The organism is Microbacterium sp. CIAB417, from assembly GCF_022788845.1.
The window spans coordinates 563,191-620,861 of record NZ_JAHZUT010000002.1 but is presented as its reverse complement, the minus strand read 5'-3'; the positions used below and the strand labels follow the sequence as shown (position 1 = coordinate 620,861).

At 69.4% G+C, this 57,671-nt stretch carries 51 protein-coding genes and 2 pseudogenes (1 of these 53 running past the window's edge); 27 read left to right on the top strand and 26 right to left on the bottom strand.

The window, feature by feature from the left end; translation table 11 throughout:
- Positions 1–41: 41 nt before the first annotated feature.
- The gene (locus KYX17_RS09645; RefSeq protein WP_243226777.1) at positions 42–1,466 is read left to right on the top strand and encodes an O-antigen ligase family protein; all 1,425 of its coding nucleotides are present in this window, start codon (positions 42–44) and stop codon (positions 1,464–1,466) included.
- A gap of 97 nt (positions 1,467–1,563) precedes the next feature.
- On the top strand, positions 1,564–3,666 hold the full coding sequence (locus KYX17_RS09640; protein ID WP_243226776.1) for an acyltransferase family protein: 2,103 nt from the start codon (positions 1,564–1,566) through the stop codon (positions 3,664–3,666).
- Positions 3,667–3,695: 29 nt separating this feature from the next.
- On the opposite strand, the gene KYX17_RS09635 is transcribed toward KYX17_RS09640, so the two are convergent.
- Positions 3,696–4,262 (bottom strand): hypothetical protein, encoded by a 567-nt coding sequence (locus KYX17_RS09635; protein WP_243226775.1) that lies wholly within the window; start codon positions 4,260–4,262, stop codon positions 3,696–3,698.
- Between the two features lie 107 nt (positions 4,263–4,369).
- Here KYX17_RS09635 and KYX17_RS32430 point away from each other — a divergent pair.
- The 3 genes and pseudogenes from KYX17_RS32430 to KYX17_RS09625 form a co-directional block, all read left to right on the top strand.
- Positions 4,370–4,735: pseudogene (locus KYX17_RS32430) on the top strand (hypothetical protein); the annotation flags it as partial.
- 7 nt (positions 4,736–4,742) lie between these two features.
- Complete coding sequence (locus KYX17_RS09630; protein ID WP_243226774.1) at positions 4,743–5,471, top strand: glycoside hydrolase family 5 protein; 729 nt, start codon at positions 4,743–4,745, stop codon at positions 5,469–5,471.
- A gap of 85 nt (positions 5,472–5,556) precedes the next feature.
- Entirely contained in the window at positions 5,557–7,683 is a 2,127-nt protein-coding gene (locus tag KYX17_RS09625) for an acyltransferase family protein (RefSeq protein ID WP_243226773.1), read from the top strand.
- Positions 7,684–7,770: 87 nt separating this feature from the next.
- Here KYX17_RS09625 and KYX17_RS09620 read toward each other — a convergent pair whose 3' ends face one another.
- From KYX17_RS09620 to KYX17_RS09605, 4 genes are read right to left on the bottom strand one after another with little or no spacing between them, the layout of a single operon-like run.
- A complete protein-coding gene (locus KYX17_RS09620; RefSeq protein ID WP_243226772.1) occupies positions 7,771–8,469 on the bottom strand; it encodes a hypothetical protein in 699 nt (232 codons plus the stop codon).
- 7 nt (positions 8,470–8,476) lie between these two features.
- Positions 8,477–9,259, bottom strand: a complete 783-nt coding sequence (locus KYX17_RS32260) for a siderophore-interacting protein (RefSeq protein WP_308220874.1) — start codon at positions 9,257–9,259, stop codon at positions 8,477–8,479.
- Positions 9,260–9,266: 7 nt separating this feature from the next.
- Complete coding sequence (locus tag KYX17_RS09610; RefSeq protein WP_243226770.1) at positions 9,267–10,313, bottom strand: iron chelate uptake ABC transporter family permease subunit; 1,047 nt, start codon at positions 10,311–10,313, stop codon at positions 9,267–9,269.
- The gene (locus KYX17_RS09605) at positions 10,310–11,359 is read right to left on the bottom strand and encodes an iron ABC transporter permease (protein ID WP_243226769.1); all 1,050 of its coding nucleotides are present in this window, start codon (positions 11,357–11,359) and stop codon (positions 10,310–10,312) included. Before KYX17_RS09605 ends, KYX17_RS09610 begins: the two co-directional genes overlap by 4 nt.
- A gap of 40 nt (positions 11,360–11,399) precedes the next feature.
- On the opposite strand from KYX17_RS09605, the gene KYX17_RS09600 reads away from it, so the two are divergent.
- The 5 genes from KYX17_RS09600 to KYX17_RS09580 all read left to right on the top strand — a co-directional run bounded on the left by KYX17_RS09600 (position 11,400) and on the right by KYX17_RS09580 (position 19,321).
- Entirely contained in the window at positions 11,400–12,353 is a 954-nt protein-coding gene (locus tag KYX17_RS09600) for an ABC transporter substrate-binding protein (RefSeq protein WP_243226768.1), read from the top strand.
- Positions 12,354–12,369: 16 nt separating this feature from the next.
- Positions 12,370–13,152 (top strand): ABC transporter ATP-binding protein, encoded by a 783-nt coding sequence (locus KYX17_RS09595; RefSeq protein ID WP_243226767.1) that lies wholly within the window; start codon positions 12,370–12,372, stop codon positions 13,150–13,152.
- Between the two features lie 440 nt (positions 13,153–13,592).
- Positions 13,593–15,689, top strand: a complete 2,097-nt coding sequence (locus tag KYX17_RS09590) for an Ig-like domain-containing protein (protein ID WP_243226766.1) — start codon at positions 13,593–13,595, stop codon at positions 15,687–15,689.
- 50 nt (positions 15,690–15,739) lie between these two features.
- Positions 15,740–18,496, top strand: coding sequence for a LamG-like jellyroll fold domain-containing protein (locus KYX17_RS09585; RefSeq protein ID WP_243226765.1), 2,757 nt, complete (start codon positions 15,740–15,742; stop codon positions 18,494–18,496).
- Between the two features lie 207 nt (positions 18,497–18,703).
- The gene (locus KYX17_RS09580) at positions 18,704–19,321 is read left to right on the top strand and encodes a flavin reductase family protein (RefSeq protein ID WP_243226764.1); all 618 of its coding nucleotides are present in this window, start codon (positions 18,704–18,706) and stop codon (positions 19,319–19,321) included.
- A gap of 10 nt (positions 19,322–19,331) precedes the next feature.
- Here KYX17_RS09580 and KYX17_RS09575 read toward each other — a convergent pair.
- Positions 19,332–20,045, bottom strand: a pseudogene (locus tag KYX17_RS09575) (IS1595 family transposase).
- A gap of 74 nt (positions 20,046–20,119) precedes the next feature.
- Here KYX17_RS09575 and KYX17_RS09570 point away from each other — a divergent pair.
- The 3 genes from KYX17_RS09570 (at position 20,120) to KYX17_RS09560 (ending at position 23,948) form a co-directional block, all read left to right on the top strand.
- Positions 20,120–21,526, top strand: coding sequence for an HNH endonuclease signature motif containing protein (locus tag KYX17_RS09570; protein WP_243226762.1), 1,407 nt, complete (start codon positions 20,120–20,122; stop codon positions 21,524–21,526).
- A 208-nt stretch (positions 21,527–21,734) separates the two neighbouring features.
- The gene (locus tag KYX17_RS09565; RefSeq protein ID WP_243226761.1) at positions 21,735–22,211 is read left to right on the top strand and encodes a hypothetical protein; all 477 of its coding nucleotides are present in this window, start codon (positions 21,735–21,737) and stop codon (positions 22,209–22,211) included.
- A gap of 87 nt (positions 22,212–22,298) precedes the next feature.
- On the top strand, positions 22,299–23,948 hold the full coding sequence (locus KYX17_RS09560) for a cell wall metabolism sensor histidine kinase WalK (RefSeq protein ID WP_243226760.1): 1,650 nt from the start codon (positions 22,299–22,301) through the stop codon (positions 23,946–23,948).
- Positions 23,949–24,238: 290 nt separating this feature from the next.
- Here the strand turns inward: KYX17_RS09560 and KYX17_RS09555 are convergent, their stop codons facing one another.
- The 4 genes from KYX17_RS09555 to KYX17_RS09540 form a co-directional block, all read right to left on the bottom strand.
- Positions 24,239–24,616: a PLD nuclease N-terminal domain-containing protein gene (locus KYX17_RS09555; protein ID WP_243226759.1), complete on the bottom strand. Its 378-nt coding sequence runs from the start codon at positions 24,614–24,616 to the stop codon at positions 24,239–24,241.
- A gap of 225 nt (positions 24,617–24,841) precedes the next feature.
- Complete coding sequence (locus tag KYX17_RS09550; RefSeq protein WP_243226758.1) at positions 24,842–25,054, bottom strand: hypothetical protein; 213 nt, start codon at positions 25,052–25,054, stop codon at positions 24,842–24,844.
- Positions 25,055–25,106: 52 nt separating this feature from the next.
- Entirely contained in the window at positions 25,107–25,568 is a 462-nt protein-coding gene (locus KYX17_RS09545; protein ID WP_243226757.1) for a hypothetical protein, read from the bottom strand.
- Between the two features lie 99 nt (positions 25,569–25,667).
- Positions 25,668–26,297: a hypothetical protein gene (locus KYX17_RS09540; RefSeq protein WP_243226756.1), complete on the bottom strand. Its 630-nt coding sequence runs from the start codon at positions 26,295–26,297 to the stop codon at positions 25,668–25,670.
- 86 nt (positions 26,298–26,383) lie between these two features.
- Between KYX17_RS09540 and KYX17_RS09535 the strand changes: the two genes are divergently transcribed.
- Positions 26,384–27,040 carry a helix-turn-helix domain-containing protein gene (locus tag KYX17_RS09535; protein WP_243226755.1) on the top strand — a complete coding sequence of 219 codons (657 nt, stop codon included), beginning with the start codon at positions 26,384–26,386 and terminating at the stop codon, positions 27,038–27,040.
- Between the two features lie 72 nt (positions 27,041–27,112).
- A complete protein-coding gene (locus KYX17_RS09530; protein ID WP_243226754.1) occupies positions 27,113–28,483 on the top strand; it encodes an NtaA/DmoA family FMN-dependent monooxygenase in 1,371 nt (456 codons plus the stop codon).
- A 163-nt stretch (positions 28,484–28,646) separates the two neighbouring features.
- On the opposite strand, the gene KYX17_RS09525 is transcribed toward KYX17_RS09530, so the two are convergent.
- Positions 28,647–29,057, bottom strand: a complete 411-nt coding sequence (locus KYX17_RS09525; protein WP_243226753.1) for a DUF2255 family protein — start codon at positions 29,055–29,057, stop codon at positions 28,647–28,649.
- Positions 29,058–29,343: 286 nt separating this feature from the next.
- Between KYX17_RS09525 and KYX17_RS09520 the strand changes: the two genes are divergently transcribed.
- Positions 29,344–30,024: a hypothetical protein gene (locus tag KYX17_RS09520; RefSeq protein WP_243226752.1), complete on the top strand. Its 681-nt coding sequence runs from the start codon at positions 29,344–29,346 to the stop codon at positions 30,022–30,024.
- A gap of 171 nt (positions 30,025–30,195) precedes the next feature.
- On the opposite strand, the gene KYX17_RS09515 is transcribed toward KYX17_RS09520, so the two are convergent.
- Together KYX17_RS09515 and KYX17_RS09510 are read right to left on the bottom strand one after the other, a co-directional pair.
- Positions 30,196–31,485 carry a glycosyltransferase gene (locus KYX17_RS09515; RefSeq protein WP_243226751.1) on the bottom strand — a complete coding sequence of 430 codons (1,290 nt, stop codon included), beginning with the start codon at positions 31,483–31,485 and terminating at the stop codon, positions 30,196–30,198.
- Complete coding sequence (locus tag KYX17_RS09510) at positions 31,482–33,629, bottom strand: glycosyltransferase (protein ID WP_243226750.1); 2,148 nt, start codon at positions 33,627–33,629, stop codon at positions 31,482–31,484. The genes KYX17_RS09515 and KYX17_RS09510 overlap by 4 nt, the downstream gene beginning before the upstream one ends.
- A gap of 119 nt (positions 33,630–33,748) precedes the next feature.
- Here KYX17_RS09510 and KYX17_RS09505 point away from each other — a divergent pair, with 119 nt between their 5' ends.
- Positions 33,749–34,918, top strand: coding sequence for a polysaccharide pyruvyl transferase family protein (locus KYX17_RS09505; protein ID WP_243226749.1), 1,170 nt, complete (start codon positions 33,749–33,751; stop codon positions 34,916–34,918).
- A gap of 41 nt (positions 34,919–34,959) precedes the next feature.
- Positions 34,960–35,691 (top strand): peptidase M23, encoded by a 732-nt coding sequence (locus KYX17_RS09500; RefSeq protein ID WP_243226748.1) that lies wholly within the window; start codon positions 34,960–34,962, stop codon positions 35,689–35,691.
- Positions 35,692–35,705: 14 nt separating this feature from the next.
- Here the strand turns inward: KYX17_RS09500 and KYX17_RS09495 are convergent, their stop codons facing one another.
- The 3 genes from KYX17_RS09495 to KYX17_RS09485 all read right to left on the bottom strand — a co-directional run bounded on the left by KYX17_RS09495 (position 35,706) and on the right by KYX17_RS09485 (position 36,974).
- Positions 35,706–35,864, bottom strand: a complete 159-nt coding sequence (locus KYX17_RS09495; protein ID WP_192900658.1) for a hypothetical protein — start codon at positions 35,862–35,864, stop codon at positions 35,706–35,708.
- 129 nt (positions 35,865–35,993) lie between these two features.
- Positions 35,994–36,176: a hypothetical protein gene (locus KYX17_RS09490; RefSeq protein ID WP_243226747.1), complete on the bottom strand. Its 183-nt coding sequence runs from the start codon at positions 36,174–36,176 to the stop codon at positions 35,994–35,996.
- 87 nt (positions 36,177–36,263) lie between these two features.
- Positions 36,264–36,974, bottom strand: coding sequence for a hypothetical protein (locus KYX17_RS09485; RefSeq protein ID WP_243226746.1), 711 nt, complete (start codon positions 36,972–36,974; stop codon positions 36,264–36,266).
- 376 nt (positions 36,975–37,350) lie between these two features.
- On the opposite strand from KYX17_RS09485, the gene galU reads away from it, so the two are divergent.
- Together galU and KYX17_RS09475 are read left to right on the top strand one after the other, a co-directional pair.
- A complete protein-coding gene (gene galU, locus KYX17_RS09480) occupies positions 37,351–38,241 on the top strand; it encodes a UTP--glucose-1-phosphate uridylyltransferase GalU (RefSeq protein ID WP_243226745.1) in 891 nt (296 codons plus the stop codon).
- 163 nt (positions 38,242–38,404) lie between these two features.
- Positions 38,405–39,703 carry a cell division initiation protein gene (locus KYX17_RS09475; RefSeq protein ID WP_243226744.1) on the top strand — a complete coding sequence of 433 codons (1,299 nt, stop codon included), beginning with the start codon at positions 38,405–38,407 and terminating at the stop codon, positions 39,701–39,703.
- 165 nt (positions 39,704–39,868) lie between these two features.
- On the opposite strand, the gene KYX17_RS09470 is transcribed toward KYX17_RS09475, so the two are convergent.
- From KYX17_RS09470 to KYX17_RS09450, 5 genes are all read right to left on the bottom strand, one after another.
- On the bottom strand, positions 39,869–40,081 hold the full coding sequence (locus KYX17_RS09470; protein WP_243226743.1) for a hypothetical protein: 213 nt from the start codon (positions 40,079–40,081) through the stop codon (positions 39,869–39,871).
- 74 nt (positions 40,082–40,155) lie between these two features.
- Positions 40,156–40,443, bottom strand: coding sequence for a hypothetical protein (locus KYX17_RS09465; RefSeq protein WP_243226742.1), 288 nt, complete (start codon positions 40,441–40,443; stop codon positions 40,156–40,158).
- Positions 40,444–40,609: 166 nt separating this feature from the next.
- Positions 40,610–41,650, bottom strand: coding sequence for a hypothetical protein (locus tag KYX17_RS09460; protein ID WP_243226741.1), 1,041 nt, complete (start codon positions 41,648–41,650; stop codon positions 40,610–40,612).
- Between the two features lie 87 nt (positions 41,651–41,737).
- Positions 41,738–41,902: a hypothetical protein gene (locus KYX17_RS09455; RefSeq protein WP_243226740.1), complete on the bottom strand. Its 165-nt coding sequence runs from the start codon at positions 41,900–41,902 to the stop codon at positions 41,738–41,740.
- Between the two features lie 76 nt (positions 41,903–41,978).
- On the bottom strand, positions 41,979–43,130 hold the full coding sequence (locus KYX17_RS09450) for a MalY/PatB family protein (RefSeq protein WP_243226739.1): 1,152 nt from the start codon (positions 43,128–43,130) through the stop codon (positions 41,979–41,981).
- 198 nt (positions 43,131–43,328) lie between these two features.
- Here KYX17_RS09450 and KYX17_RS09445 point away from each other — a divergent pair, with 198 nt between their 5' ends.
- Complete coding sequence (locus KYX17_RS09445; RefSeq protein ID WP_243227284.1) at positions 43,329–44,357, top strand: TerC family protein; 1,029 nt, start codon at positions 43,329–43,331, stop codon at positions 44,355–44,357.
- A 33-nt stretch (positions 44,358–44,390) separates the two neighbouring features.
- Here KYX17_RS09445 and KYX17_RS09440 read toward each other — a convergent pair whose 3' ends face one another.
- Positions 44,391–45,242, bottom strand: a complete 852-nt coding sequence (locus tag KYX17_RS09440; RefSeq protein WP_243226738.1) for an endo alpha-1,4 polygalactosaminidase — start codon at positions 45,240–45,242, stop codon at positions 44,391–44,393.
- Entirely contained in the window at positions 45,239–45,604 is a 366-nt protein-coding gene (locus KYX17_RS09435; RefSeq protein ID WP_243226737.1) for a response regulator transcription factor, read from the bottom strand. Before KYX17_RS09435 ends, KYX17_RS09440 begins: the two co-directional genes overlap by 4 nt.
- Before the next feature lie 69 nt (positions 45,605–45,673).
- On the opposite strand from KYX17_RS09435, the gene KYX17_RS09430 reads away from it, so the two are divergent.
- Positions 45,674–47,662 (top strand): ATP-binding protein, encoded by a 1,989-nt coding sequence (locus KYX17_RS09430; RefSeq protein ID WP_243226736.1) that lies wholly within the window; start codon positions 45,674–45,676, stop codon positions 47,660–47,662.
- A gap of 584 nt (positions 47,663–48,246) precedes the next feature.
- Here KYX17_RS09430 and KYX17_RS09425 read toward each other — a convergent pair.
- The 3 genes from KYX17_RS09425 to KYX17_RS09415 all read right to left on the bottom strand — a co-directional run bounded on the left by KYX17_RS09425 (position 48,247) and on the right by KYX17_RS09415 (position 52,363).
- Positions 48,247–50,010 (bottom strand): hypothetical protein, encoded by a 1,764-nt coding sequence (locus KYX17_RS09425; RefSeq protein WP_243226735.1) that lies wholly within the window; start codon positions 50,008–50,010, stop codon positions 48,247–48,249.
- Between the two features lie 188 nt (positions 50,011–50,198).
- On the bottom strand, positions 50,199–51,356 hold the full coding sequence (locus tag KYX17_RS09420; RefSeq protein WP_243226734.1) for a cystathionine gamma-synthase: 1,158 nt from the start codon (positions 51,354–51,356) through the stop codon (positions 50,199–50,201).
- On the bottom strand, positions 51,353–52,363 hold the full coding sequence (locus KYX17_RS09415) for a pyridoxal-phosphate dependent enzyme (protein ID WP_243226733.1): 1,011 nt from the start codon (positions 52,361–52,363) through the stop codon (positions 51,353–51,355). The genes KYX17_RS09420 and KYX17_RS09415 overlap by 4 nt, the downstream gene beginning before the upstream one ends.
- A gap of 361 nt (positions 52,364–52,724) precedes the next feature.
- Between KYX17_RS09415 and KYX17_RS09410 the strand changes: the two genes are divergently transcribed.
- The 5 genes from KYX17_RS09410 to KYX17_RS09390 all read left to right on the top strand — a co-directional run.
- Positions 52,725–53,702 (top strand): MetQ/NlpA family ABC transporter substrate-binding protein, encoded by a 978-nt coding sequence (locus tag KYX17_RS09410; RefSeq protein WP_243226732.1) that lies wholly within the window; start codon positions 52,725–52,727, stop codon positions 53,700–53,702.
- Positions 53,703–53,791: 89 nt separating this feature from the next.
- Positions 53,792–54,826, top strand: coding sequence for a methionine ABC transporter ATP-binding protein (locus tag KYX17_RS09405; protein WP_243226731.1), 1,035 nt, complete (start codon positions 53,792–53,794; stop codon positions 54,824–54,826).
- Entirely contained in the window at positions 54,826–55,488 is a 663-nt protein-coding gene (locus tag KYX17_RS09400) for a methionine ABC transporter permease (RefSeq protein ID WP_243226730.1), read from the top strand. The genes KYX17_RS09405 and KYX17_RS09400 overlap by 1 nt, the downstream gene beginning before the upstream one ends.
- Positions 55,488–56,675 carry an acyl-CoA dehydrogenase family protein gene (locus KYX17_RS09395; protein ID WP_243226729.1) on the top strand — a complete coding sequence of 396 codons (1,188 nt, stop codon included), beginning with the start codon at positions 55,488–55,490 and terminating at the stop codon, positions 56,673–56,675. The genes KYX17_RS09400 and KYX17_RS09395 overlap by 1 nt, the downstream gene beginning before the upstream one ends.
- A gap of 26 nt (positions 56,676–56,701) precedes the next feature.
- A protein-coding gene (locus KYX17_RS09390) for an NtaA/DmoA family FMN-dependent monooxygenase (RefSeq protein ID WP_243226728.1) crosses the window boundary here: on the top strand, positions 56,702–57,671 show its 5' portion. It continues 374 nt past the right edge of the window; the window shows 970 of its 1,344 coding nt (coding positions 1–970); it begins with the start codon at positions 56,702–56,704; its stop codon lies off the right edge, out of view.

The following is a 57,671-nucleotide window of genomic DNA, read 5'->3' as shown; positions in this document are numbered from 1 at the left end:
CCGCTGGGGCCATGACCAGCGATCTACGCGAAGGCGACCTCATGACTCACAGCCTCGTCAGCGCCACAAGCCGTCGCACAGTGCGCGACGCGACGCCCACGCGCCTTCTTTACACAATCGGCATCTTGCTCGGGCTTGCGGCCGCGGTCGTCGGTGTGCGCTCACCAGTGCCCGCGATCCCCCTTCGGCCTTGGCATCTTCTGGTCCTTCTCGCGCTCTTACTCGCTGTCCATGTGCGGCTCCGACGAAGGGCAGCGGGAGCCTCGGGCAGCCCTCGCGTCCTCATCGTTGACATTGCTCTCATCCTGTACATCTTGGGAACGGCAGCGGTCGAGGTCTACGACGGCTATCTGCTGAAGTACAGCGCGATTCTCAACGGGCTCATCGAACCCACCTTCTGGTTTCTCGCGTATATGGCAGCCCGCACGACGATCGGCAACCAGCGCGATGCCCAGCTCGTCCTTCGCGGCCTCATCATTCCTATCTTCCTTGCCGCCCCGTTGAGCTTCGCGCAAGCACTGAATTTCGGCCCCGCTATCCAGTTCACCACCAGCGTCGTCAGCGGAGATGGCTTCGCCAGCGCGGTTGAAGACGGCAATCTCCTTCGCGCAGCGGGACTCGTGGGCGGCTGGACGTCGTTCGGAGCCTACGTCACGGGCGTGTTTACGGCGGCTATAGCGCTTCTGATCATCGCGCGCGAACGAAACCAGCGTTCGGGCATCTTTCCCTTCGCTGTCATCGGCCTCTGCATTCTTGCTCTGCTCACAACCCTCACCTTCAGTACAACCATCGCATTCGTGGTCATTCTCCTAGGTACATTCCGTCGGCTCGGCGTGAGACCTGGCTTCCTCTTTGCCATTGTCGGCGCAGCGATCGGGGCCGCACTGCTGTTCGGACCGCTGATTGCAGCGCGCATCGGGGAGCAGTATGACGGGCGCGAGCGATTCGTCAGCTGGCTCCCCGAATGGGTGCCCAACACCATCGGATATCGCGTCCACGTGTGGATCGATCAGACCATCCCCACGATCATGCAGCGCCCGATCACCGGTTGGGGATACAAGGTCTACGATGCGACGTTCGGCCGGACGGATGTCACCGACCCGGACCGCGTCGTCCCAAAGACGCTGCAATGGACATCCCCCGAGTCCCAGTGGTTCGCTGCGCTCACCACTGGCGGCGTATTGGGCCTCGGATTCCTTCTGCTCCTGATAGTCGCCCTCGGGGTCGTGCTGTGGAGAGGGCTTCACCGAGCGGAATCCTCATCCGTCGCAGCTCCTGTCTGGTGGCTGTTTGTCGCCAATGTTGGAATCGGGTTCACAGCGATCAGCATCACGAACAAGGGGCTACCTGGCATGTTCTGGCCTTTGGTAGGGATCGTCGCGGCGCTGACCCTCAGTGAGAAGAATCTGAGGAAGCCCGATCTTCTCCGCGCCGCTCCACGTCACCTTGGGAGTGGGCGGGAGTGATCCCGGAGCAGGACCCTTTCGTCAAAGCCTGTAACACACCTGTCCTAGGCTCGCCAGGACATCCAGCACGGACGACGCAAGACGGAGGACAGAGATGATGTCGGCCACCACGGTAAAGCGTCGCGTCCGCACGGACATCCAAGCTCTCAGAGCAATCGCCGTCGTTCTCGTGATCCTCGATCATCTGGTACTCATCCAACGCCTACCGGGATCACCCCAAGGCGGCTTTATCGGTGTCGATGTCTTCTTCGTGATATCGGGCTTCTTGATTACGCAGCATCTCGTTTCAGAGGTCAGCGCCACGGGCCGAGTCTCATTCAAGGAGTTCTACATACGTCGCGCCCGTCGGATTCTCCCGATGGCACTTCTCGTGATAGCCGTGACAGCCCTCGCATCATTCGCCGTCTTCTGGCCCTGGCAAGCCAGTAACTTCGCGCTGGATGGGCTGTGGTCGGCTCTCTTCGTCTCGAACATCGCATTCGCGTTGCGCGGGGTGGATTACTTCTCGGCAGATCAGACGTCGATCTTCCAGCATTACTGGTCACTGTCGGTCGAGGAACAGTTTTACCTCGTATGGCCTGTCCTCATCGCCATTGTCGCGGGCGCGACCTTCGCCAAGGGGCGCGTGCGTATCGCACTCATCAGCGCAGCCAGTCTGGTTGCGCTGGCCTCGTTCCTCTGGTCATGCTTCGACACCTCGCAGTCTCCGGCCGCTGCTTACTTCTCCACGTTCGCGAGGGGGTTCGAGTTTGCTCTCGGTGGCCTGCTGGCTATGGTCGCCCCCCGCCTTGCTGCGCTCCCATCTGCTCTCCGGCCGATACTGAGCGCGGCAGGCCTGATCATCATCGGAGTATCGGTCTACGTGATCGACCCGGCGGTCGGGTTCCCCGGGCCGATGGCGCTCCTACCCACTGCCGGAGCTCTCCTGTTCATCGCGGCGGGGACCGCAACCGATCGAGCCGTTGAGATCTGGCCGCTCCGAACGCGCCCAGTGACGTACATCGGGAACATCTCGTACTCGCTCTATCTCTGGCATTGGCCCATCATCATGGTCCTCTCGGCGCTAGTTCCGAGAGACGTGATTGTCATTCCCGCTGCGCTCTTCCTGACTTTTGCGCTGGCCGCAATCTCATACCGCTTCGTTGAGCAGCCCATTCTCAGATCGTCCTGGCTCCGTGGCACAAGCCCCAAACTCGGAAGGCCGACGATCGTCCGGAATGTGGCTGTCATGTCGATCGGGGTCGTGACGGCCGCCGCACTCGTTGCGGGCGGTGACACCGCAGTGCGCGCGCTCACGTCCGGACACGCCTCCACGTCGGAGACTGCGGTGCACCTCACCCTCCAGGAGCCCCAGCCGGCTGAAGCGCAGGCACTCGTCGGCCAGCTCCAAGCCGACATTCAAGAGGGAGAGACTCGGCAGAGCTGGGCAGGTCTGACTCCTGCCGTGTCAGACATCGGCACCTACGCGGGTGCGCTCGCCTCTGAGTGCTGGACCAATGCGGAGGACGAGCCTCGGTCATGTCTTCGTGGAGACCCGAATGCCGCGCACACCATCGTGGTGTTCGGCGATTCAATTGCGATGAATGCCGCCTTCGCCGTCGATGCCTTTGTCGAACAGCATCCCGATTGGAACCTGCGAGTCTTCGCGAAGCTCGGATGCGCCGCGCAGGATGTGCCCGCTGTGGCACCGAACGGAGCACCCTACGACAGTTGCGTCGAGTTTCGATCTTGGGCGCTCGATCAGATCAACTCGATCAAGCCCGATGCAGTTTGGTTGACATCGGCGTTGCCGCGTGAGCTGCCGGGGATCGAACCCTCGCGAGTCGTGTCGGCGTGGCAAGCCGGGCTGGAATCCACTCTCGACCAGATCGCTGATCCAGGCAAGGTCTTCGTGGTGATGCCTCCGCCCGCCGGGGAGGATCTCGCGTTCTGTTCCCGTCCGTACAACACACCGCAGGATTGCGGCTCCACCATCACCGGCCGCTGGATCAGCGTGCGTGACACGTCGAGTGACGTCTCGTCTCAGCTCGGCGCAGTTTTCGTCGATACTGCTCTGTGGTACTGCGACGAAGATGGACGCTGCCCCGCAGTGATAGGTGATTACATCGTCCGCCGCGATGAGCGCCATCTCACGTACGACTTCGGCTCTTCGCTGGCGCCATTGGTCAGCGCGTGGGTGACGAGCCGCAAGGCGGGCTGATCCCAGCGCCGGCGCTCCCGGTGCAGGGATCAGCAGGACTGCGCAGCGTTCTTCACGAAGGAAGCGGACTGGTAGGCGTACTGGTAGAGCCAATCGCCAGGCCCCAGCGGGTCCTGCGCTGCCACCAGCGAAACGTCGGGCCCGTAGCACTCCTGGAAGATGTACCTCGCCCTGACCACGTGAGGCGCAAAGGTCACGACGACTGGTCGCTCAAAACCGAACTCCGAAGCGAGCTCCTTCAAGAGGCTCGCCTCGCCTTTCGTCGTGGCTGGTGACGGCTCGAAGCACTCAAGATCAGGCTGCGAGCACCAGTACCTGTTCAGACCGGGTGATGACACGAAGATGGGGGCGGAGCCGTTCTCGAGAGAGATCTCTCTTGCGCGCTCGATGCGTGCGCGCGTCGGCAACCCGAGAACGAAGACCGCATCGGCACCGTCGGTGGGGTCTTCCGGAGGAAAGACAAACACCGGAATGCCAGCCAGAACAACGAGCGCGACGGCGCCCACGACCGCGTAAGCGGCAATCACCAGGGGCCGCAATCTGCGTAATCTGCGGGTCGTCACCGTCGGCGGCCGCTCGTGGAGCCGTCGGCGCATGCTCACATCATACGGACCACCGGAGCGCACGCGACTACCTTTCGGATCCCCGCCCGCTCAAAGAAGCCCCTGGCGATATACACAACTCCGACGCGTTGCCTTCCCGTGTGTGGATTCGCAGGATCGCCATCGGCCTCGTCGTCGGAGCGCTTGCTGCGGCATTGCTGCTGCCGCCGCTCGGCGCGTTGCCCACGGCTTCGGGCATTGAACCAACGACGGGTAGCGGGAGCTACCTGAATGGCAATGTCGCGCTGCGAGGCGTCAACGTGTACACCCTGGAGCAACAGAGGAGCCTGCCGAACAGTCAGACGAAGCTCGATTCGCAACAGTCGTTCGACTTCCTCGCGAGCCGAGGCTTCACTCTCGTCCGGCTCGCGGTGCCTTGGCAGCGAATCATCCCGATCCAAGGAGGAGAGTCCCCAGCGAGTTCCATCATGGGCACGCCCAGCAACGCGTACCTGCGGCTCCTCAAGGACGAGGTTGCCGAAGCCGCACACTCGGGTATGCGGACAGTTATCGACCTCCACGACGGATGCGTATACCCGTGGGCGGGTCGAAGCATCCAACCCGGGCGCGATCTCCTGCGGCGCAGGCATAGACCCATCAGCGATCACTCATGTCTGGGATGTGATCTCCAGTCAGTTCAGGGACGATGAGGGCGTCGCGGCCTACGACATCTTCAACGAGCCGCATCTCGATCTCGGGATCGACGCCTACAAGAGCGCAACCCAGGCCGCGGTTGACGCGATTCGCAGCAACGGTGACACCCATCGCATCTGGGTCGAAGGCATGACCGGCGGACCACGAGGCACACTGCCATCGCTCGCGAAATCAGGGCCCTGGCTGAACGACCCGCTTGACAACCTGGAGTACTCACAGCACTTCTACCTTCAGGGCGGCTCTCTGCATAGTCTTACTGCCCGCCTTGGTCGGTTCGGAGCCTGGTGCGAGCAGTGGCATGTCCCTTGCAGCGTCGGGGAAGTGGGCTGGAAGACGACCGCCACACCGGATGCGCAGCAGGCGTTCGACAACTTCTACTCAGAGGCCGACCGTCTTCGCATGGATGTGACGTACTTCGGCGCTTCCTCCATCTCTCATGTGAGTGGCTACTACGCGTACGCCGCCTCGGGCGCCACTCCGATGACGATCGACTCCACGGGTCCACAAGCGGACGTCGTGGAACGTCACCTCGGGCGCGTCGAATCGTGAGGACCCTGTTACATCGCCGTGACTCAGAGTGGTGATCACCCGACACGTTACCCCCCTACGATGACCCTGAACCTAGGGGGGCGCTATGCCGAGCGACACTGCGATCGCAGACAGAGCCGCGGGTAGAAGGCAAGCGGGCGCCGGTCGTGTCCGCGCCGACATTCAGGGGCTACGGGCATTTGCCGTCTTGGCTGTCATCGCCGACCATCTCCTGCATTGGCCCAGCGGAGGGTTCGTCGGTGTTGACGTGTTCTTCGTCATCTCCGGCTTCCTGATCACCGGGCTCCTCCTGCGCGAGTACGACCGCACAGAACGGATCTCATTCCGAGACTTCTACGCCCGGCGCGTCCGACGGATCATCCCCGCCGCCACGCTGGTCTTGCTCGTGACCGTCGTGGCATCGTGGATTCTGCTGCCCCAGTCCCGATTCTGGGAAACCGTGGGAGACGCAACGTGGGCGTTCTTCTTCCTCGGCAACTGGCACATGGCCGTTGCGGGCACGGACTACTTCCAGATCGGCCTGCCCCCTTCGCCGGTCCAGCATTACTGGTCGCTCTCCGTGGAGGAACAGTTCTACTTCGTCTGGCCCTGGATGATGCTGGGGCTGCTCCTTATCGCCGCGAGAATCGGCTGGAGCCGCGCTTCACGACGACGCCTCATCGAAGTCGTGTTCATCCTGGCGACCCTGGCCTCCTTCGTTTGGTCGCTGCACGAGTCGACGACCAACCCGACATTCGCCTACTTCTCGACCTTCTCACGCGCGTGGGAGTTAGGAGTGGGCGCACTCATCGCAGTCGCGGCACCGATACTTGCGAAGCTTCCGGGCGTCGCTCGGCTCCCGCTGGGATGGGTCGGACTAGTCGGGATCGCAGCAAGCGTCTTCTTCATCGACTCGACCATGCCCTTCCCCGGCCCTTGGGCGGCGCTGCCTGTCCTTTCCACTGCAGCCGTCATCGCCGCCGGAACAGGCGAACCAAGGGCCTCGTACGGATGGGGAATGCTGCCGCTGACGAACTCGGTCAGCCGATATGTGGGGAACATCTCGTACTCCCTCTACCTTTGGCACTTCCCGATCATCGTGCTAATGCTCGCGGTCCTGCCTGCGAGCTCTCCGTGGTACCTGATCATCTGCATAGTGGGCATGGCATGCTTGTCGATCTTGTCGTATCACTTCGTGGAGAACGCGTTCAGAGCGCACTCCGAGCCGCGACCTAAGCGGGCGCGGGCCCCGCGTCGAGGGGCCTACGGTCAGCGCCCGTCGACGCTCCAGATCTTCGCCTCGTGCTCGATCGGCGTCGCTTCCATGGTCCTTGCCGTCCTCGCGTTGATACCGCCCTCCCATGACCTCTCAGCCCGGGCAGAGACTGCGTCTCCCAACCAACAAGTGTCATCAACAGTGGACTGCCTTGGCGCCGACTTCATGGATGCGGAACGCGGGTCGAGTTGCGATCCGAGCGCCATGGGAGACATCCTTCGTCCTTCGCTTGATGGCCTGGAGGACGACACCGGCGGCGCATACGAGTGCTACACAGGAGCGGGGAAAGAACTGAAGAGCTGCAGTTACGGGTCATCGTCACCGGATGCCGTACGTGTGGCCCTGGTCGGAGACAGCCACAGCGCGATGCTGATCCCGGCAATGGAGCCCCGACTCCTCGAGCTGAACTGGAAGCTCGACACGTTCATGGGCAATGGCTGTCAGCTCAAGACACCGCTCGGCGGCAACTGCCAAGCGTCGATGGACGAGATCAAGGCGAAGCTCGCTGCCGAACCCTACGACCTCGTCATCTCAACGGGAGCCCGGTGGCTCGGCTCCGATACTTCCTCCGCCGCAGCGGCATACGCAGCGGCATGGCGCGATGTGGTGGCGCAGGGCACAGAACTCATCGTTGTCGCCGACGCGCCAGCCGCCACCGAGGAGGCACTGGCGTGTATCGCCCGTATCGGCTTCAACCCCGCAGACAACGACTGCGGCACGCCGAGAGACGTCGCTCTCGCGCAACCAGATCCCCTCCTTGCGGCGGCAGAGCAGGTGGGCGCTCCTGTGGTCGACATGACGGACTACTACTGCGACGCGAACTTCTGCCCCTCCGTCATCGGGCATACGCAGGTCTACCGCGACACGGCGTCGCACATCTCTGCCACCTTCATGTCCACCCTCTCGCCATACCTCATGAAGAGACTCCAAGACGCTTACGCAGCGGGGAGCACGTAGGGGGCGCGCTCGAGGCGGTTGCGCCCCATCGACTCGGTTCACAATCAGCTCGATAGCCATGCGCGAGCGACGACGAGTGACGGCCCTCTACGGCACGACGAGGTCGACTCGCGACTCGGGGTCACCATCCACCACGACCCACGCGTGGGTCGTTCCCTCGGGCAGTGCTGCGGTGACGGAGCGGGCGACCGCATCCAGGTAACGCTGCGACGTCACCGCGATCTGTAGCCGAGAGCCCGACTCCCACACGTAGGCGATGCACTCCAACTCGGGGTCATCGAGCCGCTCGACGAGGTCACGGGTAAGGGCGCCGTCTGTTTCGCCGAGCCGGATGAGGTCGCTCGCGAACGCGAGCCGAGGCTCGCCGTCGCTGGTGAGAGTGGCGGCGCGGTCTGCGGCGCGCGCGTAGTCCTCCTCCTTCGCCAGCGTCATCACGAGCGCATCGTCGCGCAGCCTCATCCCCGCCAACGGCATGTCTGCGAGCAGCGACACCAGCCCTCGCATCCGCTCGCCGTTCTCCCGCGTGTACGAACTCAGCCGGTCGGCGAGCGCCGACACCTCATGATCGGCGACCCCCTCGCGCGCCACGACCTGCCCACTCACGCCACCGGTGAACGGCTGATTGTCGTGACTCGTGAGCTCCACCGAGGCCACCGCCGGATCGCCGGCGAACTCCGCCGCAAACGCTCCCGCCTCGCCGTCGCCCGTGCAACCCGACACCAGCATCGCCGTGAGCGCGAGGGTCGAGGCGACGGCGAACGCCCGCTCGCTCACTGCCCCGCGCATGGTGCAGTCAGCCTCTCGCCTCGCCCAGGCGCCAGTAACCCGAGAAGGTGATGCGCTCCTTCGATACGCCGCGATCGATGAGGTGACGGCGCAGCTCCTGCACGGCCAACCGCTCCCCGCAGACCCACGCGTCGTCGATCGTCGCGGGCAGCTCGGCACCGCGCACGGCATGCTGCAGCCGATCCCCCGGCCGCTCGCCCGCACGCTCGATCCAGGTGACCGGCCCCGCGAGCTCCTGCTTCTCTGCGGCGTCGGCCACCTCGACGAACACCTGCGTCTCGGGCGCATCGGTCTGCTCGAGGATGCGGGCGATCGCCGGAATGGCCGTCTCGTCGCCGATGAGCACCCGCGCGCGCACCCGCGGCAGCGGCCCGTAAAGAGCAGAGCCCTCGCGGATTCCGAGCACCGACCCCGGCCGCGCGCGTCTCGCGAAGCGCGTGCCGGGCCCCTCGTCTCCATGCACGACGACATCCACATCGATCTCGCGCGCCTCTGCACGGTGTGCGCGCAGCGTGTACCAGCGCAGATCGGGCCGTTCGGTCGAGGGAATGGCGGCGACCGCTGCACGGATGTTCTGCGCCTCGTCGCTCGCCGGCAGCACGAGCGGAGCGCCATCGCCGCAAGGCAGGAGGAGCCCGAGATACTCATCAGGGCCGGTGGGCTCGTAGTCGGCGAACTCCGGCGCGGCGATCGTCAACCGTCGCATCCGCGGAGTCAGCTTCTGCGCCCCGACCACCTCGGCCGCGAATACGCGGGCTCTCTCACGCCGCGGACGCGTCCCCCCGCGCACCGCCCGTTCAGCCACGCCGTGCCCCCTCTCGCCACAGCAGCCAGAGGAAGAACGCGCCGCCCACGGTGATCGTGACGATGCCCACCGGAATGGGCGCCGAGAAGAGGTTCTGCGCCAGCAGATCACTCGCGAGAAGCAACAGCGCACCCACGAGACCCGCGGCGACGAAGCTGGTCGCGCCCGCCAGCCGCCGCGCAATGTGCGGAGCGAGGAGAGCGATGAACGAGATCGGCCCGGCCGTCGCGACGGCGACGGCCACCAGCAGCGTCGCAGCGGCGAGCAGAATCCATCGCACCCGCGCCGTCCGCACCCCGAGCGACGTCGAGACGCTGTCGCCGAGAGCCATCATCCGCGCTCCGGGCGCCGCCCACACGAGCAGCGGAACGATCAGGGTGAGGGCGACGAGAGCCGGCACGAGATCGGCCCATCCGCGCCCCTGGAGCGAACCGACCAACCACGTCTGGGCGGTCGTCGCACTGGCGACGAACACCTGCGTGAGAACGTAGTCGACCACGGCCATCGCGGTCGCAGAGAGCGCGACTCCCGTGAGGATCAACTGCACGCCGTGCAGACCCGACCGCGCAGTGAACAGCGCGATCACCCCCGCGACGAGCAGGGCCCCCACAACCGCGCCCAGCGCCGCCTGCGCGAGCGAGCCATGCGCCACGACCATCACCACCACCGCGCCCACCGATGCGCCACTACTGATACCGATCACGTCGGGGCTCGCAAGCGGGTTGCGGGTGAGGCTCTGGAACACGGCCCCCGCGACCGCCAGACTCGCGCCCACGACGATCGCCACGAGACTGCGAGGCAGCCGCCGTCCGAGCACGAAGAACTCATCGAGACGCGCGGGCGGATGCCCACGCAGCGTGTCGATCAATGCCGCCGGCGTGACCGGGTACTCACCGATCATCAGCGCCGCCACCAGCAGCACCAGCAGCACGGCCGCCAGGATGCTGCTCACCACCAGCGCACGGCGGCTGAACCGCAGCGACCATCGCGCGCCGCGCACGACGCGGTCGTCGGCCGTGAGGGCAGTGGCACCACTCACGAGAGCTTCCCCCCACGGCGCCCGACGACGAATGCGACCAGCAGCGGCCCACCGATCAGCGCGGTGACGATACCCACCTGCACCTCGCCCCCTCCTCCGATGACCCGCCCCAGCGTGTCGGCCAACAGCAGCATCACGGGTGCGGCGCACAGAGACAGCGGCAGCACGAGTCGCAGATCCGGTCCGACCATGCGACGCACCAGGTGCGGGATCACGAGCCCCACGAACGAGATCGGACCAGCGATCGCGGTCGCGGTGCCGCACAGCAGCGTGACCGCGACGAGCACGAGCGCCCGCACGATGCCCGGACGCACCCCCAGCGCGGTCGCGCTGTCGTCACCGAGCGCCAACAGGTTCAACGCGGGTCCGAGCGCGAGGGCGAGAAGCACCCCGACCACGATGAACGCCACCAGCGGCAACACCTCGTCGACCGGCCGGGCCGTCAGCGACCCGACCCTCCAGAAGCGGAACGCATCGAGCACGGTCTCGTCCGTCAGCACGACGGCCTGCGAGCCGCCCGCAAGGATCGCCGAGAAGGCGACACCGGCGAGCACGAGCCGCACGGGCGAGCCGGCTGCGAAACGGGTACCCGAGAACCAGAAGATCACGGATGCGGCCAGCGCCGCTCCGACCAGCGCGAGCCACACCGTTGCGCCGACGCCGAGCGCCCCGAACACCGCCATTCCGCCGACGACGCCGAAGGATGCGCCCGCGCTGACCCCGAGCAAGCCCGGATCGGCGATCGGGTTCCGCGTGAGAGCCTGCATCAGCACGCCGGCAGCTCCCAGCGCGACACCGCAGATCACCGCGTTCACGGTGCGGGTGACCCGCAGCTCCCCGACGATGTTGAGCACGTTCTGGTCGCCCTGCCCGAAGAGCGAGAGCACGACCTCGTCGAGAGGCACGAAGCGTGCCCCGACGGCGAGGCTCAGAGCCAGCGCGACCAGCAGGATGACGGGAGCCAGCACCATGCCGAGCGTGCCCGTCAGACGTGACGCGGCGCCTCGCTCGCGTCGACGCACGGCGCGCACAGCCTCAGACCTCATGTTTGGATAGCCTAACCAACTGTGGCTAGGGTGTTGAGCCGTGAACGTCATTCCCCGCACCCGCCTTCGTCCTCTCGCGGCCCTCGCAGCCCTCGCAGCGATCGCTGTCGTCGCCTCCGGCTGCGCCAGCACCCCCTCCACCGATGAGTCCGCTTCCACCGCTACGGATACGAGCTACACCGTCGAGCATGCGATGGGCGAGACCGAGTTCGAATCGGTTCCCGAACGCATCGTGGTGCTCGATTCCCCCCAGCTCGACGCGCTGGTGGCGCTGGGCATCACGCCCGTCGGCGCACCGGAGATCGGTGCCGGGCGCGGGTTCCCCGCCTATCTCGCCGACGAGCTCGACGGCACCGAGCCGATCGGTTTCATCGCCGAGCCCGACATCGACGCGATCGCCAACCTCGCCCCCGACCTCATCATCGGGTCGAAGGTGCGTCACGAGGCCCTCTACGAGGAGCTGTCCGCGATCGCGCCCACCGTCTTCTCCGAAGACACCGGCACCAATTGGACCGAGCAGGCCGAGCTGACTGCCGCCGCCGTGAACCAGAGCGCGGAGATGGATGAACTCATCCAGGGCGTCGAAGACCGCGCCGCCGAGGTGGGCGAGAAGGTCGGCGCGTCCGGCACGACCGCTTCGATCGCGCGTTTCCGCACCGACAACTTCCGCCTCTACGGACCCGGCACGTTCTCGGGCTCACTGCTGACCGACATGGGCTTCGACCTCGGCGCGGATCGCGACTGGAACGAGTACTCCATGATGGAGCTCAGCCCCGAGCTCTACGAGCAGATCGACGGCGACGTGGTGTTCTACACGAGCCCGGGCGGTGACCCGTCCGCCACCACCGAGGCGCGGATCACCGGCCTCTGGGGCGCGCTGCCGGCACCCGCCGCCGACAAGGCGTTCTCGGTTGACGACGACACCTGGATGGTGGGCATCGGCGTGATCGGCGCGAACCTGGTGATCGACCAGGTCGAGAAGCTGCTCGGCTGAGACGGAGAGGTACGCCATGTCCACGCCGCCCCCGGCGCTTGAAGCGCGCGATCTCGTCGTCGCCTATGACGGCAAGGTCGCGGTGGACGGCGTGGACCTGGCCCTCGTTCAGGGATCCTTCACCGTCGTTCTCGGCCCCAACGCCTCCGGCAAGTCCACGGTGCTGCGCACGCTCGCACGCGTTCTCACACCGGAATCCGGACAGGTGCTGTTCGACGGCCGGGCACTCCGCGAGTACGGCTCGAAGGAGCTGGCTCGAAAGATGGGCCTGCTCCCCCAGGACGCGATCGCTCCGGAGGGCATGCGCGTCGCCGATCTGGTGTCGCGAGGCCGTTACCCCCACCACTCGGCGCTGCAGCGCTGGACGTCCGCCGACGACGAAGCCACGCGTCACGCTCTCACCGCGACGAACACGGCCGATCTGGCCGAGCGCTATGTCGATCAGCTCTCCGGGGGGCAGCGCCAGCGGGTGTGGGTCGCGTTGCTGCTCGCGCAGCAGACGCCCGTGCTCCTGCTCGACGAGCCGACGACGTTCCTCGACATCGCCCACCAGTACGAGCTTCTCGACCTCCTCAAAGAACTCAACCGGCAGGGGAAGACGGTGGTGGCCGTCCTGCACGACCTCAACCAGGCCGCGCGCTACGCAGACACACTCGTCCTCATGAGAGACGGCCGCGTGATCGCCACCGGCTCTCCCTCCGAGATCATCACCGCGGACCGCGTGAGCGAGGTCTTCGGCATCGACGCCGTCGTGATACCGGACCCGGTCACGCAGACACCGATGGTCGTGCGCCGATAGCCCCACCCGCGCACGGGCGATGTCGGAGGCGCATGCGAGGCTCATCTCACGTCGGAAGCCGCAGCGTCCGGCCAGAGAAGACGCCACCCGGCTCGATGTCTGAGGTCGGTGGCAGACTCTCTACAGGTCGAAGATCACCTGGTCTTTGGCTGTTGTTCCCGCCGAGTGCCCCGGCATCACAGGTCGCTTCACCCGACCCCGCTCGCGACGCTGACCGCTCCGCACCCGACAACGACGATGCGCCTCCCTGGGAGAGCTCCGCCTGACGGGCGGACGCGTACACGCGCACCGGGCACCGTCCCTGCGCGGCACGCGCGCGTTCTCGACCCGGCGCACCCGCGTTCATAGCTGGTTCACCGAGTGCACACCGTCGACGACCCTCGCCCGGATAGACCTTTTCTCGGCCCGTCCCGAGGCCGCCGAAAGGATCTTCACAGCTCATGAAGCACCCGACCCGACGCGCGTGGAGCGTGGCCGCCGTGGCCGCCGCACTCGCGCTGATCTCCGCCGCCGCGGCCGCGCCGTCCGTCGCCGAGACACCCTCCCACGCGGTGGTCATCGACCCCGCCGCCGCCTCCGTCGCGGCGCCCGCGTGGCCCTCGATCGATCCCGCAGCGATCGCCCCGACGGCGACCGACTCCAGCCGGGCCAGCGAGCTGGCCGCATCCGTCATCGCCACCGCCCGCACCGGCGCTCAGGCCCTCGCGGGCGACACGCTCCCCGCCACAGCGAAGACCGTCCGTGCACACTTCGCCGACTTCATCGCAACGGGAACCCCGCTACTCGCGTCCTCCGACGACACGACGCTCATCGCCCTCGCCGGAGACACCGCGACCGTCATCTTCGCCAACACCTCCACCGCCGACACCGCCCTCGAGATCGACGTGCGCTCCTTCGCCGATCACGCCGCCGCGGCCACCACCGTGCACACCACCGGTACGGCGGGCGACCTCGTCGCCGCACCGGCGACACCCGTGCCCTCCTCCGGCACGATCACCGTCACCGCCCCCGCGCACTCGATCGTCACCGCCGTCACCACCGGCCTCGTCGTCGCCCAGGCCCCAGTGACGACCACCGCCCGCGTCGCGCCCGCATCCGCCCTCGTCGGCGAAGGCCAGCTGCGGCTCATCGAGTCGTCGTACGCGCCCGGCAAGGTCATCGAACTCGGCAACCCCGGCGCCCAGCCCACCGGACCGACGGATGCGACCTACCCCGCCCCCGCGGCCGTGTTCACGATCTCCGGCGTCGCCGCCCTCACGCAGAAGCAGGCCGTCGTGTTCTCCCCCGTCACCGCCCGGGCCGACACCTACGTCATCTCCACACAGGACGGCCGCGTGCTCTCGCGCCGCGACAACACCGCGAGCGACTTCCGCTACCTGCAGCTCACCGAGCGCACCATCGACGACGCCGCCACCGACCCCTACGCACAGTGGACCGCCGTCGACGCCGGAAACGGCGAAGTCTCGCTGCAGAACGTGCAACGGGATGCGGGCGGCGCCATCGCGGCCCTCGACCTCTACAACTGGAAGACCGCCGACGCCTCCGAGGTGCAGACCTACACCGCCAGCGGCGCCGCCGTGCAGAAGTGGAAGATCCACCCCCTCACCGCCACCGTCTCGACCGACACCGTCATCGTCCAGCCCGGCGCCGCACCCCAGCTGCCGACGCTGCTGCGCGCCGGCTACGGCTGGGGCACGCGGTTCGAGATGACGACCCTCACCTGGAACCTGCCCGATGACGCCGTGTGGAACGCCGACGGCACCGTCACGGTGACCGGCACCGGCATCGGCTACTTCGGCGAGCAGGTGCCCGTCGAAGCGCGCTACCTCGTCGGCTCGCTCTCCGACGGCGCCGACGCGGCGTACACGACCTTCGCCGGCGTGCTCGTCAAGGAACTCCAGATGCGCGCACCCCGCACCGTCGTCCGCGGCGTATCCGGCTCCGAGGCCACCGTCGACGCACCCGTCACCTGGGACTGGTCGCGCGTCACCGACGCCGACTTCGCGGTGGCCGGCACCGTCACCGTGCCCGCCAGCGCGAAGAGCGGGTTCGCGGCGAACCTCGTCATCACCGTCGCCCCCGCCGCAGCCACCAACATCCTGCGCGGCGCCGGCGTGCACCACACCGTCACCCACATGGACGGCTCGAACTTCCAGCTCACCAACGGGGTGCGTAACGTCTCGGGCTTCTCCGACTGGCGATCGGGGGGCGCATCCAACCGCGTCAACCCGAACACCATCACGTTCTACCTCGACGAGCCCCGGCAGGTCACCGGCGCCGCGGTGTTCGACATCGCCGGAAAGCAGAACATCGGCACCGTCACGGTGCAGTACCGCACCCTCACCGGCGGGTGGGCGAACCTGCCCGGCACCGACTGGCCGGTCACCAACCCCACCCCCGATCTCAGCCTCGAGGTCACGAACGAACCGGTCATCGCCACCGGCGTGCGCGTGATCATCACCAACAAGTCCGCGAACACGTGGATGACCCTCTCCGAGATCGAGGTCTCGGGACTCACGGCGGGAGACGCACGATGATCCGCTCCGCTGCGCCTCTCACTGCCACATCCACCGAGGAGACCTCGTTCATGTCACGAACGACCCGCCGCGCCGTGACGGTCGCGACCATCACCGCCATCGCCGGCTCCGTGCTGCTGGGCGGCACGGCCGCATCCGCCGCGACACCGAACACGGCCACCCCGCCGAGCCCTGTCGGATCCGAGGCCGGCGGCGACCGCTCCAGCTTCGTTCTGCCGGTGCTGCCCGACACGCAGTTCTACTCCCGCTACAGCGCGTCGCAGTTCGTGCCCCAGTACGGCACGAACCCGTTCGAAGTGCAGACCCAGTGGATCGTCGACAACCAGCGCGAGCTCAACATGCCCTTCGCCGTGCACGTGGGCGACGTCGTCGACCAGCAGGGGCAGAGCGGCGAGTGGGATGCGGCCGCCAAGGCCATGAAGATCCTCAGCGACGGCGGCGTGGACTACTCGGTCCTCCCCGGCAACCACGACGTGAGCGACATGAACGCCCGCTCCTCGGTGGGCATCTCGGGCAACTACCTCGCCCGCTTCGGCGAGTCCCAGCTGCGCGCTCAAGCGGGCGACGGCCTGATCGGCACCTTCCAGAACGGACTCTCGTCCGCCTACCTGTTCGAGGCCGAAGGCCACACCTGGATGTCGCTCGCGATCGCCTGGAACGCCTCCGACGACACCTTCGCGTGGGCGCAGGGCGTGCTCGACGCGCACCCCGGCATCCCCGTCATCCTCTCCTCCCACGCGATCATCGGCATCGCCGAAGACCAGGTGTCACCCGCATCCTGGTGGTGGGGCGAAGAGCTCTGGAACCGGCTCATCAAGAGCAACGACGAGATCATCCTCACCGTCAACGGCCACTTCCACGGCTCCACGTCGCAGACCCGCACGAACGACGCCGGTCACCCGGTGTACCAGGTGCTCACCGACTACCAGATGGCCGCCGACGGCGGAAACGGCATCATGAGCCTGTTCGAGTTCAACCTCTCGGGCGGCGACATCACGCTGTCGACCATCTCGCCGTGGGTACCCAAGAAGCACGCCAACTCCGTCACCTCCACCGACACACCGGTGCTGACCGGCTCCGGGCAGAGCCTGACCATGCCGCTCGACTTCCGCTCCCGCTTCGGGTGGACGATCGACGCGTCCGAAGAAGACAACGTCGACCTCTCGGCGCGCGCGAAGGCGATCGTGTCGCAGGGATGGAGCGGCTCGAACGGCGGCGCCGAGCGCGCCGTCGCCGGTGCCTCCAACGACTACATCCAGGTCGACGGCACCATCGCGCACTGGCGGTTCGGCGGCGTGCCCGAAGGCGTCGTCGACGAGAACTCGGTGATCCCCGACGTCGCGGGCGACAGCCCGATGTACCGCAACGCGATCGACCAGACCGACGCCAACGAGGCACTCGACGACGTGAAGGTCTCGCATGAGAACCACGCCTACTACTCGTCCGACTTCGGCGCGGTCTGCTTCAGCAACGTCTACCGCAACGCGTCCGGCCCCGACAACCTGTCGTTCCTGTCGACCGAGTACGGGGCACCGGCCACCTTCGCCGAGCTGACCGCCTCGACCGGCTACACGCTGGAGAGCTTCCTGCAGCTCGACGAAGGCTGGACCGAAACGGCCAACCGGTGGGGTGCGGCGATCACCCGCGGCGGCTCGCGCGAATGGACCGGCATCCACGACTCGGCGGACCCGGGCGCGGGCGCCGCATGGCTCGGCATCTCGAGCCTGCGCGAGTACCAGTACTCCGCCGGAGACACCACGACGGGCAATTCGTACACCAACTGGTCGGGCGAGATCATGCCCGGCTCGTGGCACCACGTCGCGATCGTCAACGACCCGGGCGCTCGCACCGTGATCATGTACGTCGACGGCGTGCCGGTGCTGCGCAACGCGTCGAACGTCGGCGGGATGATGGCCGCCGACTTCATGCCGTGGATCATCGGCACCTCGACGTGGGACACCGAGCCCGACCACGGCTGGAATGGATGCGTCGGCGAGACGCGCATCGTCGACCATGCCCTGTCGCAGAGCGAGTTCCTCACCCAGCGCGTCGACATCGACGGCACGGGCGCGAACTTCGCGCTCACGACCGACACCGGCACGGTGCTCGCATACGACGCCAAGATCACCGAGTTCGCCGGCACCGGCTTCCCGGGCGCGAAGATCACCGTCACGGCGGGAGAGGCGCGCCTCGGCGAGGCCGTCGTCGCGCAGGACGGCAGCTGGAAGGCGACTCTCGACGCGCCCGTCGCGGGCTCCGGCGCACACGCCTTCGCCTTCACCCAGGCGATCGGCACCCGCTCCGGCACGCCCTTCGAAGCGACCGTCACGATCGGTCGGAACACCGCCTGGAGCCCCGTCGAGAGCGACCTGTCCGACACCCTTGAGGGCCTCATCACGGTGACGCCCGAGAACTTCGTGGCCGGGCAGGCGATCAGCGTGCGCGTGCCGGAGGGACACGAGGGCGAGGAGCTGTCGGCGTTCCTCTTCTCGCAGCCGACGGGCCTCGGGGTGGCGACGGTCGCCGACGGATCCATGCGACTCGTGACACCCGCATCCCTCCCGCTGGGCGTGCACCGCCTCGCGGTCTACACCGCGGACGGCACGATCCTCGGCTGGAGCAACGTGCTGATCAGCGCACCCGCCACCGGCACCGACCCGACGACTCCGGTCGCTGCGGGTCCGGGAGCGTCTGGGGCACTGCCGACCACCGGAATCGAGGCCGCATCCCTGGTGCTGCTGTTCGCGGCGGGGCTGGGCGCGCTCGCCATCGGCGTGGGCGCAGTACGTCGAGCTCGGCGCCGCTGAGCCGGCACTGATCGGGGCCCCTTCCGCACCACGCGGGAGGGGCCCTGAGCCTCGAGGGCGACTTCGACCGCACCTTCACCCTCTACTGCCCGCACGGCTACGAGACCGACGCGCTCTACATCTTCACCCCCGACCTCGCGGCTTCGGCGCACCTGACGAAGGCCCATTCGCTCAGGCGCAGAAAATGAGAGGCTTCATACTCGAATGGTGCAGACCCAGCTCCCAAGTACCCACCTGACCATCACGCCGAAAGTGCTCTACTTCGGCACCCCCGTCGTCGTCATCTCATCGTTGAACCCTGACGGCACGACGAACCTCGCCCCTGTTTCGTCGTACTGGGCGCTTGGGGACTTGCTCGTGATCGGGCTCGGGTCGACGGGCCAGACAGTGGGCAACATCAGGCGCAACGGCGAGCTCGTCGTCAATCTCTGTGACGAAACCCAGTGGCGCGCGGTCGAATCCCTCGCGCTGCTCACCGGAGCCTCGCCTGTTCCCGCCGACAAGCCTGCGGGCTGCCGGTTCGAACCGGACAAGTTCGCTGTCGCTGGCTGGTCACGCCTCGCTTCGACAACCATCACTCCTGAACGCATCCTCGAGGCCGGCGCCCACATCGAAGCTCGTGCGACCGCACTCCATGAGGAAGAGGGCGGCTACGTCGTCGTCCACGCTCGCGCGACGACGGTCCACGCTGCCCCAGAGATGGTGGTGGCCGGCACTTCGCACATCAACCCATCGATCTGGCGCCCCCTCATCTATAGTTTCCGGCACTACTTCGGTCTCGGTCCTCGTCGCGGAATCGCTGCTCGCGCAGACCTTCAAGACTGACGGCTAGCAGTCAAGACCACCCGTTGGAGTCGGGATCGAGCAGGTCCTCGAGCGGGTGCGGGTCGGTGTGCACGGCCTGTTGGAGGAGTCGGTAGAACAGCAGGCCGCGGCTGGTCGCGTTGCGCCGGTTGAAGCGGAACGTGAACTCGCGAGATAGTACGGCCGCTGGTATTCGGCGACGCCGGAGTGCAGGGTGCCGGTCAGCCACCGCTTGAGCAGTGACGCGGTCAGATGCACGCCGGGCAGCACGGCGGCCCGGTCGGCGGCGGTGCACCCGGTGGCGTACTCGTGCGTGTACCCGAGCTCGGACAGCCAGCGCATCATACGGGCGCCGTCGGTATGGATCGTCGAGCCTGGCACGACGCTTTTGGTTGCGAACGCGACCAGGCCCAGCGTGTTCGGCCGGTCCGCCAGGCCGAGGCGGATCCGGCCGAGCTTGCGTCCCGGGCCGGGCTTTTCGACTGCGACCATCACGGTCGCTTTCGTCGTCGACGCGCCGAAGCGGCCGATGCTGACGCCGCCGACGAAGGTCTCGTCGACCTCGACGACGCCGTCACCGACCTCGCCGCCCACACGCCCGACACATCCACAAACCGGCGCCCGCAGCCGAGAACTCCCGGCCCTCGCAGCCGGGACAGACAAACCCGTCCGGCCAGCGCAACTGCGCCAGGTACTCGAGACACGCGGCATCCTCGAGGAACCACTCGAGCAGCTCCTTGAACATCCCCGGATAATCGACCCCGCCGACCTAGCATCTTTGTTCTATACATTGCGCCTGCGATGCGATAGAATACGAACATGTCTTCGAATGAGTATCGCCCCGTCGGGTTCTCCGACGCGGATGCGGCGACCCTCGCGGAGATCGCCGCGGCGGTCGAGAAGACTCAGGCCGATCTCGCCGCCCTCCAGGCGCGCATGACCCGTGAGCTCGCACGGGCAGAAGAGCTGGCCTGCCGCCAGTCCTCCGGCGCGACGCGCAGCGCCGCCGCCAGCGACATGGCGCACCGCGCCATCGCCTCCGAACTCGCCACCCCGCTTCGCATCGCCGACCGCACCATGCAGCGGCGCATGACGCAGGCCGCCGAGATCGCGCACGAGTATCCCGCCACGCTCGACTCGCTCGCCGCCGGCCGCATCACCATGGGCCACGTCTACGCCATCACCGACGCGGGCGCACACCTCCCTCACGAGGCGCGCGCCGAGTTCGAGGCGGCTGCGCTCCGCAAGAGCGAGAACGACACGGTCGGTCGCGTGCGCCCCGCCCTGCGCATGCTCGCCGAGCGCCTCCACCCGCGCACGCTTACCGAGCGCCACATCGACGCGCGCGAAACGCGAAGCGTCACGCTCAACCCGCTCGACGACGGCATGTGCGAGCTCACGGCGACTCTCCCCCTCATCCTCGGCGAGGGCATCCACAACCGACTCACCCAGCAGGGCGTGGCCCTTCAAGACGAACGGATGCGAGCGACCGACCGCCTGCGCGAGGCCCGCGCGGCGAGCCTGCCCGCATCCGAGGCCGACGAGATCCTCGCTTCCGACCGTCGCACGATCGACCAGCTGCGCGCCGACATATTCGCCGACATGCTCCTCACGGCCCAGCCGAGCGCCGATCCCACGCGCACCGACGACCGCCCCGGCGCGCTCGGCGCCATCCGCGCTCACGTGCAGGTCGTCGTGCCGGTGCTCGCGATCGCGGGCACGCACGAGTACCCCGTCGATCTCGCCGGTCGCAGCCCCATCGACGCCGAGACCGCCCGACAGCTGGCCGGCGCCGAGTCCGGCTGGGATCGCATCCTGACCCACCCCGTCAGTGGCGAGATCCTCGCGACAGACCGCTACCAGCCCACCCCAGACCTCCGGCGCCGGCTGCGCGCCCGCGACGCGCACTGCCGTTTTCCCGGATGCCGGGTGCCGGCCCTCCGGTGCGAGCACGACCACACCGTCGACTTCGCCCTCGGCGGCAAGACCCGGATCGACAACCTCGCGGGGCTGTGCCAGCGGCACCATTCGATGAAGCAGTTCACCGCGTGGAAGGTCACGCAGATCGGTGACGGCATCCTCGCCTGGACCTCACCGCTCGGGCGCCCCTACCTCGACCATCCGCCCGCGCCGACGGTGCACTTCGTGCCCGATGAGATTCCGCTCGGCGTGCCATCGCGCTACGACGATGACGACGACCCGCCTCCCTGGGAGAACTGCGCCTGACGGCCGGCGGCCGGCATCCATCACCCATCTCGATCGCGGAGAACTGCTCAGTTTCCCGCGCCATTCGCCGGCATGCTCCCCCGCAGACCCGCCTCATCCTTCCCGGCCAAGCTTCGCCAGCACCTCCCCGGAACCTTCCACCCAGCTTCCCCGGCCGACCTTCGCCCCACACCTCACACAACCTTCAGCAAGGCGTAAGGTTGCGCGCATGGAGACCTTCTTGCTTCGCCTCGATCGCCTCGCCGGCGGCCGCATGGCCGGCTACCGCGTCGACCCCTCCGACGACCCCCGCGTGAGCCGGGCGTTCCGGGCGATCACGATCCTGCTCGTCGCCTGCTTCCTGCTCGGCATCGCGACCGTGGTCACGTCGGCCTGGCTCACCGCATCCGGCGAGGACGTCGGCTTCGCCGTCTGGATGCGGTGCCTCGTCGTCCTCGGCATCACCACGACACTCTTCTACTTCCTCTGGCGAGCGCGCGCCGGCTGGTACTGGGCGATCCGTCGGCTGCAGCTGTTCAGCCGCATCTTCCCGATCGTCGCGCTCGTCCTCGCGGCGATCCCGGGGCTGTACCCCTGGTGGGTCATCAGCGAGCAGATCGTGTTCGCCATCCTGCTGATCGGCGTCTCCGACTACCTGCAGTCCGACTACCTCCGCGCCGCCTACCCGAAGCCGCAGCGCCCCTAGCGCAGGAACAGGCAAGATGCTCGATTGTGGCGCTCAGGCTTCGGCGATGGCATGGTCATCTCATAGCGCCTGACCCGAGGAGCAGCAATGCCGTTGTTCGAGATGGAGGCGAGCCGCCGGGGCCGCATGCGGGTCTTCCTGCGCGCGCAGCTCCCCTTCACCCTCGGCGTCATCTACATCGCCGCGCTGACCACGCTCGTCGAGCCCGAGCGGTGGGGTGCGTGGCCGATGATCGTCGGCGTCGTGCTCACCGTCGTCGCCACGGCCGGAGCCATCGCCGTGCCGTGGGAGCAGCTGCACCGCTCCTGGATGATCCTCATCGCGGCGGTCGACATCATCGCCGTCGCCTTTTTCCGCGCGGAGATCGGGGCCAGCGTCGCCGCCGTGACGATCCTGTCACTGTTCCCGATCCTCTGGCTCGCCTACGACTTCCCCTGGTACGGCATGATCGTCGGCGTCGTCGGCGGCGCGTTTATCACCTCGTTCCGCTTCTTCTACACCTCGGATTGGCCCGACACCGCGGTCGAGTGGGCCAACGTCGTCTCGTTCCCGATCCTCATCATCGGCGTCGCGATCATCGTGTTCGTCGCCGCGGGCAACCTGCGCCGCAACGGCGTGCGCCTCGCCGCCGCATCCCGCGCGCAGGCCGAAGCGCTGCGCGACGCGAGGGATGCCGAGGCGATCGCCCTCGGCATCCTCAACACCGTCACCGCGGGCGTCGCCTTCTTCGACGCCGAAGGCCGACTCGACGTCGCGAACACCACCGCACGGCAGATGGCCGTCGCCGCCGGCTTCCGCCTCGACATCCCGCCCTACAGCGGCGAGAATGCCTTCGCCGCCGACCGCGTCACCCGCATCCCGGACGACGAGCAGATCATCCCCAGAGCCCTGCGCGGGGAGGCGATCGACGATCACCTCGAGTGGATCGGCCCGCCCGACTCGCAGATCGCCATCATCGCCTCGTCCGGCCAGGTGCGCCGCGAAGACGGGGAGCTGCTGGGCACCGTCGTCGTCGCCTACGACGTCACCGAGCTCGCCGACGCGATCGAGGTGCGCGAGCAGTTCCTCCGCACGGTCTCGCACGAGCTGCGCACCCCGATCACGAGCATCACGGGATTCCTCGACCTGATCGACGAGGCCGTCGACCCCGCCGACACGAAGGTGCACGGCTACATCGACATCGTCACCCGCAAGACCAACGACCTACTCGACCGCGTCCGCGACCTGCTCGCCGCGAACGACAGCAACAAGATCCTCGACTGGACCGAGACCGACGCCGCACGCATCTCCCGCGCAGCCGCCGCACGCGTCGCCGCCCTCGCGGAGGCACAGGGCGTGCACATCGAGCTCACCGGACCCGAAGCCCTCCCCGTGCACGCCGACGAAGAGCAGCTCACGATCGCCGTCGCGGAGCTGCTGACGAACGCGATCAAGTTCGGTGATGCGGATGCGGCCGTCATCCTCCGCTACGGCGTCGTGAAGGGTCGCGTGATGCTCGCCGTCACCAACACCGGCCAGGGCCTCACCCTGTCCGAACAGCGCCGCGCCTTCGACCGCTTCTACCGCGCACCCTACGCCCGCGCGCAGGCGATCCAAGGCTTCGGCCTCGGCCTCACCAACGCGCGCGCCATCGCCGCGGCGCACGGCGGTCACATCCACATCGAGAGCGAGCCCGGCGTGCGCACGACGTTCACCCTCGACATCCCGCAGCACCCGTACCCCGTCAGCCACCCCTGAGCCGGGCCCCGCCGCGCCGTCGCCTGCAGACTGCCGTAGCCCGCGCCGCTCCTTGACCTCGCGGACGGCCGCTGCACGTGGCCTGGATCCTGTCGGCGCCCGAACTCCTGCAATCCGCCGCGTCCTGCCGCCGAACCGGCCGGCACCCCGCGTTCTGCAGGAGTACGGGCACGGCTCAGCCGCATCCGGCCCCACCGACCACACCCGCATCCGCACCGGACGTGCTGGCTGAGTTGTGCACCCCACCCGAAGCACACCTCAGCGCGTACGGACGACGACCCCTGCGCCGCTCACGCGCCTGCGGCGCCGCTGTCCTTCGCCGCCCGACGGCGCCGGATCTCCGCCTCCAGGGCCGCCGCACGCTCCTCGCGCTCGAGGTCGGCGAGCTGCTGCTCCGTCGTGCGCGTGTCGCGCGGACGCGGCGCGGGAGCGGGCGCTGCTTCTTCCTTCGACCAGCGGCGCGGGTCGCCGAAGCTCATGGCCTCACGCCCGGCGCTCCACTCGCGACCGAGCGTGAACCACAGGATGGAGCCGACGAGCGGCAGCAGCACGATGAAGAAGATCCACGCGACCTTCGGCAGGAACCGGATCTGATCGTCTCGGCGCGTGATGGCGTCGATCAGCGCGAACACCATGACGGCGAAGATGAGCAGCGCGAGGAACGGCATGTATCCAACGTGCCGCAGTGGGCCGCCGAGCGCAACGGTCGGGCGGCCGCATCCCGCCGTTCGTCGGAGAAAGCGCATCCCGTCGGAGAAAGCGCGCATTGTCGGAGGAATCAGCACGGATCCTCCGACAAACGTGCGAATCTCCGACCGGCGGATGCGGGCAGCCCGCGCTCAGCTCGCGACGAGCCAGAGGATGACGGTCGCCACCAGCAGAACCGGCGAGATTCACGCCATCCAGCGGGTCGTCGGCAACGGCTCCCACCAGACCCGCAGCAGACTCACGACGAGGAGGAAGGCGGCCATGAACACGACCGCGAGGGGCACACGCATCACCGTGCCCACCACGATCAGGACGACGCCCCACACCTGCATCGCGAGCAGACGCCACAGCACGACGCGCGGCGGCCGGAAGCGGCGGCGTGGCGGTTCGGCGGTCACGTTCGAAGGGTGAGGGCGCGCGTGACACCGACCTCGTGGAAGAAGCGCCTGCTCACTTCGCGTCGAACGCGTCGACGAACACCTGCGGGAGCACGACGTTCGCGGGAGCCGCCTGGAAGGACGGCGCGATGTTCTCCGCCTTGTGCCCGGCGATGCCCGTACCGATCGGCGTGACGAGGAAGGTCGTTTCGGGATGCGCGTGCGCATAGTCGAGGAATTCGACGATCTGCTCGAGCATCGTGTCGAAGCCGCTCATCGTGTCGATCGCGTAGGAGCGGCCGGTCGGGCCCGCGCCCACACCCCACTCGGCACCGAAGTTCTCGAAGGCGGCGCGCGCGGCACCCGCACCGTGGTGGCCGGCGGCGTTGCTGCCGAACACGAACACCTCGTCGTCGGCGAGCTGCGTCACGACCTCCGGCGTCCGCCGGGCGCGAAGCGCGGCCACGCGCTGCTCGTCCTTCTTCCCGCGTCGTGGTTCACGTGACGGGCCGAGCACATCGTTGAACGCAGACATGCCCCCAGTATCCCCGCGCGCGGCGGGAGGACACCGACTGACGCCACTCGCAGTCCGTCTCGACACAGGAGTAGGTGACGGCGCTCATACCGACCGAGGCTATCGGGCCGAGCGGCGGGTACGGAGGCCTTGCACGAGCAGCACGATGGTCATCAGAAACGCGAACAGTGGCAGCCCCACCGCGCCGAGCGCGAGCAGCGTGCCGGCGGGATAATCCACGTTGCCCATCCGCCCGAGGCCCACGCCGCCACCGCCGGCGGTCACGTCGCCGGCCAGCAGGAACTGCCCGTCGTACGCGTCGAGCTGCGACGAACAGGTGACGGATGCGGCGACACCGCCCGCATCCGCGATGCTCTGCACAGGCGAGAATCCGACGCGGTGGGTCATCCACCACAGAGTGTCGTCCCACCCCGGCGACGGCGCCGACCAGGTGCCGAGCGGGCTGCCGTCGGCCGTCTCTGCCCGGCACTCGACGAGTCCCAGCAGTGGCGCGGTTCCCGACGCCCACACTCCCGTGACGCCATCCGCTGGCAGCTCGACCGTTTCCCCCAGGGGCACCGGCTGCGCCTCCGCGACCGACTGCGACACCGGCACGACCCACAGTCCCCAGATGAGTGCGGTCGCCACGACGCACACCACGACCAGCGCCCACAGCAACTGCACCCTGTGCCGCATCCGCATCCGCGACTCCTGCGCGTGAAACGCTGCGTCGACGGGCGGAGGGGTCACGCGTCGAGTGTACGGATCGCGCGGTGGCGGCCACACTCCGATAGCGCTGACGAATCGCGCACTCGGCCTCACCTAGGCTGGGGCGCATGAGCGAGCAGCCCTCCCCCACCGCCGCCGCGATCGGCCGGGCCGTACGTGAGGAGCGCACGCGCCGCCAGCTCTCGACGCGCACACTGGCGGCGGCGGCGGGGGTCTCGCAGCCGTTCCTGACGAACGTCGAGAACGGCAGGGCCATGCCCAGCATCGCCTCGCTGTACAGTCTCGCCGGAGCGCTCGGCGTCTCGGCCGCGGCGCTGCTGCCCGAGCAGCCCATCCGACTCGAGGTCGTCCGCGCCGGCGGCGGCTCCCGCATCCCGATGCGCGACAGCGGCGGGAGCGCGGAGACCTACACACAACTGATCGCCGGCGCGCGCGGGCGCCAGCTCGGGGCATACCGGTTCGAGCTCGCGGCGGGTTACGAGGACGTGACCTACGCGCACGACGGCGAGGACATCGTGCACGTGCTCTCCGGCTCCCTGATCTACCGCTACGCCGACCACGACGACGTCGAGCTGCACCCCGGCGACACTCTCTGGGTCGACGCGCGCAGCGCGCACTCCTGGATGGTGCCCGCCGCGCAGACCGGCACGACCGAGCTTCTGCTCATCACGGCCGCGGGCGCGACGCATCGCCACGGTTCAGACAACGGCACCGGCACCGGCACCGGCAACGGCACCGGCACCGGCAACGGCACCGAGCGATAACTCACACGAATCGTTACATCGACGGCGGACGGCGGTCACACCCGCGAAACACGCGGTTCCTAGCGTGGCCGCATGCCCACCAAACAGCTCGTCCTCGGCGCGTTCGAGGAGTTCACCCCCAACTTCATCGGCAACAGCTGGCACCACGAGCGCGGCGACACGGCCGCCTTCGCCACGCTCGAGTTCTGGACCGACATGGTCACCAAGCTGGATGCGGCGGGCTTCGATTTCTTCTTCATGGCCGAGGCCATCGGCTACCCCATGAACGACGCCGGCGAGGTGCCCGAGGCCGTCATCCGCGAGGCCGTGCAGTTCCCCGTGCACGACCGGCTCACGATCATGTCGGCGCTGGCGGCGGCGACGCCTCGCATCGGCTTCGTCGCCACCGCATCCACCACCGCGCAGCAGCCCCTGCTGAACGCGCGCACCTTCACGACGCTCGACCACCTCACGGGCGGTCGCATCGGCTGGAACATCGTCACGAGCGACAACCAGCAGGCGCTCGTACGGCTGCTGGGGCGCACGCAGGTCACCCCGCACGACGAGCGCTACGCCGCCGCGACCGAGTTCGTCGACCTCGACCTGGAGCTCTGGGAGGGCGCCTGGGAGGACGACGCCGTCCGCGCCGACAAGAAGAACAAGGTGTTCGCCGATCCGAGCAAGGTGCACCGCATCCGCCGCGACGGCACGTACTTCACCTTCGACGGCTACTTCCCCGCGACGCCGTCGCCGCAACGCACGCCCACCCTGTTCCAGGCGGGCACCTCCGAGGCGGGCACGACCTTCGCCGCGCAGTACGCCGAGTGCGTGTTCACGCAGGACCGTAACGCCGCACGCCTCGCGGCGGGCATCGCGCGCCTGCGTCAGAAGGCCGTGGATGCGGGGCGCCCCGCCTCATCCATCAAGGTCGTCAACGGTGCGTCGTTCATCATCGCCGACACCGAGGAAGAGGCCCAGCGCCTGCGCGCCGAGCTCAACTCGACCGCGACCCGCGAGGCCACGGCGGCTCTCTTCCTGGGGTGGTCGGGGGTGGACCTCGCCCAGCTCGACCCCGACGCGACCCTCGACGACGTCTCGACGGAGGTCGGCCACACCATGCTCGCGATGTGGCGCAACCCCGACGGCACGAGCCCCACGATCGGCGAGATCCTCGACTCGCTGCCGTCGACCTTCGGCGGCATGAAGTTCACGGGCACCGTCACCTCGGTCGCCGATCAGGTCGAGGCGTTCGTGGCCGAGACTGACGTCGACGGCTTCCTCGTCGAGAACTGGTACGGCGGCATCGAGGGCTACTCGGAGTTCACCGACCAGCTCATGCCGGAGCTGCGCCGCCGGGGCCTGCTGCCCGAGACGCCCCGCACCGGAACGCTCCGCGAGATGCTCACCGACGCCGACGGCCCGCGCCTTCCCGACTGGCACCCCGCCGCCCGCTACCGCCGCTGATACTCGCTCCGGCGGGCTCCCACATCCGCTCGCTTCGTCGGAGGATGCGCCGGATGTCGGAGGATTCGGCGCGCATCCTCCGACATCCGCGTGAATCTCCGACCTTCGCGCCGATCTGCGACCCGACGGATGCCAGGCCGGGACGCCAGGCGGCGCTTCCCGCTCAGGCGGGGCGGACGACGAGGGTGTGCTCGAGCGAGGCGGCGCTGACCACCGGCGGCACGTGCTCGGGGAAGTCGGCGGCGTACTTCGCCTCGTAGGCGGCGGAGACCGCATCCTGCACCCGGTCGTCGGCGGCCACGCGCTCGAACGCCACCGCGACCCGCGGGTCGTCGAGGGCCGCCACCGGATCCTGCTCGGCACGCGCGCCGTCGGCGAGCGTGAACGCCGCCGGACGCCCCGACACCGCACGGCGGAACCACGCCGTCTTCTCGCCATACGCGGCGCGCACGTAGGCGGCATCGCCGACGACGACAGCCCAGATGGGAGTGGCGACGGCGGTGCCGTCGCGGCGGGTCGTGACGACGGTCACGGTCGAGGTGGCAGCGAGGTGGGCGAGCAGCGCATCCGTCATGCCCCCAAGCCTAGGCGCGCCCGCAGGCCCCGGACGGATGCGGCGGTACCCGTTCACGAACGTCGGAGATGAGGCCCGATGTCGGAGGTTTCGGCCCGAATCCTCCGACATTCGCGCATTTCTCCGACCGGCGGATGCAGGAGGGCGGCCGGACACGTGCCCGACCGGCGGATACGGCCCAGCCGAACCACGGATGCAGCCCGCGACGCGTGCGGCTGCCGGCTGGCGGGAAGCCCACGAGCGCAAGGGGTCAGCGGAGGCCTGGAACGGACTTATGCTGAGCGCGATGTCCACAGCTCTCGTTCCCCCCGTCGAGGTCGTGATCCCCTGGCGGGACGCGCCGACTCGCCGCGCACCGTTCGCTCTCGTCCGCCGCTGGTACGAGACCCATCTGCCCGAGGCGTCGGTGCGCACGATCGACACCGACGACGACGTCTTCGTCCTCGCCGCCTGCCGCAACCTGGCGATGCGCACCGCGCATCCGGATGCGGTCGTCGTGATCGGCGACGCCGACACCCTCCCCGAGGAGGAGCCGCTGCGCGCTGCGATCGCCGCTGCCCGCACGAGCGGACGAGTGCACCTGCCCTACGACGAGTACCGCTGGCTCGGCGCGAGCGGCTCTGCCGAGTACGCGGCCGGCACACCGCTCGTCGAGTGCACCGTCGAGCAGTACGTCGAGGGGGCCTGCTCCGGCGTCTACGTGGCGACCCCGCAGACCTGGTTCGCGCACGGAGGGCAGGACGAGGCGTTTCGCGGATGGGGCTTCGAGGACGCCGCCTGGTACCTCACCCACCAGGCCGTGCTGGGCGAGCCGCCGCGCCGCCACGTCGGGCGCGTCTACGCACTGCACCACGCGGCCGAGCAGCGCGTCGGCGCCGGTTACGAAGCCAACGAGGCCCGCATGGGTCTCTACCGCGCCGCGGCCGGCGACCCCGGCGCCATCGCGCGTCTCGTCGGCATCTCCTGACCCGCGCGGAGCCGTCCCTGATCCGGGCGGGCAGCCTGATCCGCTCCGGGTCACCTCGCGAGCGAGCATCCGTTCATCGAACGAGCACTCGATCGGATGCTCGCTCGGCGATCGGATGCTCACTCGCGACCGGGTCGCGCCGCAGACTCCGCCAGCGGATCCGGACCGGCCTCAGGCCAGCGCGTCGAAGGCCCGGAGCGGTCCGGGGCGTTCGCGGCCGTCGCGGCGCATCCGGTCCCGCAGCGCCGGGGCCGCCGCATCCGGGCGCAGCTGGCGGGCGACCGCGTCCGCCAGCTCACCGGCGCTCGCGCGATTGGGATCGCACGCGATGCCCACCCCCGTGCGCTCAAGGGCCGCCGCCCCGGCGAACTGATCCGTCGAGAACGGCAGCACCACCAGCGGCACGCCCTGCGCGCACGCCTCGGTGACGGAGTTGTTGCCGCCGTGGGTGATCGCGGCGGCTGCCGAGCCCAGCAGGCGCACCTGCGGCAGGTACTCGCGCACAAGCCACCCGGCCGGGATGTCGCCCCACATCGAGGTATCGGCGGCGCCGGTCGCGATCGCGGCGCGCACGCCGAGCGCACGTAGCGCCTCGACCACCCGCGCCAGCACATCGTCGCGCACCGAGAGGAAGCTGCCGAAGCTCACGTACACGTAGGGTTCGCCCTCGTCGATCCAGCGCGAGATCGACGGATCGACGCTCTCCTCACGCAGCGTCGAGCCGAGGAAGGCCCCGGCCGCCATGGCACGTCCGTCGCCGTCGGCGAGCTGCTCGGGGTAGTTGTAGAGCACCGTGTCGCCGTGCGACGCGAAGGCGTCGGCCACGACGGGGGCCGCGGGATCGATCTCGGATGCGGCGTCGTTCCACTGCGCGGTGAATCGCTCCGACACCTCCGCCGCCAGCGTGCGCAGTGCCGTGAGGCTCGCCGCATCCGGACCGAACGCGCGAGGCCAGAACGGCGGCACGCCGTAGAGCTCCCCCGCCACCGGCAGGGCGGTCGGGTGGCCCAGCACGACATCCCCGTACGCGACGCCCGCGGCCTGCATCGCCATGCGCGCACTGAACGCGAGGTGGTCGACGAGGATGCGGTCGGGCCGCACCCGGTCGATGATCTCGAGCGTCTGCCGGCCGCGGCCCACCGGATCCCACATCAGGTCGGTCAGCCGCTCGCGCGCCTGGTAGGTGAGCGTCTCGACCATACCCAGGCGCGTCGCGGAGAAGAATCCCTCGAGCGACGAGGCCTCGTCCGCCTGCTGCTGGGCGGTGCGCATGACGCCGGCGTTCGCACCGCGTCCGAGCGAGAGCTCGACGTGCGCGAACCCGGCATCCGCCACGATGGGCTTCGTCGCGGGCCCCGTCGCCACGGTGACCTCGTGCCCGCGGTCCTGCCAGGCGGTGGCGAGGGTCGCGAGCGGCAGCAGGTGCGAGGCGTAGTCCGGACTGATGACGAGCAGTCTCACGAGGGGAGCACCGCCAGCCGGGCGAGGTCCGCATCCTGCGAGGCGACGGCCTGGTACAGCGGAGCGAGCGTCGCCGCCATCGCCTGGATCGTGAACCGCCCGGCGACCATCGCGTGCGACCGCTCGGCAACGCCGTCCGGGTCGATCCTCGCGTGGACGAGCGCATCGGTGATCGCGGCGACGAAGCGCTCGCGGTCCCACGTCGGCGCCAGAAAGCCGGTGCGACCGGGCTCGACGTAGGTCGCCGGCCCGCCCGCGTCCGGTGCGACCACGACGAGTCCCGTCGCCATCGCTTCCAGCAGCGCGATGCCGAACTCCTCCTTGATGCTCGCGCAGACGTAGACGCCGTGGGGCGCAGCCAGTCCCGGGACTCCCGCACGGGCAGCCGCCAGCCACAGTGCCGTGACGCCGTTCGGGCGGTGTCCGGGAAGGAGGAGACCGTGCGCGGCACGCTCGTCCGCCGGAACGATCGCGTCGATGCGATCGAGCTGCTCCCGCTCGTCGACCGACGGATGCGCGAGGTCTCCCCCGATGATCAGCAGGTTCGTGTGCGCAGCGAGTTCGGAGGTGCTCCACGCCTCGACGAGGGAGGCCATGCCCTTCACCCGGTGGAGGCGCCCGACGCTGACCAGCAGCGGCAGACCCCGGCGCTCTTCCGGCAGCTCGGCGAGCAGCCGCTCGAGTTCGGCGAGGCCCTCCGGAGCGTCCCCGCCCGCACCGCGGGCCGTGACGCGGGACACCGCGTCGTCGACGACGGCGAGGTCGACACCCTCGGCGACGACCGTGTGCCGCTCGGCGTGCGCGGTGATGTCCACCCCGACGAGCCGCTTCATGTCGTCGGCGAGCGTCGGACGGGGAAAGAGCACCGTGTGCTCGGCGCCCGCCGCGAGCGACTGCACGAGTCGGGCACGGAACCAGTAGTGCTCGCGCAGGTCGGCTTCGCCGAAGCCTTCGCGCGTGAGCTGACCGGATTCCTCGAGCGAGGTGATCACGGAATGCGGGTCGGGCGCCAGCGTGAAGACGGTGGGGATGCCGAGTTCGCGGGCGACGTCGGCTGCGGCGAGGCTTCCGACATCCGCCATGCGCAGGTGCAGTACGTCGACGCGGCCCGCGGCGCGCAGCACACGGCGGATGCCGCGACGCGCCTGGACGCGCAATCCCCACGCTGCGGCGGAGGGAACCGGCGAGGCCGCCATGGGCACGCGTCCGAAGCGGTGCCCGCCGCGGGTGCCCGCGACGTCCAGGAGATCGCTCGCGGCCTGGTCGATGCTGCCGCGGCCGAGGGTGATGACGCGCTCCACGAGTCCGGAGTCGTCGGCGACCAGCGCGTCGCCGAGGCGCACGAGCAGCGTCGCGATGCCGCCGTTGTCACCGGCGCCCGCCGTCGCCAATTGCGCATCCATGTCGGCGTGCAGGAACAGCTGCGCGATCGTGCGGGGCGCATCGGCGGCATCCGGCTGCGGGGGTACGAGGTCCAGCAGCGCCAGCCGCGCCACCGACGCCAGCCGGCCCGTGGTCGACATGAGCTCGTCGAGCGCGCTCTCGACGCCGGGTTGGCCCGGCCGCTGGCCCAGGGCGGCGATCGCGGCTTCGCGCACCGCGGGGTCTTCCCGCTCGTCGCGGGCGATCGCGATCAGGGGCCTCGTCGCCAAGGGCGCGCGCACGAGACCGAGAGTCTCCACCAGGCGCGCTCGGGCGGAGGGGTCGTCGGTCGACACCAGCGCGGCCTCGAGCGCGACGGCCAGCACCTCGCCCGAGGGGACCGACCAGCCTTCGAGCGTGCGCTGGGCGAGCATGGCGGAGAACCCGCCGGCGGCGACCATCGCGATGAGGCGCCCGACCGCGTCGAGCCGGGGCAGCCCCTGCGACAGCGCCCATGCCGCGTGCTCGCGCACGTACGCACGGCGATCCGATAGCAGCGCCGCCAGCATCCGTCCGGCTTCCTCGTCGGTCATCGCTCCCAGCGCGTGCACCGCTGCCAGCGCGCGCACGTCATCCTCGCTCGCGAGCGCCGCGGCCAGATGGCGCAGCGAGCGCACACCCGGCTCTCGACCCGCCTCGAACGCCAGCTCGTCGGCGCGGCGCAGCGCGTCGACGATCGTCGGCGCGCTCTGCACCGCATCCATGGACGTCTGAATCCCCACGTCCCACTTCCCTTCACCGTCGCCGGACGGCCACGAGCGGATCGATCGTAGAGAACACGTCTGAACAGCAGGCTAGCGTTGAGCCGCACCCTTTCCCCCGCTACGATCCCGGAGCCCGCGTGAGCGTTCTTGCCATCGGCGATGTCGGCGTCGTCGACGACCTGTTCCATGTCGGCGACGAGGCGATGTTCGACGCCGCCGTCGTCGAACTCCGCCGCCGCGGCATCGAGACGGTCGGCGTCTCCTCCGCCCCCGCCGAGACGCGCGAACGGTACGGGATCGACGCCGTCGACCGGCTCGGTTTCGCGGGGCTCGATCCAGGCGCCGCGGCCCGCAGGGCCGAGCAGTTGGTGGATGCGGCGACCGGGGGAACCGAGCTCGCCGCCGATGACGTGGCCCGGGGCGTCCTCGACGCGCTCGGCACGGTCACCGGCGTGCTGCACACCGGCGGCGGCAACCTCGCCTCGCGGTGGCCGGTGCACATCTACGAGCGCACGACGCTCACCCGGATGGCGGCCGCGCGCGGACTACCTGTCGTCTTCAGCGGCCAGACCTTCGGACCCGACCTGACCGCAGCCGACGAGGCCCGGCTGCGTGCGGCGCTCGCGGACGCCGCGCTCGTCGGCGTGCGCGAGGGCAGCACCGAGGCCCTGGTGCGCTCCTGGGGGCTCCGCCCCCGCAGGCAGGTCGACGATGCCTCCTTCCTCGATGCCCCCACCGTCGCGCCCGCATCCGGACCGCTGCTCGTGAGCCTGTCCGGCTGGTACGCGCATCGCCCGACGGATGCGGTCGATTCCGCCCTTGCCCACACGATCGACACGGCCGCCGAGCACACCGGCGCCCCCGTCGTCTTCCACGCGCACTTCGGTCCGCTCACCGAGGGCGACGTGCGCGGCGACGTCGTCGTGCACGAACGCGTCCGCGCTCGTCTGCAGAGCCCCAGCAGACTGGAGACCACGGCGGACACGGCCCATGCGGTCGCCCTCGCCCGCTCGGCGCGTCTGCTCATCAGCTCCCGCTATCACCCCGTCGTGTTCGCTGCACCGGCCGGGGTGCCCGTGCTGGCCCTTGCCGCAGACGAGTACACGCGGATCAAGCTCACCGGCGCGCTGGAGCCCTGGGGCCAGGACGGTGTGATCGACATCGACGACGCCGCGGCCGCATCCGCTCTGTTGCCCACCCTCGTCTCCCGCGCCACGTCCCTGCGCGAAGCGGCGACGGAGCGATTCGACGCCCACCGCGCGCGGGCGTCCGAGTGGTGGGACCACGTGGCGGCGACCCTCGGCTGAGCCCTGGGGAAACTCCAGCTGCGCCCTCTACCCTGACCGCGATGTCCCGACGTCCCTCCGCCGCCCGGCGCCGACCGCCCGCCCGGCGACGCCCCGCACATCGGCGCGCCCGGTCCGCGCGGCGCCGGGGTGCACGCGGCCCACTCATCGCCGCCGTCGTCGCCCTGACCGCCGCTCCCCTCATCCTGATCGTGGCGCTCCTCGCTGCCGGCAGCGCCGCGATCAGCGCCTTCGATGGCGGCGGCCCGATCGACGTCGGTATCGGCGACGCACCCCGCCCGCCCGGCATCGCGGAGCCGGGCATCGCGGGCTACGGTTCCGGTCAGCTCGCCAACGCGTGCACGATCCTCGCGGCGGGGCGCGATCTCGGCTTCGACGAGCGCGACCAGACCATCGCGATCATGACGGCGATGGGCGAATCATCGCTGCGAAACCTCGACTACGGGGACTGGGAGACGAGCGGGGTGACCAATCCCGACGGATCGCCCACGACCTCGATCGGGTTGTTCCAGCAACAGGATTCCTGGGGCTCCCGCGAGGAGCGTCTCGATCCGTACACCGCGGCGACGATCTTCTATCGCGCAATGGCCGAACGCGTCCCGAACAGGGGAACGCTCGATCCCACGCAGGTCGCGCACGAGACCCAGGTCAACGCCGACCCGCTGCATTACGCGCGGTTCTGGGACCGCGCGGTGCGCGTCGTCGCGGCTCTGAACGGCACACCCCGCGAGGGAGACCGCACCGACGGCATCGCCCTCTGCCCCGCGGGGTGAGGAATCCCGACGAGCTATGCCTGTCGTCGGATGAAACGCATGAGGGCGGCGATGATCCCGATGATGAGGATGACCAGACCGATCCAGAGCAGGAACTTCACCGCTTCCACGAACACGCCGAGCAGCAGCAGAACGATTCCGATGATGACCAAGAGAACAGCGATTCCGACCATGTCTTCATGGTGCATTGCGGCTCGTGCTCACGTGGGGCCCTTGACGAACGCCGCGGCACCGGGCATGGCCGCCCGGATCCGGTGATCGCGGTCGGCGGCTCGGGCTGACCTGACCGCCCGCGAGGCGCGTCAGCGACCCATGACCTGTGCCAGCACCCATCCGCCCGCCAGGACGAAGGGAGCTGACGCGGCGACCGCCACCAGACCGATCACACCGATCCAGCCGAGCACGACGAGCACCATTGCCCGGCCGCCGCCGCTCCGGCGCAGCGGCGGGTGGAAGGACAGCGTGCGGAGGTTCTCGGTGGTCATGGCTCAAGCCTGGCGACCCCCGGCGCCCGTCACATCCACCGCGAGGATGTTTCACATCATCCCTGCGGACTATTCACCCGAAGCGCGTCACACCGCGCGCGGCATCGTGCCGCGCCACGGGCGGCGGGTGGGGGCGGGGGCAGCATGGAACGCCGCTTCCACCCAACTCTCGAGTTTCCAGGTCGGCACACGGAAGATGCGCGCGACCAGTACCACCGGATACCCCGCCTCGACGACCGCGGCGACGGCGAACTGCTGCAGCGACTCGAACGTGCGACCCGCCAACGCGCCGCGGCGGAGGTCATCGAAGCACCGCGGCGTGCGGCTCGGCGCGGACGGCGCGAGCGGAGCGGAAGGGGGCGCCTGGACTCGCGGAGCAGGCTGGACGAACGGAGCGCTACGCGCGAGATATCTGGCCGGATTTCGTGGCGGAGCCGTCGGGTCGGGGGCGGCGCGGTGCACGGGCCCCGCCGGCGCGAACGACGCCACACCGGAATCGCCGAGGTACCCGATCGGGGGCTCCCAGAGTTCGGGGACCTCGAGCGGCACGTAGCCGGTGGGCGCCGTACGGGCGACAGGCGATGCCACGGTCGCGACCGTCGCGGGCCTCGTCGGCGCGAACGACGGGCGCGTGGGCATCGTCCGCTCGACGGCGGGACGTTCCGTGGCCGCCGGATGCGGCTCCTCGACGCTGTCGGGCACGCGCGCCATCCGCATCGCCACCACGATCAGGGCAGCGATCGCGAGGGCCGTGACGACGAGAACGGGGTTCTCGCGTGCCCAGACGATCAGGTCCATGACGCTTCCTCTTCCGCTGCGGCATCCGGGCACGACTGGCCCGGATCGTGCCGCGTTCAGAGGGGGTCGGGGTAGCCCGTCAGACGTGACACATGAGGTGTACAGGCGAAGACTACTCCCCCGCGCGGCCCGCGCATAGATCTTCCTGATGCGATCAATGTCGAACCGAGATGAGCGGCGGGCCCCGGATGTTCGGGACCGGGGCCGCCGCGCAAGAGCCTTCGCGGGGACCTTGCAGCGCCCATCATGACGGCGCCGCCGGGGCGCACGCTCTGCGGATCGTGTGATTTCGCCCGACGATTCACCCCCTTCGTGGACGCGGAGAACTGCTCAACCGGAAACACCCTGTTCATCAACCATCTCTAGTGTTCGGCGCATGGCACACGCACCGATCAAGGCCGTCATCCCCGCAGCAGGGCTCGGGACCCGCTTCCTCCCCGCGACGAAGGCGATGCCGAAGGAGATGCTGCCGGTCGTCGACAAGCCCGCGATCCAGTACGTGGTCGAAGAGGCGGTAGCCGCCGGCAGCGACGACGTGTTGGTCATCGTCGGGCGCAACAAGAACGCCCTCGCGAACCACTTCGACCGCGTCGCGGAGCTCGAGCACACGCTCGAGAGGAAGGGCGACGCCGCCAAGCTGGAGAAGGTCATGGAGGCCAGCAGGTTGGCCGACGTGCATTTCGTGCGGCAAGGCGACCCGCTCGGACTCGGCCATGCCGTGCTGCGCGCCCGCAAGCACGTGGGTCATGAGACGTTCGCCGTTCTCCTCGGCGACGACCTGATCGATGCCCGCGATGTGCTGCTCGCGCGCATGATCGAGGTGTCCCAGGCCCGTTCTGCGACCGTCGTCGCCCTGATGGAGGTCGATCCGACGCAGATCCACCTCTACGGCTGCGCAGCCGTCGTCCCCACCGCCGAGGACGACGTGGTGGCCATCACCGGCCTCGTCGAGAAGCCGTCGGCCGCCGACGCACCGAGCAATCTCGCCGTCATCGGACGCTACGTGCTCAAGCCCGAGATCTTCGACGTGCTCGAGAAGACCGCGCCGGGCAAGGGCGGCGAGATCCAGCTCACCGATGCGCTGGAAGCGCTGGCCGAGGACGAGAGCATCGGCGGCCCTGTCCTGGGCGTCGTCTTCCGCGGCCGCCGTTACGACACGGGCGACCGACTCGACTACATCAAGTCCAACGTGCAGTTGGCCCTCGACCGCCCCGACCTCGGACCCGATCTCGCGGACTGGATCAAGAAGCTCGCCACCACTCTCTGAGAGCGACGAGGGCGCGCAGACGAGAATCACATCGCCCATCGATAGCCGAGAACGGGCAAAGTAGGAGAACACACCCGAATCCCCCGGAAGGCACGGCATGAGCGACGCGCGCCCAGACTCCCCCGACGACTCGCAGGCTGGCTCCAGCCCGTTCGATGAACTGATGCGCCCATCCTCGGGCGACGACGGCAGCACGTTCTCGGTGGGATTCCGGGGATATGACCGCCACGAGGTCGATGCGGCCATCTCCGAGTTGACGAACCGACTGCAGCGCACCACGGCGGAGCTCGGGACAGCCGAGGCGCGCCAGCGAGAGACCCTCGATCGGCTGCGCGAGGAGCAGCGGGCCGAGATCGAGCGCCTGGTCGCCGAGACCGAGGAGTCGGTGAACCGGGTGCGCGAGGAGCAGCACGAGCAGGCGGCACGACGGGAGGCTGATCTGCAGACGGCGACGGCGCAGATCGCCGAAGCCGAAGCGCGCATCGCGGCCCTGACCGCGCAGCTCGTCGAGCGTCCGGAGGGCGCAGACGGGGCGGAGAGCGCGGCGTCGGACTCCGCCGACCCGTCCACGCGCGACCAGTTCGAGGCCGTTCTGCGCGTCGCCGAGGAGCAGGCCGGCCTCATCGTTCAGAATGCCGCCGCCCAGGCGGAGCGCCTGCTCGAGGCAGCGCGCGAGGAAGTGGCGACCCAACGCGCCCAGGCGCAGGCGGACGTCTCCCGCATCCAGGCGCAGGCGCAGCACGATGCCGATCAGGTGCGTCTGCGCATCGAGACCGAGTACACGGCGCACGAGGCGACGATCCAGCGCGAGGCGGCGCACGCCGCCGAGAAGCTCGCGCAGGCCGAGCGAGAAGCGGAGACGATCCGTTCCGAGGCGGAGAAGGGGGCCGCGGCGCTGCGAGCGATGGTGACGCGTGAGACGGCGCAGTTGCGCAGCGACACCGAGCGCGATGTCCGCGAGATGAACGCACGCCTGCTCGAGTTCGAGGAGACACTGACCCGTCGTCAGGATGACGCGCAGCAGGAGTTCCTGGTGCTGCACAACCAGGCGGTCGCGCACGCCGAACGCATCACCTCCGATGCCAACGATCAGGTCGCCGCCTCCCTCGAGCACGCCCAGCGCATCTCGGCGAAGGCCGACGACTACGAGAAGCTCATGAGGGCTCAAGCCGCGCAGATCGAAGCGGACGCGCATGTGCGGGCGCAGGAGAACCTCGACCGCGCGCGCACGAAGGCGCACAAGATCGTGTCCACCGTCATCGACCATTCCACCGCCGTTTTGCGCGACGCGGAGGACCGGACCCGCGCACTGCGGTGGCAGCAGCAGCAGCTCACGAGCTTCATGTCGGAGGTGCGCGAACTGATCCGCCCGGAGGGCGTGCTCGCTGCGACGGTCGGCGCGGACGAAGCGGCAGCCGACGCGGGAGACGGCGACCGCGACGACGACGGCGAACACGCCTGAGCGGAAATGCTCGGATCCATGAATCTCCTGTGATCCATGTGATTGAATTCACCTGAGTGGTCGCTCCCCGCGAAGGCCCGGCCACTCGCACCCGAGCTGGGGCCCTGGCCAAATGCTCATACCCCCTCCCCGGCATCGCCGAGGAGGGGGTTCTGCGTTTCGCGATCAGCGCGTGAGGACCGCGGCGGCGACGAGAGCGACGACGCCGGCGGCGAGCAGGAGCACGCCGATGTAGAGGGACCAATGCGGACGCTGCGAGAGCTGGCGGTGGAGGCGACGCCGACGACGGGCGCGCGCTTTCGCCTCGCGATCGCTGACGGCCGCCTCACGGCTTCCGACGCTCGAGCGATACTCTGAGCGCGAGTACGGTGCCTGCATGCGTCCTCCCAAGGACTCGACGGTTGGAGCCGGACGACCGTCGAGACGCCGGAGCATCAGAGTCGGGAGCCCCCTCATCCGCCGGCCTCCCCCGAAGATACCCACGCATGTTTTCCAGCAGGTTGCGGGTGAGTACTTTCCCGTCGCCGATCACGACCCACCCGCTGCGGCGGGCAGAAGGCGACTCGAACGCGTCGGCGCGGCTCGAGGTGCTGCGGCGCAATGTCGACCGGATCATCCACCGTCTCGACGAGCTCCTGCTCCTGGAACATCTCGCGCCACGGCTCACCCTCGCGGAATGCGATGCCGCTCAGATCGTCGAGGATGCGGTTGCGGCACGCGGCGAGGACGCGTCCGCGCACGAGATCCGCATCCTCGTCGACGTCACCCCGGTCACGGTCCTCGCTTCCGCCGGTGCTGCCACTCGTGGTTTACTCCTTCCGAGCGCCCGCTCCCCGCGAAGGCCCGAGCGCTCGCACTCCGTAACGGCCCCTCGCCATCGTCGGCGAGGGGCCGTTCTCTCGGATTTCAGCTGTGGGCGACGACGCTGTCCAGCACGACGGCGGACTCGATCGTCGTGGCAGCCACCTCGAGGTCGGGCACATAGGTCTCCCGCAGTCGGGTCGAGCTCTGCGCGAACCGCTGGCGGAGCTCGTCCGGCGCGACGTCCGGCGTGGTGACGGCGCACACCATGGCGACCCGACCGGCGCCGATGAGCCCGACCTCGGCGTCGTCCGCGAGCGTCGCCGTGCAGGCGGCGACCAGTGCCGCGTTGACCTCGTCGATGTACTCCTGACCGAACGATTCGCGGATCAGCTCCAGCTCGTCGACGGTCGCCACCCGCCAGGAGACGGCGCCGCGCTCGTCGAGGATCGTCCGGGCACGAGCCGCGAGCCGGTCGCGCGTGCTCACCTGCTGCACCCGGCGACTGGCTCGCTCGTCGCGGGCGGCGGCGAGCACGCCGAAGGCCAGGAGGATCACCGCGATCACGCCCGCGATGGTGGTCGGGCCGGTCGAGAAGTACTGCGCGTAGACCCCGTCGTACAGACCGTCGATCGCGAGGAAAACGGCGCGGCCGAGGGAGAAGATCGCGTACCCGACCATCGTCGCGGCGATCGCCAACGTACCGCTCGTGGCACGCGCGCGGCCGACGCGGGCCTCGATCGCCGTCAGCGCGCATCCTGCGATCAGCAGCAGGATCTTGATCCCGGACGACACGGTCTCGGACAGCAGGATGCTGCACACGAACATCACGACGCCGCCCGCGATCACGGCCCACAGTCGCCACGGCCGCCGGTCGTTGAGCGCGCCGACCGCCACCCACAGCAGAGCCGGCGCGAGCACCATCGCCGCGTCGCCCGCCGCGAGCGTCCATACCTCGTGCGGGAACGAGAAGTAGATGACGTAGAGCAGGCTCGAGAAGACCGCGAACACCGCCGAGGCGGTGGCGATGCCGAGGAAGGACCCGGAGCGGTACGAGGGACCGCGCACCCAGAGAAAGGCCGCGAGAACGACGAACGTCGCCACGATGCTGACGGCCACCAGCGGCAGACCGGTCATCGCGTTCATGGCCATTCCCTCCGCCGCAGAATGAGAACGCCATGCTACGCGCGGGAGGATGTCGCCCGTCACCCCGAGACGGAGAAATCCGTTCGGCTACCGCCGGCGCAGCGGCCGGAAGCTCGGGATGGGAATGGGCTTGCTGATCGGGCTTACCGGCTCCGGCGCGGCGGTGCCGAAGCGCTCCTCGAACTCCCGCCGCACGTCATCCTCGAAATAGTCCGCGTCATCGCGGAGATCGTCGTGCTCCTTGATACTCATGACCGCCTCCTGCTGCGATCACGGTAGGTCGGCGGATGCGGCAGGCCACGGGGGTTGCGTATCCGCGGCGACCCGTCTACTCGCGCGCGCTCGCGCCCATGGCCGCGACCGCTTCTGCGAGCAGCGGCCGCGGCATCGCGAGCACGAGCCGGAGGAATCCGGGAGCAGCACACAGTGCCCCGTCGGTCAGTACGACACCGGCGCGCTCGCGGAAGAAGTCGGCGGGCGCGCCCGGCAGCTCGAGGCGGCGCGCGTCGAGCCAGGCGAGGTAGGTGCCCTCCGGCGGCGTGTACCGCACCTCCGGAAGGTGCTGCGAGAGCAGATCCACCAGCAGCATCCGATTGCCGTCGAGGTAGTCGAGCGTCTCGGCGAGCCAGGGCTCTCCTTCCTCGTATGCGGCAATGGATGCCACAACGCCGAGCGTCGAGGCACCGTGCACGTGCGCGAAACCCACTCGTCGATAGATGTCGTCGTCGTTCTGGTTCGAGGTGATGAGCTGGGCGGCCTTGACCCCAGGAATGTTCCACGCCTTCGACGCGCTCGTGCCCGTGACGGTGTGCGCGGCGGTGGCTTCGGAGAGGGAGGCGTACGGCACGTGCGCGAGGCCGCCGTAGCGCAGCGGCGCGTGGATCTCGTCGGCGAAGACCCGGCCGCCGTGGCGTTCGACCACGTCAGCGATCCGGGTCAGCTCTTCCCGGGTGAGGACGGAGCCGGTCGGATTGTGCGGGTTGCACAGCACGAGCGTGCGCGCGCCGGCCGAGAACGCCGCATCGATTCCGTCGATGTCGTGCTCCCACCGCCCCGACACCACGCGCCCCGGCACCGGGATCACCGGGTGCCCGATGGCCGGGAGATAGGTGAGGAACGGCATGTACGCGGGTGTGGGAACGATCACCGGCGACCCGGCGGGGGCGAACGTCCGCACCGCGACCCCCAGCGCCGCCATCACGTCGGCGACGGGGTGCACATGCTCGGGTTCGATGCTCCAGCCGTAGGCGCGCCGCATCCACCCTGCCGTCGCGACCGACATCCGCTGGGCGAGCGCGGGAGACAGATAGCCGAGCGTCTCCTCCTCCACCGCGCGGTGCAGCGCCGCGGTCACCACCGGCGCCGTGCCGAAGTCCATCTCGGCCACCCACGCGCCGATCTTTCCCGGATGCAGGCTCCACTTGCGACTCTCCGGGCGATCGAGCGTCTCGCGGCCGCGTTCGTCGTAGGGCTGCGTCACAGATCCGACGCTACCGGTGACGTGCTCTCCGAGTGCCCGGGATGCCGTATTCTGTCATTCAAGCAAGGGGAGTACTCCCGCTCGCGGTCGGCTCGTCAGTACGGATCCAACGTCGGATCCCGGGCCGCCGGTCCCGACCAGCATCGGGGCGGAGGAGACCTTGGCGTCATGACCGTACGCCCACCCTTGGAGTTCTCCGTGAACGTCACCCCCGCCATCTGGCTCATCACGATCGCGATCACGATCGCCTTCTTCGTCTTCGAGTTCTTCGTGCACGTGCGCAAGCCGCACGCCCCCACCATCCGCGAGTCCGCCGTCTGGTCGGTCTTCTACATCGGCCTGGCGCTGCTGTTCGGCGTCGGGATCGGCATGGTCTCGGGCTGGACGTTCGGCGGCGAGTACTTCGCCGGATACCTGACGGAGAAGGCCCTGTCGATCGACAACCTCTTCGTCTTCCTCATCATCATGACGGGCTTCGCGGTGCCGAAGGAGTACCAGCAGAAGGTGCTCATGATCGGCATCGTGATCGCGCTCATCATGCGCGGCGCCTTCATCGCGCTGGGCGCGACCCTGATCGAGAACTTCTCGTGGGTGTTCTACATCTTCGGCGCGTTCCTGCTCTACCTGGCCTGGCAGCAGGCGTTCTCGAGCCACGAGTCCGACCCCTCGAACGGGCGGATCGTGCGGTTCATGCGCCGCATCCTTCCGGTGCGCGACGAGTACCACGGCGACCGGCTGACCGTGAAGATCGACGGCAAGCGCTTCGTGACACCGATGCTCCTGACGATCGTCGCCGTCGGCTTCATCGATCTGGTCTTCGCCCTCGACTCGATCCCCGCGATCTACGGGCTCACGCAGGAGGCGTACATCGTCTTCACCGCGAACGCCTTCGCCCTGATGGGTCTGCGCCAGCTCTTCTTCCTCATCGGCGGACTGCTGGAGCGCCTGGTGTACCTTGCACAGGGCCTCGCCGTCATCCTGGCCTTCATCGGCGTGAAGCTCGTCTTCCACGCGCTGCACGTGAACGAGCTGCCCTTCATCAACGGCGGCCAGCACATCGACTGGGTCCCCGAGATCCCGATCTGGTTCTCGCTGCTGTTCATCGGCGCGACGATCGCGGTGGCCACCGTCGCGAGCCTGCTCAAGACCCGGAACGACCGTCTGAAGGCCGACCGCGCTCAGGTGCAGGGGCACCCCGTCGCCGCCGCCGAGGTCGACGAGCACTGACCGCCGCCTCCCGTCCCCGGGGCCGGCGCCGCGTCAGAGCGGGCAGATCTCGAAGGCGTAGTCCGCATCCCTCGGCATCGTGAGGTCGCGATCGCGAAGCACGAGGGATGCGGGCACGGCGGGATCGGCGCAGAGCTCGTCGAACGGCCGGTCGATCGCGTCGGTGTACTCGATCGCGACCACGGCGTCGCCGTAGACATCGGTGTAGGCCGTGCACTCGTCGTAGTACGCGCACTCCTCCACCACCGCGAAGTCGAAGCCGGCCTCGGCCCGCAGGCGCTCGGCATCCTCCGCCGCGTTCTTCTGGCCCGCCGCGAGCCCCGCGCGATGCGCCCGTTCCACCAGCAGCGTCGCGAGGGCGAGGTTGTCGTCGGCGCTGAGGAGACCGTCGGAACGGGTGTACGTGTCGAGGTTGTCGAACTCCACCGCCGCGTAGCCTGCCGCAGCACAGCCGTCGATCCACTCGCCGACGCGCGCCGCAATGGCCTCGCGAGCGTCATCCGAACGGGTGTCGAGGAGCGCTTCGTCGGGCCAGTCCGGGTCCATCAGGTCGGCACCGTTCTGGCGCAGGACCAGGTCGTCGGCCCACTCGTCGCGCTCGCTCGGCTGCGTCTGGAACGCGTTGAGGTAGCAGATCGAGTACACCCCGTCGGCGGGCGCCGCAGTGCGGTCGCGCGCGACGATCCCCACCCGCGGATCAGGCGGGTACGCGCCGCCGAGCTGATAGTCGACGGGCGTTCCCGCGGGCAGCCGCCCCATCACCGAGCCGGAATCCGGAACCGAGGCCGGCCCGCTCGCGCACGCCACCACGCCGACCGATGCGACCGCGAGCACGCCGGCGGCGAGCACCCGCACCGGCGCGAACGCGGCGCGGCAGCGCGTCATGAGGCCAGCAGGGCCCCCACCCGCGCGACGAGCTCGCGCGGCGAGAAGGGCTTCGTCATGAAGTCGTCGGCGCCGGCGGAGAGCGCGCGGGCGATGTCCTCGTCCTGCGCCCTGGCGGTGAGCATCATGATGCGGGTGTCGGCGAACGAGGCGTCACCACGGAGCTCGGCGCACACCTCCAGGCCGGTGCGGTGCGGCATCATCCAGTCGAGGATCACGAGGGAGGGATGCGCGTCGCGCGCGGCGACGAGGCCCTGCTCGCCGTCGGGTGCGACGGCGACTTCGTGCCCCGACGCTGCCAGGCGGTGCTGGATCAGCTGCGCCACATCGGCGTCGTCTTCGACGACCAGAATGCTCGCCACGGCCGCCACCTCCTTGCAACCCTTGCCTCGTGTACGGGGCGGGCGCCGCCGAGAGGGTACGTTCACAGTATGAAGGCTGCGGCCCCGTTCGCGACACTCGGCGCCCCGTCGAGGCCCGAATGGATCCCCCCGTGGTGGAGTTGGCCGATCGCCGCGATCACCGTCGCCGCCCTGGGCCTCACCGGGACGATCTTCACCCCTCCCGGAGGCAGCGCCGCCGCATGGTGGCCGGCCGCGGGCGCGTCAGCCCTGTTCGCGCTCCTCAATCCGCCGCGTCGCCGCGGCGGGGTCGTGCTCCTCGTCCTGGCCGCGACGGTGATCCCCAACCTCATCCACGGGCGTTCGCTCGCGGTCGCGGTGGGCTACGCGTTGGGCAACGCGGCGGAGATCGCCGCACTGTTGGCCGTGCTGGCGATCTGGGGATACCGCGGCTCCAACCCCTTCGTCCTGCGCCGTACGCGCGAGGCGCTTGTGCTCGTGGTGGCCAGCCTCACAGGCGCGGTCGTGGCCGCCGTGATCGCCGCCGCGACGGCCGCACTGCTGGGCGGCGGCGACTTCTCCGCGACGGCGCTCAGCGTCTTCCCCTCTCACGCAGCGGCCGTGCTTCTGATCGCCCCGTTCGCCTGCGTCCCGCCCTCTTCCGGACCGCTGACCCTGCCGCGCTGGGAGGCGGTGCTGCAGCCCGCGCTGCTGCTCGGCGTGCTCGCGTTCGTCGCCCTCCCGCGCGTGGAGATCCCCCTCACCTTCCTGCCGTTCATGATCATCGCCTGGGGATGCCTGCGCCTGCCGTTCGTCGCGGCCCTCATCGAAGTGCTGGTCGCCGGCGTCGCGATTCTCCTGGTCACCCTGGCGGGGCGGGGGCCCTTCGCTCTCGGACTCACCCCGACCGAGCGCGCGGTCACCGTCGAGATCTTCCTCATCGCGCTGGCGACCGTGTCGCTGCTGCTGCTGACGGCGCGCGCCGAACAACGCGAGGCGGCACGGGTGGCAGCGCGCACCACGCACCTGCTCTCGGGCGGCCTGGTCGAGACCGAGGTGGGGCTCGCCGTCGCGCGCCGCGACGGGGAGAGCACACAGCTGCTGTGGGCGAATCCCGCCGCCCGCTCGATGATCGCGGCGGAACTCGACGGCGACGGCTGGAAGGGTCCCCTCGAGCACGTCGCCCGCCACGCGAGCCGCGACGGCGTCGAGCGCGTGCACGTCGACGGAGACACCTCGCTGCGCCTCGTGGCCAACCCGATCGAGAACGATCCCGGACTGTTCGCCGTGCAGCTGCTCGACGTGTCGAACACCGTACGCATGATCCAGGCGCGGGCGGATGCGGAGCGTGAGCGCGCCGCGGCCAGCGAACTGCGGGCGGATCTCAGTCGGCAGCGCGACGACTTCGTCTCGACCACGAGTCATGAGCTCCGGACGCCCTTGACCAATGTGCTGGGCTACGCAGAGCTTCTCGAGGAGTCGCCCGCGCTGACGCCGCTCGAACGCGACTGGGTCGCCCGCATCCGACGAAACGGCCTGCGCCTGTCGGACCTCGTGGAGGACCTGCTGATGGTCGGCGGTGCCCACGCGACGCCCGTGAGCCCCGGCGAGCGGCGCACGGTCTCCACCCGTTCCGTGGTGGCGGCGATCGTCGCCACGCACGGTGCCGCGGCCGACGAGAAGCGGCTGCGCCTCGAGATCGACATCGACGCCGGAACCAACGTGCACGGCGTTCCCGCCGACATCCATCGCTCCCTGGCGGCGCTCCTGTCGAACGCGATCCTGTTCACACCTGCCGACGGCGACGTCCTCGTGCGCGTGCGCGACGACGGCGAGACCACCGAGTTCTCGATCAGCGACAGCGGGCCGGGCATGAGCGACGGTGACCGGGAGCGGGCGTTCGACCGGTTCTTCCGCGCTCCGGAGGCGGAGCAGTCCGGTACGCCCGGCGTCGGCCTCGGCCTGTCGATCGCGCAGCGACTCGCGCGGCGCAACGGCGGGACACTGGAGCTCTTCTCGCCCGCATCCGGCGGACTGCGCGCGGTGCTCCGGCTGCCGGCGGCGCCCCCACCCACCTGAGCGTCGCACCCCCGCATCCGGTCGACCGGCACCACCGCGCGCACCCGACTGGGCCGGCTGCGCGCATCCGGCTGGGCCCGCTCGCCGCGCATCCGGCTGGGCTCGCTGACCGCATCCGCTCCGTGTCTCACAAATGCACGCAAACCCACACCCCAACGTGCACAACTGAGACACGCAGGCTGAGACACGCCGCCACCACCACTCCGTGTCTCACAAATGCACGCGAACCCGCGCCCCAACGTGCACAACTGAGACACGCAGGCCTGGACACGCCGCCACATCCACTCCGTGTCTCACAAATGCACGCAAACCCGCGCCCCAACGTGCACAAGTGAGACACGCAGGGGAGGGCTCGCGCGGGCAGGGCTCATCGCGCGCGGGGCTGCTCACACCGGGGCTCGCCATGCGCGGGGCACCACGCGCGAGGGCACACCGACAGACCACGGCCTGCCACACACCGCGGGGCACCACGCGCGACGGTACACCGGGCTCGCCCCGGGGACACCACGCGCGGGGACCCCACGCGGGGTGCGGCCCCGGGGCTCACGCGGACGCGGCCGATGCGCGCGGACACGCGCGGCGGGTCACACGGCGGGCAACGGCACGCGCGCCTCGAGCACGACATCGCGGCCCCGCTGGAACAGATGCGCGCCGCTCAGGTTGGCGATTCCTCGACCCGCGGTGAGCGGCAACGCCGAGCCGAGCCGTCCCGGCGATGACACCTCCACGCGCAACTCCGGGGCCGCATCCGGGTCGCCGTGGGTCACCTCGAGCGTCGCGCGCTTCGCACCCGAGTGCTTGACCGCATTGAGGAAGCCCTCGCTCGCGATGTCGACGACGCGGCGGGTCACGTCCTCCCGCTCCAACGCGATCCGTGCGTCGGCATCGATGTTGCTCGAGATCTCGAGTACGTGCGACCACGTCTCGATCATCTGGGCGAGGGCATCCGACGGCGCGACCGGCGCCGGCGCGGCGGATGTCGGCGCCGTGCCTTCGATCTCCGCGAGGGCCTGCGCGATCGTCGCCGCGAAGGCGTCGAGTTCCTCCGTGGTCGCCGCGCGCTCATCGACCGTCGCCGCGAACAGCACGCACCGCCCCTGCACCCGCCCGTGCAGCTGCTCGGCCGCGCTGCGCAGCTCGAGGCGCGCGCGTGTCGTGCGCGTGGCCACGGCATCCGTCTGCGCGGCCAGAGCACGCGACAGGCGACGCGTCTGCACGATGGAGCTGTGGATGGCGTCGGAGGAGACGCCGACGATGGCCGCGAGCAGGGGGAAGGCGAGGATCGGGACGAGCGCCGTCGGCAGGGTGTGGGGCGCCAGCAAGATCGCGACGGCGGAGAAGAGCACCCCGGCCGCGAACCAGGCGAACAGGATGGCGCCGCCGCGCGCCGTGGCCGACCGGCGGCGCGAGGACCGACGGGCGACCGCGTTCGCAACGAATCCGCAGACGAACACCAGCACGACGGCGATGAGGGCGAGCCCCGTCGACACGGTCGCCAGAGTGTACGGAAGGCTGCCGACCACGTAGGCGATGCTGACCACGACCGGGCTCGGCGGGCGCAGCCGTGCCAGAAGCGGGCGCCGGGGAGCCGTGGGCACCTCCACCGGACCCGTCCCCGCAGCGATCTCGGACAGCGGCAGCGACGCCTCGTCCTCGAGATCGTGGCTGACCGCGCGGACCGACTGCGAGAACGCGCTGACGCCGTCGAAGCCGGGGTTCTTCGCCACCAGCTCGGCGAGCTGGGTACGCAGCGTCGCGATCTGCTCGTGCAGCAGGATGCGGGTACGGCGCGCGTAGGCGTCGGCGCGACGGTCGGCCTCGTTCAGATCCGACAGCGCGACCCGCAGACGCGCGCTCGCGTCGCGGGTCGCGTCGTAGGCCACCGTCGCCGTCGCGACGAGGGAGAGCACGATGAGCCAGATGATCACGTTCGTCGTGATGCGCTCGGCCCACGACCCCGTGCTCGGCTCGCGCAGGAGCCACAGGCCTGCGGCGTCGTTGAGCAGCGGCCGTGCGGCGCCGACGGTCACGACCGCGGCGAGCACGAGAAGGGCGCGCCAGCGACGGCGTCGTATCCGCCGCTCGGCCCACGCCACGGGCAGCACGAGCACGACCAGCACAGCCCACACGAGAGCCGACACGCCGATGGCGGGCAGGTACTCCACCGTCGAGTTCACGGACCGGTAGGCGCCGAGCACGGTCACCGCGATCAGGAGGGAGACGGCGGCGCTCCATCCGCTGAAGAAGCGGCCGCTGGCCAGGGTCCCCCACCAGATCCGTGCCACGCGCCGCGCACCGCCCACGGCGCCGCCTCCGGGCATCTCGGCGTACGCGCGGGCAGGCGTCATCGCCGGTTCCGTCCGGTCACGGCGTCACTCGACGCATTCGACGACGCGGAGTTCGCGCGCACCATCGATCTCATAGATCCCCTCAGGCCGTCGGGTCGACCTGCTTTGCGCGACTACTGTACCCAGCGCGACGCCGAATGGGGCGTCATGCAGCGTATTGCGTGCGCGCCGTCAGGGGATGTGCGCGCTCAGATCGCGGCGAGCGCCGCATCCAGATCGGCGAGAAGGTCCGCCGCGTCCTCGATGCCCACCGAGAGCCGCACGACCTCCACGGGCACCGCGAGCTCGGTTCCGCGCACCGACGCGTGGGTCATCGCGTCGGGGTAGTTCACGAGGGACTCGACGCCCCCGAGCGACTCGGCGAGGGTGAACAGGCGCGTCGACTCGGCGAAGCGGCGGGCCGCGGCCTGGTCGGCGAGCGCCAGCGACACGATGCCACCGAACCCGCTCATCTGCCCGCGTGCGATGTCGTGGCCGGGATGCGTCAAGAGCCCCGGATAGTAGACGGCGGCCACACGCTCATGATCGGCGAGGAACCGCGCGACGGCCTCGCCGTTCTCGCTGTGGCGCTGCATCCGCACCCCGAGGGTCTTGATCCCGCGCGTGGTCAGCCAGGCATCGAACGGGCTCGAGACCGCGCCGACGGCGAACTGCAGGAAGCGCGCCGCCTCGGCGAGCGCGGCATCGTTGGTCACGAGGGCGCCGCCGACGACGTCGGAGTGACCGCCGAGGTACTTGGTCGTGGAATGGACGACCACATCCGCGCCGAGAGCGAGCGGCTGCTGCAGGGCGGGCGTCGCGAACGTGTTGTCGACCACGACGAGCGCGCCCGCGGCGTGTCCGAGACGTGCGAGCCCCGCGATGTCACTGACCTTCAGTAGGGGGTTGGAGGGTGTCTCGACCCAGAGGATGCGGGCCGGCCGCTCCTCGAGGGCGGCGGCGACCGCATCCAGATCGCTCATGTCGACCACGCGGAGGGTGACGCCCCACGGCCCGAGCACCCGAGCGAGCAGTCGGTAGGTGCCGCCGTAGACATCGCTGCCGAGGAGGACCTCGTCGCCCGGCTTCAGCACGGCGCGCAGCAGCGCGTCCTCGGCGGCGAGTCCCGACGAGAAGGACAGCGCGTGCTCGCCGTGCTCGATGGCGGCGAGCTGCGTCTCCAGGGCGGTGCGGGTGGGGTTGCCGCTGCGGCCGTACTCGTAGCCGCCGCGAAGGCCGCCGATGCCGTCCTGGGCGAACGTGGTGCTCATGTGGATCGGCGGGATGACCGCACCGGTGGTGGGGTCGAAATCCTGCCCGGCGTGGACCGCGAGACTGGCGAAGGCGCGGGCTGCGGGGTTGGTCATCGTTGTGCTCCTTCGTCGGTGCCGGCTTCGGCGAGCCGGCTCGTGGTGGGCTCGACGGCGAATCCGTGGTCGGTCATCCAGGTGTCGTCGAAGATCTTGCTGAGGTAGCCGCGGCCGTGATCGGGCAGCACCACGACGACCACGGCGTCGGCGGGCAGCTCGCGCGCGGCCCGGAGGGCGGCGACCACCGCCATCCCCCCCGATCCGCCCACGAGCAAGCCCTCCTCGCGAGCGAGGCGGCGCGTCATCGCGAAGGCCTCGGCGTCGTCCACGCGCTCGTACCGGTCGACGACGGCGGGATCGAAGGTGGTCGGCCAGAAGTCCTCGCCGACGCCCTCCACGAGGTAGCCGTGCAGGGGGCCGCCGGAGTAGATCGACCCCTCGGGATCGGCGCCGATGACCCTGACACGCCCTTCGGAGGCCTGCTTGAGAAAGCGGCCCGTGCCGCTGATCGTGCCGCCTGTGCCGATGCCGGCGACGAAGTGGGTGATGGCACCGTCGGTGTCGGCCCAGATCTCCGGACCCGTGGTCTCGAAGTGGCCGCGCGGGCCGTTCTGGTTGGCGAACTGATTCGGCTTGAACGCCCCGGGGATCTCGCGCGCGAGCCTGTCGGACACGCTGTAGTACGAGTCCGGATGCTCGGGCGGAACCGAGGTGGGAGTCATCACGACCTCGGCGCCGTAGGCGCGCAGCACCGCGACCTTCTCGCCGGCGAACTTGTCGGGCACGACGAAGATCATCCGGTACCCGCGTTCGAGGGCGACGAGCGCGAGGCCCACGCCGGTGTTGCCGCTGGTGGGCTCGACGATGGTGCCGCCGGGCTGCAGCAGGCCGTCGCGCTCCGCGGCGTCGATGATGTTCTTCGCGATGCGGTCCTTGGCGGAACCGCCGGGATTGAAGTACTCGACCTTGGCGAGCACCGTGGCGGCGATGCCGTCGGTGACGCGGTTGAGCTTGACGAGCGGAGTGTTGCCGACGAGCGCGGCGACGCTGGATGCGTAACGCATGGAGGTGTCCCTGGGTGCGGCGGGGCCCGGATGCGGGAGCCCGCGGGTTGTCGGAGGTTATCGGTGAGGGTGCGCGAGAGGGCGCACGGGATCACTCAGCGACAACAACGACAGGTAAGCACGCTGCGACCCTACCAGACGTCCGCGTCGGTCCTTTGCCTCCCCGGAGTGAGCACCCGTTCACCGCATCCGCCGGCGTGCGTGACGGGATGTGACGACGCGCGACGAGGTGTGACGGCTCGGATCGGATGCCGCCGACCCGGTGTGGCGCAATGGGGCATCGCGATCCACGGGTCGCCCGACACAGCACACCGAGCCCCGCGCACCTACGGCGCAACGGGCCAGAGCAAGGAGACATCCCATGTCCGAGAAGCCGTCAGAATCCCCCGACCTCCGAACCGCGCTCGACGCATCGCGTCAGCGTCGACGCACCGTCTGGCTGAGCATCGCAGCCGTCGCCGTCGTCGCCGTGATCGTCGGCGTGGTCGCCATCGTGGCAAACCTCACCCGCTCCGAGGAGCCAGCGGCCGCCGCAGCCGAGGAGCGTCTCTCGCTGCGCATCGCGGTCAGTGAGGACTCCGACTTCCAGAGCGCGATCGCCGACATCGCGGCGGAGAAGGGACTCGACGTGACCTGGGTCAACGTCGACGACTGGGTGCTGCCGAACACCGAGCTCGCCGCCGGAACGGTCGACGGCAACGCGTTCCAGCACATCCTCTACCTCTCGAACTTCAACGCCCAGAACGACGAAGACCTCACACCGGTCTTCTCGACGCTCATCACGCAGTGGGGCATCTTCTCGGCGACCCTCGGCGACACCGACGAGATCCCGGACGGCGGTCGCATCGCGATCCCCGACGACCCCTCCAACGGCGGCCGCGCACTCGGGATCCTGGCCTCGGCGGGGCTCGTCGAGCTGAGCAAGGATGCGGGCGACTTCCCCTCGGTCGACGACGTGACCGCCAACCCGAAGAACCTCCAGTTCGTGCCGATCGCGGCGACGACCATTCCGCAGCAGTTCGACGACCCCAGCCTGTCCGCCGTCGTCGTCGGTCTGTCTTACTTCGACCCGTCGCAGGGCATCACGGCGGACAAGGCGCTGTACCTGGACGACTCGCTGGATGAGAAGAACCTTCCGTACATCAACGTCGTCGCCAGCCGCGCCGACAACGCGGACGACCCGGCCTGGAAGATCCTCGAGGAGGCGTACGCCGACCCGCGGGCGGCCGCCGCTCTCGAGAAGGAGGACAAGGGTGCCACGGTGCTCGTGCAGGTGCCCGTCGAGACGCTGCGTACGAAGCTGGCCGATCTGGAGAAGTCCGCAGCCGCCAACGGCTGATCGGTACCACCTCGCCCGCTCGACGACCGACAGGAGCCTCGGTCGTCGAGCGGGCGGATCGACACCCCGCATCCACTGCCTGGAGGAGCATGAGCACCGCCGTCCGCTTCGAGCACGTCTCGAAGACCTTCACCACGACCCGCGGGCGCACCCTCACCGCGCTCGACGATGTGAACCTCGCCATCGACGCCGGCGACATCTACGGGATCGTCGGGTACTCCGGCGCCGGCAAGTCCACGCTCCTTCGCACCGTCAACGCACTCGAGCGTCCGACGAGCGGACGGGTGTTCGTGGGCGACCGGGAGATCACGGCGCTCGACGCGGCCCGGCTGCGTCGAGCGCGTCAGCGGATCGGCATGATCTTCCAGCAGTTCAACCTGCTGCACTCTCGCACGGTCTACAAGAACATCGCCTACCCGCTGCGGCTCGCGGGCATCTCGGAGAGCGACACGATCGACCGGGTGGCCGAGCTGCTCGAGTTCGTGGGACTGTCCGACAAGGCACTCCAGTACCCCTCGCAGCTCTCCGGCGGGCAGAAGCAGCGTGTGGGCATCGCCCGCGCGCTCGCGAACCGCCCCGACGTGCTCATCAGCGACGAGGCCACGAGCGCGCTCGATCCGCAGACCACGGGCGAGGTCCTGGATCTGCTGCGCCGTGTGCACGCGGAGTACGGCATCACCATCCTCGTGGTCACGCACGAGATGGAGGTGATCCGCGACGTCTGCAATCGCGTCGCGGTCATGCAGGAGGGCCGCGTCGTCGAGCAGGGCAGCGTGTACGACGTGTTCGCGCACCCGCAGCACCCGACCTCGCGGCGCTTCGTGGCCTCCGTGCTCCACCATCTGCCCTCGACGGAGACCGTGCGCCGCATCCGCACAGTGCACACCGGACGCCTCGTGCAGCTGCACATCGAGAACCGCGAGTCGAACGATCCCTTCCTCTCCCGCATCTCCCGCGCGCACGACGTGGACGTGAACGTCGTCTACGGCGGCGTCGACGAGTTGCAGGCGCGTCTGTTCGGAAGCCTCACGGTCGAGTTGCTCGGCACCGAGGAGAACGTGGATCGCGCGCTCGCAGATCTGCGGGATGCGGCACTGGTCACCGAACTGGAAGGAGCACGCTGATGGATGCGGCCTACCTCGACGCCCTGCTCCCGCGCATCGGCCGAGCGCTGTTCGAAACGCTGCTGATGGTGACGATCTCCTTCACCCTCGCCACGATCCTCGGACTCGGCCTGGGCCTGCTCCTGTACGCGACCAGGCCGGGCAACCTGCTCGCCAACCGCGTAGTCTTCGGCGGTCTGAACCTCGTCATCAACATCGTGCGGCCGGTGCCGTTCATCATCCTGGCGGTCTCGATCATCCCGCTCACCCGGTTGCTGATCGGCACGAGCATCGGGCCGCTCGCGGCGACCGTGCCGATCACGATCGTCGCGTCCATGGCCATCGCCCGCATCGTCGAGTCGAACCTCGTCGCGGTCGATCCGGGGGCCATAGAGGCCGCCGTGGCAATGGGGGCGAGTCCTGTGCGCGTGCTGTTCACCGTCGTGCTCCCCGAATCCATGGGACCGCTGACGCTGGGGCTGACCTACATCGTCGTCGCCCTCGTCGACACCACGGCCGTCGCCGGTGCGATCGGCGGCGGCGGGCTCGGCGACCTCGCGCTCAAGTACGGCTACCAACGCTTCGACTGGTTCGTGGTGCTCGTGATCGTCGTCGTCCTGATCGTCCTCGTCCAGGCCGCCCAGCTGCTCGGCAACTGGGTCTCGCGAAAGGTGATGCACTGATGACCGACACATGGAACGACCTGCTGGCGAGATGGCGCGTGGGTGCGGCGGAGCGGGAGCGCGAGCGAGTCCTTCCGTTCGCGGCCGTCGACGAGCTGCGCACGCAGCGCTTCGGTGCGCTGCGACTGCCGCGCACCACCGGCGGCGCCGACGCCTCGCTCGCCCAGGTGCTGGGGCGCATCGTGGAGCTCGCCGAGGTGGACTCGAACCTCGCCCACATCTGGCGCGGGCACATCGCGTTCGTCGAGCAGCTGCGCTGGGACGGCTGGGACACCGACGCCGCTGCGCGCTGGCTTCCGCGCCTCGCGGCCGGTGAGGTGATGGGCAACGCGTTCAGCGAGCGCGCCGAGACGGCGGAGCTCACCACCCGCCTGGTCGACACGGGGCACGACGGCCTGCGCGTGACGGGCACCAAGCACTACACGACCGGTTCGCTCTACGCCGATTGGGTGCACGTCGCCGCGATCGATGCGTCCGGCGAGCGCGTCGCGCTGGCCGTGCGCTCGGATGCTGCAGGCGTGCGCATCATCGACGACTGGGACGGCTTCGGTCAGCCGCTGACCGCATCCGGCACGACGATCCTCGACGCCGTCGCGGTGGATCCCGCTGACGTCTTCCGCGTGACGCCGGAGGATGAGGATCGCCACCGCTATCTCCGCGGCGTGTACCAGTTGAGCCTGCTGGCGGTCGTCGCCGGAATCGCGCAGCGAGCGGTCGCCGACACCGTCGCGTTCGTCCGTCCGCGTCGCCGCACGTTCGGCCATGCCGGTGAGACGCGTCCGATCGACGACCCGCTCGCGCATCTCGTGGTCGGCGAGATCAGCGCGGCCGCATCCGCTGCCCGGCGCGTCGTGCTCGGCGTCGCCGCCGACCTGGAGGCGGCCGCATCCCGTCGCGACGCGGAGCTGCTGGCCGAGGCCGAGCTGGACGTCTATCGCGCGCAGCACACGGTCACCGAGAGCGTACTGGCTACGACCAGCCGCCTGTTCGAGGTGGGCGGCGCGAGCGCCACCTCGCGGGAACTGGGTCTGGATCGGCACTGGCGCAACGTTCGCACCATCGCCTCGCACAACCCTGTGCTGCAACGCGTGGCGGCGGTGGGACGCTTCGAGCTGGAAGGGACGCGTCCGAGCTGGGCCGCCCCGGGCGCCGGGACGCGTGCCGCCGCATCCGTTCCCGCCTCCTGAGCCCCTCCCGACCGTAAGAGAGATCCATGCCCGAACCGAAGAAGCTCATCCTCAATCTGTTCGAGATGAACACGGTGAGCCACATCACCCACGGGCTCTGGCGCCTGCCCGGCAACAACCGCCACCGCCACGGCGAGATCGCGTACTGGCAGGAGCTCGCCCAGCTCGCCGAGGACGGCAGCTTCGACGCCGTGTTCCTCGCCGACGTCGTCGGCGCCTACGACGTGTTCCGCGGCGGGCCCGAGACGGCGGTGCGCGAGGGGCTGCAGATCCCCTCCCACGACCCGCTGCTGGTCGTGCCGCTCATGGCCGCCGTGACCCGCCGCCTGGGGTTCGGTGTCACCTTCTCCACCAGCTACGAACCGCCGTTCGCCTTCGCCCGACGGATGTCGACGCTCGACGCGCTGACGCGGGGGCGGGTGGGGTGGAACATCGTCACCTCCTACCTGCCCAACGCCGCGCGCAACTTCGGCCTGGACGAGCAGATCCCGCACGATGAGCGGTACCGGATCGCCGATGAGTTCCTCGCGGTCGTCTACGCCCTGTGGGAGCGCTCATGGGACGAGGACGCCGTGCAGTTCGACACGGACGGCGGCCTCGTATCGGACCCGACGAGGGTGCACTACATCGACCACGTCGGCGAGAACTTCCGCGTCGCCGGGCCGCACCTGGTCGAGCCGACGCCGCAGCGCACCCCCGTGCTGTTCCAGGCCACGGGATCCCCCGCCGGGATCGCCCTCGCAGGCCGCCACGCCGAGGTGGTCTTCACCGGCGGCAAGAGCGCGGCGGACTTCCGACGCAACAGGGCTCGGATGCGGGACGCCGCCATCGCCGCGGGCCGCTCCGCGGACGACCTCCGCTTCCTCGTGCAGGCGGGCATCGTGGTGGGGCGGACCGAGGCGGAGGCGGCGCGCAAGTGGGACACCTACCGCCAGTTCACGAGCCTCGACGGCATCCTCGCGCACGCCAGCGTGCCCTTGGACCTGACGGCGTTCG

Excerpts from the sequence above, each read along its gene's own strand:
- KYX17_RS09560 (WP_243226760.1), top strand. The coding sequence starts at position 22,299 with ATGCCGTTGTTCGAGATGGAGGCGAGCCGCCGGGGCCGCATGCGGGTC.
- KYX17_RS09400 (WP_243226730.1), top strand. The coding sequence starts at position 54,826 with ATGGATGCGGCCTACCTCGACGCCCTGCTCCCGCGCATCGGCCGAGCG.
- KYX17_RS09585 (WP_243226765.1), top strand. The coding sequence starts at position 15,740 with ATGTCACGAACGACCCGCCGCGCCGTGACGGTCGCGACCATCACCGCC.
- KYX17_RS09525 (WP_243226753.1), bottom strand. The coding sequence starts at position 29,057 with ATGACGGATGCGCTGCTCGCCCACCTCGCTGCCACCTCGACCGTGACC.
- KYX17_RS09395 (WP_243226729.1), top strand. The coding sequence starts at position 55,488 with ATGACCGACACATGGAACGACCTGCTGGCGAGATGGCGCGTGGGTGCG.
- KYX17_RS09520 (WP_243226752.1), top strand. The coding sequence starts at position 29,344 with ATGTCCACAGCTCTCGTTCCCCCCGTCGAGGTCGTGATCCCCTGGCGG.
- KYX17_RS09405 (WP_243226731.1), top strand. The coding sequence starts at position 53,792 with ATGAGCACCGCCGTCCGCTTCGAGCACGTCTCGAAGACCTTCACCACG.
- KYX17_RS09635 (WP_243226775.1), bottom strand. The coding sequence starts at position 4,262 with ATGCGCCGACGGCTCCACGAGCGGCCGCCGACGGTGACGACCCGCAGA.
- KYX17_RS09645 (WP_243226777.1), top strand. The coding sequence starts at position 42 with ATGACTCACAGCCTCGTCAGCGCCACAAGCCGTCGCACAGTGCGCGAC.
- KYX17_RS09535 (WP_243226755.1), top strand. The coding sequence starts at position 26,384 with ATGAGCGAGCAGCCCTCCCCCACCGCCGCCGCGATCGGCCGGGCCGTA.
- KYX17_RS09555 (WP_243226759.1), bottom strand. The coding sequence starts at position 24,616 with ATGCCGTTCCTCGCGCTGCTCATCTTCGCCGTCATGGTGTTCGCGCTG.
- KYX17_RS09460 (WP_243226741.1), bottom strand. The coding sequence starts at position 41,650 with ATGAACGCGATGACCGGTCTGCCGCTGGTGGCCGTCAGCATCGTGGCG.
- KYX17_RS09410 (WP_243226732.1), top strand. The coding sequence starts at position 52,725 with ATGTCCGAGAAGCCGTCAGAATCCCCCGACCTCCGAACCGCGCTCGAC.
- KYX17_RS09620 (WP_243226772.1), bottom strand. The coding sequence starts at position 8,469 with ATGCGCGGGGCAGTGAGCGAGCGGGCGTTCGCCGTCGCCTCGACCCTC.
- KYX17_RS09530 (WP_243226754.1), top strand. The coding sequence starts at position 27,113 with ATGCCCACCAAACAGCTCGTCCTCGGCGCGTTCGAGGAGTTCACCCCC.
- KYX17_RS09475 (WP_243226744.1), top strand. The coding sequence starts at position 38,405 with ATGCGCCCATCCTCGGGCGACGACGGCAGCACGTTCTCGGTGGGATTC.
- KYX17_RS09485 (WP_243226746.1), bottom strand. The coding sequence starts at position 36,974 with ATGGACCTGATCGTCTGGGCACGCGAGAACCCCGTTCTCGTCGTCACG.
- KYX17_RS09625 (WP_243226773.1), top strand. The coding sequence starts at position 5,557 with ATGCCGAGCGACACTGCGATCGCAGACAGAGCCGCGGGTAGAAGGCAA.
- KYX17_RS09565 (WP_243226761.1), top strand. The coding sequence starts at position 21,735 with ATGGAGACCTTCTTGCTTCGCCTCGATCGCCTCGCCGGCGGCCGCATG.
- KYX17_RS09495 (WP_192900658.1), bottom strand. The coding sequence starts at position 35,864 with ATGGTCGGAATCGCTGTTCTCTTGGTCATCATCGGAATCGTTCTGCTG.
- galU (WP_243226745.1), top strand. The coding sequence starts at position 37,351 with ATGGCACACGCACCGATCAAGGCCGTCATCCCCGCAGCAGGGCTCGGG.
- KYX17_RS09420 (WP_243226734.1), bottom strand. The coding sequence starts at position 51,356 with ATGACCAACCCCGCAGCCCGCGCCTTCGCCAGTCTCGCGGTCCACGCC.
- KYX17_RS09640 (WP_243226776.1), top strand. The coding sequence starts at position 1,564 with ATGTCGGCCACCACGGTAAAGCGTCGCGTCCGCACGGACATCCAAGCT.
- KYX17_RS09415 (WP_243226733.1), bottom strand. The coding sequence starts at position 52,363 with ATGCGTTACGCATCCAGCGTCGCCGCGCTCGTCGGCAACACTCCGCTC.
- KYX17_RS09500 (WP_243226748.1), top strand. The coding sequence starts at position 34,960 with ATGTCCCGACGTCCCTCCGCCGCCCGGCGCCGACCGCCCGCCCGGCGA.
- KYX17_RS09490 (WP_243226747.1), bottom strand. The coding sequence starts at position 36,176 with ATGACCACCGAGAACCTCCGCACGCTGTCCTTCCACCCGCCGCTGCGC.
- KYX17_RS09470 (WP_243226743.1), bottom strand. The coding sequence starts at position 40,081 with ATGCAGGCACCGTACTCGCGCTCAGAGTATCGCTCGAGCGTCGGAAGC.
- KYX17_RS09545 (WP_243226757.1), bottom strand. The coding sequence starts at position 25,568 with ATGTCTGCGTTCAACGATGTGCTCGGCCCGTCACGTGAACCACGACGC.
- KYX17_RS09425 (WP_243226735.1), bottom strand. The coding sequence starts at position 50,010 with ATGACGCCTGCCCGCGCGTACGCCGAGATGCCCGGAGGCGGCGCCGTG.
- KYX17_RS09440 (WP_243226738.1), bottom strand. The coding sequence starts at position 45,242 with ATGACGCGCTGCCGCGCCGCGTTCGCGCCGGTGCGGGTGCTCGCCGCC.
- KYX17_RS09595 (WP_243226767.1), top strand. The coding sequence starts at position 12,370 with ATGTCCACGCCGCCCCCGGCGCTTGAAGCGCGCGATCTCGTCGTCGCC.
- KYX17_RS09605 (WP_243226769.1), bottom strand. The coding sequence starts at position 11,359 with ATGAGGTCTGAGGCTGTGCGCGCCGTGCGTCGACGCGAGCGAGGCGCC.
- KYX17_RS09430 (WP_243226736.1), top strand. The coding sequence starts at position 45,674 with ATGAAGGCTGCGGCCCCGTTCGCGACACTCGGCGCCCCGTCGAGGCCC.
- KYX17_RS09570 (WP_243226762.1), top strand. The coding sequence starts at position 20,120 with ATGTCTTCGAATGAGTATCGCCCCGTCGGGTTCTCCGACGCGGATGCG.
- KYX17_RS09590 (WP_243226766.1), top strand. The coding sequence starts at position 13,593 with ATGAAGCACCCGACCCGACGCGCGTGGAGCGTGGCCGCCGTGGCCGCC.
- KYX17_RS09455 (WP_243226740.1), bottom strand. The coding sequence starts at position 41,902 with ATGAGTATCAAGGAGCACGACGATCTCCGCGATGACGCGGACTATTTC.